This is a genomic window from uncultured Sanguibacteroides sp. (assembly GCF_900543425.1).
Classification (GTDB): Bacteria; Bacteroidota; Bacteroidia; order Bacteroidales; family Marinifilaceae; genus Gabonibacter.
The window spans coordinates 1-42,564 of the sequence record NZ_UQRQ01000025.1; the positions used below are offsets into that span (position 1 = coordinate 1).

General features: G+C 40.9%; 37 protein-coding genes and 1 pseudogene. 5 read left to right on the forward strand and 33 right to left on the reverse strand.

Features of this window, described 5'->3' with window-relative positions; all coding sequences use genetic code 11:
• Positions 1 to 234: 234 nt before the first annotated feature.
• Positions 235 to 1,023: a diadenylate cyclase CdaA gene (gene cdaA, locus QZR76_RS11830; protein ID WP_294143030.1), complete on the reverse strand. Its 789-nt coding sequence runs from the start codon at positions 1,021 to 1,023 to the stop codon at positions 235 to 237.
• 91 nt (positions 1,024 to 1,114) lie between these two features.
• Entirely contained in the window at positions 1,115 to 1,981 is an 867-nt protein-coding gene (locus tag QZR76_RS11835; protein ID WP_294143031.1) for a DMT family transporter, read from the reverse strand.
• A 218-nt stretch (positions 1,982 to 2,199) separates the two neighbouring features.
• Here QZR76_RS11835 and QZR76_RS11840 point away from each other — a divergent pair, with 218 nt between their 5' ends.
• Positions 2,200 to 2,835 carry an outer membrane lipoprotein carrier protein LolA gene (locus tag QZR76_RS11840; protein ID WP_294143032.1) on the forward strand — a complete coding sequence of 212 codons (636 nt, stop codon included), beginning with the start codon at positions 2,200 to 2,202 and terminating at the stop codon, positions 2,833 to 2,835.
• A gap of 132 nt (positions 2,836 to 2,967) precedes the next feature.
• Here the strand turns inward: QZR76_RS11840 and QZR76_RS11845 are convergent, their stop codons facing one another.
• The 3 genes from QZR76_RS11845 to QZR76_RS11855 all read right to left on the reverse strand — a co-directional run bounded on the left by QZR76_RS11845 (position 2,968) and on the right by QZR76_RS11855 (position 8,488).
• Entirely contained in the window at positions 2,968 to 7,137 is a 4,170-nt protein-coding gene (locus QZR76_RS11845) for a response regulator (protein WP_294143033.1), read from the reverse strand.
• A 175-nt stretch (positions 7,138 to 7,312) separates the two neighbouring features.
• The gene (locus QZR76_RS11850) at positions 7,313 to 8,212 is read right to left on the reverse strand and encodes a phospholipase A (protein WP_294143034.1); all 900 of its coding nucleotides are present in this window, start codon (positions 8,210 to 8,212) and stop codon (positions 7,313 to 7,315) included.
• A 33-nt stretch (positions 8,213 to 8,245) separates the two neighbouring features.
• On the reverse strand, positions 8,246 to 8,488 hold the full coding sequence (locus QZR76_RS11855) for a GlsB/YeaQ/YmgE family stress response membrane protein (RefSeq protein ID WP_294143035.1): 243 nt from the start codon (positions 8,486 to 8,488) through the stop codon (positions 8,246 to 8,248).
• Positions 8,489 to 8,678: 190 nt separating this feature from the next.
• Here QZR76_RS11855 and gpmA point away from each other — a divergent pair, with 190 nt between their 5' ends.
• A complete protein-coding gene (gene gpmA / locus QZR76_RS11860; RefSeq protein ID WP_294143036.1) occupies positions 8,679 to 9,368 on the forward strand; it encodes a 2,3-diphosphoglycerate-dependent phosphoglycerate mutase in 690 nt (229 codons plus the stop codon).
• Between the two features lie 68 nt (positions 9,369 to 9,436).
• Positions 9,437 to 10,204, forward strand: a complete 768-nt coding sequence (locus QZR76_RS11865) for an exodeoxyribonuclease III (RefSeq protein WP_294143037.1) — start codon at positions 9,437 to 9,439, stop codon at positions 10,202 to 10,204.
• 140 nt (positions 10,205 to 10,344) lie between these two features.
• Here the strand turns inward: QZR76_RS11865 and QZR76_RS11870 are convergent, their stop codons facing one another.
• From QZR76_RS11870 to QZR76_RS11880, 3 genes are all read right to left on the reverse strand, one after another.
• A complete protein-coding gene (locus tag QZR76_RS11870; protein WP_294143038.1) occupies positions 10,345 to 10,752 on the reverse strand; it encodes a hypothetical protein in 408 nt (135 codons plus the stop codon).
• Between the two features lie 79 nt (positions 10,753 to 10,831).
• Positions 10,832 to 11,866 carry an inorganic phosphate transporter gene (locus QZR76_RS11875; RefSeq protein ID WP_294143039.1) on the reverse strand — a complete coding sequence of 345 codons (1,035 nt, stop codon included), beginning with the start codon at positions 11,864 to 11,866 and terminating at the stop codon, positions 10,832 to 10,834.
• A gap of 4 nt (positions 11,867 to 11,870) precedes the next feature.
• Complete coding sequence (locus tag QZR76_RS11880) at positions 11,871 to 12,521, reverse strand: DUF47 family protein (protein WP_294143040.1); 651 nt, start codon at positions 12,519 to 12,521, stop codon at positions 11,871 to 11,873.
• A gap of 188 nt (positions 12,522 to 12,709) precedes the next feature.
• On the opposite strand from QZR76_RS11880, the gene QZR76_RS11885 reads away from it, so the two are divergent.
• Positions 12,710 to 14,977 (forward strand): cation:proton antiporter, encoded by a 2,268-nt coding sequence (locus tag QZR76_RS11885; protein ID WP_294143041.1) that lies wholly within the window; start codon positions 12,710 to 12,712, stop codon positions 14,975 to 14,977.
• A gap of 10 nt (positions 14,978 to 14,987) precedes the next feature.
• On the opposite strand, the gene QZR76_RS11890 is transcribed toward QZR76_RS11885, so the two are convergent.
• The 16 genes and pseudogenes from QZR76_RS11890 to QZR76_RS11965 all read right to left on the reverse strand — a co-directional run bounded on the left by QZR76_RS11890 (position 14,988) and on the right by QZR76_RS11965 (position 32,444).
• A complete protein-coding gene (locus tag QZR76_RS11890; protein ID WP_294143042.1) occupies positions 14,988 to 15,482 on the reverse strand; it encodes a hypothetical protein in 495 nt (164 codons plus the stop codon).
• A 128-nt stretch (positions 15,483 to 15,610) separates the two neighbouring features.
• Positions 15,611 to 16,696 (reverse strand): annotated as a pseudogene (locus tag QZR76_RS11895) (DNA polymerase III subunit gamma/tau); the annotation flags it as partial.
• Between the two features lie 162 nt (positions 16,697 to 16,858).
• Positions 16,859 to 17,614 carry a tetratricopeptide repeat protein gene (locus QZR76_RS11900; RefSeq protein WP_294143043.1) on the reverse strand — a complete coding sequence of 252 codons (756 nt, stop codon included), beginning with the start codon at positions 17,612 to 17,614 and terminating at the stop codon, positions 16,859 to 16,861.
• Positions 17,615 to 17,632: 18 nt separating this feature from the next.
• Complete coding sequence (locus QZR76_RS11905) at positions 17,633 to 19,453, reverse strand: BatD family protein (protein ID WP_294143044.1); 1,821 nt, start codon at positions 19,451 to 19,453, stop codon at positions 17,633 to 17,635.
• Between the two features lie 46 nt (positions 19,454 to 19,499).
• Entirely contained in the window at positions 19,500 to 20,306 is an 807-nt protein-coding gene (locus tag QZR76_RS11910; protein ID WP_294143045.1) for a tetratricopeptide repeat protein, read from the reverse strand.
• Positions 20,307 to 20,310: 4 nt separating this feature from the next.
• Positions 20,311 to 21,354, reverse strand: coding sequence for a VWA domain-containing protein (locus QZR76_RS11915; protein ID WP_294143046.1), 1,044 nt, complete (start codon positions 21,352 to 21,354; stop codon positions 20,311 to 20,313).
• A 67-nt stretch (positions 21,355 to 21,421) separates the two neighbouring features.
• Complete coding sequence (locus QZR76_RS11920; RefSeq protein ID WP_294143047.1) at positions 21,422 to 22,414, reverse strand: VWA domain-containing protein; 993 nt, start codon at positions 22,412 to 22,414, stop codon at positions 21,422 to 21,424.
• 98 nt (positions 22,415 to 22,512) lie between these two features.
• Positions 22,513 to 23,541, reverse strand: coding sequence for a hypothetical protein (locus QZR76_RS11925; RefSeq protein ID WP_294143048.1), 1,029 nt, complete (start codon positions 23,539 to 23,541; stop codon positions 22,513 to 22,515).
• A gap of 46 nt (positions 23,542 to 23,587) precedes the next feature.
• A complete protein-coding gene (locus QZR76_RS11930) occupies positions 23,588 to 24,466 on the reverse strand; it encodes a DUF58 domain-containing protein (protein ID WP_294143049.1) in 879 nt (292 codons plus the stop codon).
• A 99-nt stretch (positions 24,467 to 24,565) separates the two neighbouring features.
• Positions 24,566 to 25,558, reverse strand: a complete 993-nt coding sequence (locus QZR76_RS11935; protein ID WP_294143050.1) for a MoxR family ATPase — start codon at positions 25,556 to 25,558, stop codon at positions 24,566 to 24,568.
• Between the two features lie 249 nt (positions 25,559 to 25,807).
• Positions 25,808 to 26,215: a hypothetical protein gene (locus tag QZR76_RS11940; RefSeq protein WP_294143051.1), complete on the reverse strand. Its 408-nt coding sequence runs from the start codon at positions 26,213 to 26,215 to the stop codon at positions 25,808 to 25,810.
• A 92-nt stretch (positions 26,216 to 26,307) separates the two neighbouring features.
• On the reverse strand, positions 26,308 to 28,752 hold the full coding sequence (gene priA / locus QZR76_RS11945) for a primosomal protein N' (RefSeq protein WP_294143052.1): 2,445 nt from the start codon (positions 28,750 to 28,752) through the stop codon (positions 26,308 to 26,310).
• A gap of 212 nt (positions 28,753 to 28,964) precedes the next feature.
• Positions 28,965 to 29,945 carry a 6-phosphofructokinase gene (gene pfkA, locus QZR76_RS11950; protein WP_294143053.1) on the reverse strand — a complete coding sequence of 327 codons (981 nt, stop codon included), beginning with the start codon at positions 29,943 to 29,945 and terminating at the stop codon, positions 28,965 to 28,967.
• A 19-nt stretch (positions 29,946 to 29,964) separates the two neighbouring features.
• On the reverse strand, positions 29,965 to 30,837 hold the full coding sequence (locus tag QZR76_RS11955; RefSeq protein ID WP_294143054.1) for a 4-hydroxy-3-methylbut-2-enyl diphosphate reductase: 873 nt from the start codon (positions 30,835 to 30,837) through the stop codon (positions 29,965 to 29,967).
• The gene (gene cmk, locus QZR76_RS11960; protein WP_294143055.1) at positions 30,827 to 31,522 is read right to left on the reverse strand and encodes a (d)CMP kinase; all 696 of its coding nucleotides are present in this window, start codon (positions 31,520 to 31,522) and stop codon (positions 30,827 to 30,829) included. Before cmk ends, QZR76_RS11955 begins: the two co-directional genes overlap by 11 nt.
• A 91-nt stretch (positions 31,523 to 31,613) precedes the next feature.
• Positions 31,614 to 32,444, reverse strand: a complete 831-nt coding sequence (locus QZR76_RS11965) for a hypothetical protein (protein WP_294143056.1) — start codon at positions 32,442 to 32,444, stop codon at positions 31,614 to 31,616.
• 292 nt (positions 32,445 to 32,736) lie between these two features.
• Between QZR76_RS11965 and QZR76_RS11970 the strand changes: the two genes are divergently transcribed.
• Positions 32,737 to 34,983 carry a DUF748 domain-containing protein gene (locus QZR76_RS11970; protein ID WP_294143057.1) on the forward strand — a complete coding sequence of 749 codons (2,247 nt, stop codon included), beginning with the start codon at positions 32,737 to 32,739 and terminating at the stop codon, positions 34,981 to 34,983.
• A 61-nt stretch (positions 34,984 to 35,044) separates the two neighbouring features.
• Here the strand turns inward: QZR76_RS11970 and QZR76_RS11975 are convergent, their stop codons facing one another.
• From QZR76_RS11975 to QZR76_RS12015, 9 genes are all read right to left on the reverse strand, one after another.
• Positions 35,045 to 35,458, reverse strand: a complete 414-nt coding sequence (locus QZR76_RS11975) for a DUF4440 domain-containing protein (RefSeq protein WP_294143058.1) — start codon at positions 35,456 to 35,458, stop codon at positions 35,045 to 35,047.
• Between the two features lie 45 nt (positions 35,459 to 35,503).
• Complete coding sequence (locus tag QZR76_RS11980) at positions 35,504 to 35,941, reverse strand: hypothetical protein (protein ID WP_294143059.1); 438 nt, start codon at positions 35,939 to 35,941, stop codon at positions 35,504 to 35,506.
• Positions 35,942 to 36,293: 352 nt separating this feature from the next.
• Positions 36,294 to 37,130 carry an arsenite methyltransferase gene (locus QZR76_RS11985; RefSeq protein WP_294143060.1) on the reverse strand — a complete coding sequence of 279 codons (837 nt, stop codon included), beginning with the start codon at positions 37,128 to 37,130 and terminating at the stop codon, positions 36,294 to 36,296.
• A gap of 57 nt (positions 37,131 to 37,187) precedes the next feature.
• The gene (locus QZR76_RS11990; RefSeq protein WP_294143061.1) at positions 37,188 to 37,508 is read right to left on the reverse strand and encodes a metalloregulator ArsR/SmtB family transcription factor; all 321 of its coding nucleotides are present in this window, start codon (positions 37,506 to 37,508) and stop codon (positions 37,188 to 37,190) included.
• Between the two features lie 391 nt (positions 37,509 to 37,899).
• Positions 37,900 to 39,039 (reverse strand): P-loop NTPase fold protein, encoded by a 1,140-nt coding sequence (locus tag QZR76_RS11995; protein ID WP_294143062.1) that lies wholly within the window; start codon positions 39,037 to 39,039, stop codon positions 37,900 to 37,902.
• A 408-nt stretch (positions 39,040 to 39,447) separates the two neighbouring features.
• Positions 39,448 to 40,107: a hypothetical protein gene (locus QZR76_RS12000; protein ID WP_294143063.1), complete on the reverse strand. Its 660-nt coding sequence runs from the start codon at positions 40,105 to 40,107 to the stop codon at positions 39,448 to 39,450.
• 5 nt (positions 40,108 to 40,112) lie between these two features.
• A complete protein-coding gene (locus QZR76_RS12005; RefSeq protein ID WP_294143064.1) occupies positions 40,113 to 41,291 on the reverse strand; it encodes an RHS repeat-associated core domain-containing protein in 1,179 nt (392 codons plus the stop codon).
• 106 nt (positions 41,292 to 41,397) lie between these two features.
• On the reverse strand, positions 41,398 to 42,057 hold the full coding sequence (locus QZR76_RS12010; protein ID WP_294143065.1) for a hypothetical protein: 660 nt from the start codon (positions 42,055 to 42,057) through the stop codon (positions 41,398 to 41,400).
• On the reverse strand, positions 42,054 to 42,564 hold a 511-nt coding region (locus QZR76_RS12015), incomplete at its 5' end, for a hypothetical protein (RefSeq protein WP_294143066.1). The genes QZR76_RS12010 and QZR76_RS12015, both read right to left, overlap by 4 nt.

Consider the following 42,564-nt stretch of genomic DNA (forward strand, 5'->3'; position numbering starts at 1 on the left):
AGCGTGCGCCTCAGTAACTTGCGTGGGAGCGGGCTCGTGACACGATGACCCCGGGTCCAGGAAAAAACATCGAGAAACCCACTTTGTTGCAAATCGCCGGCCGCGAATTGACGATGGTAGATCAAAAAAAATCTCGCGAAACTAATCTACAATTTACAATTAATAACACGCCAACAGGGGCATAGCAAGGCAGAAATCATCCAATCACTTAATCACATTAATATCGTTAGTTTCTCACTTGTTTACAACAAAACCGGTAAAATCATTGTGCAGGAATTTACTTAATTCTTGAGGAGTGATGCGTACTTTAAAGTGGCCGTCTTTAACAAAAGAGATATTTCCGGTCTCTTCACTAACGACCACGATATGGGCATCCGTTGCAGTACTCATACCGATTGCCGCCCGATGGCGTAACCCCAGACTTCCGGGGATGTTATTATTATCCGAAACCGGTAAGATACAACGTGCCGCCAAAATTTTATTATCGGTAATAATCACGGCCCCATCATGAAGAGGCGTATTCTTATAAAATATGTTTTCCAATAGCTCTTCCGAAACATTTGATCGAAGTAAAACCCCGGTTTGAGCGTAATTAAACAATTCCGAATTTTGAGATAATACAATCAAAGCTCCCGTCTTCGTCTTGGAAAAATAGTCGCATGCACGCACGATAGCATCTATCACTTCGTCCTTCATGGAAGGTTTTGAAAATAATCTTTCCAAGTTAAATATATTTTGCAAATTATATTTGCTACCGATCAACAATAAAAAACGTCTTACCTCTTGCTGGAAAACGATCAATAAAGCGATTACTCCCATTCCGATAAACTGTCCCAGAATAGAAGAGATTAATTCCATATTAAAGGCCCGTACCAATAGCCAGGCCACGTAGAATGTAAAAATCCCGGCAAAAATATTGATAGCGACCGTTCCCTTTACCAGTTTATACACCTGATAAAAAATAAATGCTACCAATAAGATATCTATAATATCAAAAAAGCCGAGCTTTATAAACAATAACATATAGGATCAATATCTAAAATCTTTCGCAAATTTAAAGAAAATACAATACAAACCTGCAAACATCCGAATAAACTTCAAACAGAAAAACAGGTTACTTTTTCATTTTACAGATGACGATCGTTACAGCTACGATAACAACGATCAATCCGATATAATTTAGGAATGTCAATTGCTCGTGAAAATAAAAAACTCCGACGGTAATCGCCGTTAAAGGCTCCAGGGTTCCCAACACAGAACTTGGTACGGGACCTATTAATTGTACGGCTGCCACCAAAAGACGAGCGGACAAAATAGTACTTAATAAAGCCAACAAAAACATATCCACCACAAAGGCCGGGCGAGTCACCATTTCCAGTTTTCCCTGTACGATTGCCATCAGAAAATAAAATGCAGCAGAGAACAGCATCACATAACAGGTAAGGACATCGGGATTTATTCGTTTCAGTACCGTCCGGTTCAAGGCAACAATATAAGAACCATAAGTCAAGGTCGACATCAGTACAAAAAATAACCCATACCATTTAATCTCTCCCGGCGACCAAGACAAAAAATAAACACCCACGATAGCCAGTAAAATACCGACTTTCACAACCACAGATAATCTTTCCCGGTAAAAAACAGCCATCAATACAGCCACCACGACAGGATAAAAGAAATGAATTGCCGTAGCCGCTCCTGTCGGCATATAATGATAAGAAAGGAAAAGAAAAAAAGCAGTAATCCCATATCCACCGACCCCGGCAATCAAAACTTCTCTCAATTCCGCCCGGGAAAGATGCATATTTACCTTTTTTATCCACAAATAAACAACATACACGATACCGGCAATCCCATACCGATAAACCAATATCGTTTCGTTATTCACTCCATCTATAATAGCCTGATTTGCATACAACGGGATTAACCCGAAAGTAGCTGCCGACAAGGCGGCAAACAATATTCCCTTTACCTTCTTCATATCGTCTCCTTCAAAATGCCGCAAAGGTAATAAACAATTAAAAAACGGAACAACTTATTTCAAATATATCCCCACCATCCCACCCGGATACATAGACAAACTCAACGTATCGATTCCTGAAAATATCAATACTAATTTTAGAAACAATTACGTCCAGATTTTTACATCTATCCGATATTCCTTATCTTTGCCTGCATTAAAATATAAAACAAGTTATTATGAAATACATGTTAACCCTTATCGTAATTGCCATGAGCAGCATGCTCTCTTATTCTCAAGCAGATATTCAAGCCAAGAATATTCTGGATAAAACAGTTGAAAAAATAAAATCATATCCTGCTGTAGAGATTATATTCGACATGGCGATGGAAAATAAGGCCGAAAATATCCATGAGTCTTACGAGGGGAAAGCCTATATGAAGGAGAAAATGTATAAGATTGAAATTATGGATCAAATAAATTACTTTGACGGAGAAATAATCTACACATATATTCCTGATGCAGAAGAAGTAACAATCAAACTACCCGACGAAGATCAGGAGTCCTTTTTAAACCCGACTATCCTTTTCGATATTCATAATCAAAAATTCAATCAAAAATTAATCGAAAATAAAGATGGGATTGCCTATATCGAATTAACACCTAAGACTTCCCATAAACAAATCAAGAAGATAGGAGTATGGATAGACACGACAAAAAATACGGTACAGAAAGTTATTTCTTACGGAAAGGACGGCAATGATATCATCATTACCATTAAAAGCATAAAGAAACCGGATCAAGAACTGGATATTCATTTTTTCCGCTTCGACACAGAAGCTCACCCGGATGTAGATGTCAATGATCTCCGCTAATCAAAATAAAAAAGCTACCCCGAAAGGTAGCTTTTTTTATTTCAGGTGTCAAGCATCATTGCTAAGATAACCTTCAATCTACTCTAAAACATATCTTTCCATTTACATAACAAAATGGAATATTACAAATCCTTAAGCTTCAAATAACCGAACCAATAAATCTTTCAACATCTTCACGTTAACAGGTTTTGTCAGAAATTCATCGCAACCGGCCTCAGCTGCCCGAATTCGATCCTCATCAAACGCATACGCAGTCAAAGCAATAATCGGAATTCTTTTATCTATTTTCCGAATTTCCCATGTCGCTTCCAATCCATCCATCTCGGGCATCTTTATATCCATAAGGATCACTTGAGGAGCTTTTTCTTCATACAAAGCGATTGCTTCTTTTCCATTCTTAGCCCATACCAATTCATATTCTTTCTTCAAAACAGTAGATAGAAACAAAAAATTACTATCGTTATCTTCGGCAATTAAAATTGTTTTTTTGTCACTATTTTCCATCTTAACCGACACTCCGGTTTTTTGCAGCAAAAGATCCGGTCTCTCCTCTTTCTCAACCGAATAAACCTCACAAGGTATAAAAAACCAGAATGTGCTTCCTTTACCTAATTCGGAATCAACCCCTATCTTTCCCCCCAATCGATTCACGATCATTTCACAGATAGATAACCCCAATCCGGTTCCTTGCACGAAGCTATCGAATTTAGTAAAACGTTCAAATACGTTTTTCAGATTTTCCGATGCAATCCCTTTACCCGTATCGGTAACATAAAAACGTAATCCTTTTTCTACCCTTTCATACCCCATACGGATACTTCCCGATGATGTAAACTTACTGGCATTACTTAAGAAATTAGATATTACCTGTGTCAAGCGATTTTTCTCCGAATGAATAATATAAGTCTCGTCAGGTAATTCACTAATCAATTGTACTTCCGGCTTTATCCGATAAAGGTATATCTGTTCCAGATCCCGGAATATAGCAGATACGTTTATATCAGAATAGACAAATTCAAGTTGTCCTGCCTCTATTTTCGACAAATCCAGAATATCATTGATCAATTGCAATAATAACTCATTATTGGTCTCAATAATCCGGCAATAATCCTGAATTTCCCCCGAATCGGTTGTTTGGGCAATCAGATCGGAAAAACCGACAATCGCGTTCAACGGGGTGCGAATCTCATGACTCATATTGGCCAAAAAGGCCGTCTTCAACCGATTGGATTCTTCAGCCTTGTCTCTCAATAAAATCAACTCATTCGTTACATTTTTCCAATCGGTTATATCCCTCCTCAATCCCGTGATCTTCATTAATTTTCCCTTTTCATCCCGTTCATAGGCGACCCCGTGCACCTCTACCCAACGATAATCCTTATTCTGCAATTTCACCCTAATCTGTATGGTTACCGCTTCAACCTCTCCCTGCATTAATTTTCGAAAAGCCTCTTCCACTATATCAATATCTTCCTCATACATATAGGAATAATACTTTTCTAACGTAATCCCATGATACATGAAAGACTCCGGATTCGGCGAAGAAAATATCCCAGTAGTAGTATCATAATCCCATTGGACAATTCCTCCGGATTTTATTACCAAATCAGATTTAAAAATATAATCTTTCAACCTCCGTTCTGCCTCTACTGCTTCCGTGATATATTTTCGGGTTCCCATGATTTTTAGTGCATTCCCCTCTTTATCAACTCCCATGGCTTTTGCTGTCAATTGAGTCCATTCATAATTACCACTCAATGCTGTCGTATAGATCACCAAATCCATCACATCAATCTCCCGGTAAATTACTCGATACAATTCCCGGTTGAATTTATCACGATAATCCGGATGCACGAGTACCAGGTAATCACTTAGACTGAATTTCTTCCCAAAAAAAACTGATTTTTCACTACCGGAATAAAATAACCCCTCTTCAACATTATAATCCCAAGGCACTATATCCGCCGCTTCAAATGATAATTCCAACTTAAACTTACTCTCCACCAACTCCTGCTGCTTACCGATCTCATCCGTAATATCCCTCTCCGTACCAACGATCTGACTAATCAAACCGTTGTTGACAGAACGAATACCGATAGCATGTGTCTCATACCATCTGTAATTTTCTCCCCGTTTGAAACGCAATCGAACCGAATCTTTCTCTTTTTCCCCGGAAATCAACATCTCCATAAAACGCTTGTATTTTTCCCGATCATCCGGATGCAAAATAGAATATGCCTCCTCAAAACTCAAGCCATTCTGTGCTACCGTATCATGATAAAAAGAGACAAACTCCTTTTGGGGCACATCGTAAGTCCAAACCGATAAAGAACCGGCATCCAAAGCCAACGAGAGTTCATTCTTAACATTTCCTAATTCGATTTCATTCTTTCTGATATCCGTAATGTCAACGACAATACCGACGAGGTAACAGGAATCATCGTTATTTAATAGTTTCGTTTTCGTCAATACACCCCAATGCAAAAGTCCCCCCTCTTTGTCATATATGCTTCTCTCGTAAGTTAACGGCGTATCACTGTTCAACACCATCATATCCTCTTCTCTATAGATAGCGGCCTTAGGGTCGTTCAACTCAAAATCATTCTTTCCTAAAAAAATACCGGACTTATTCTGGTAAAATTCTATTGTTTTCTGATTATAAAAAATATACCGAAAATCATCCGAGACATCTTTTACAAACAACCCTACAGGCAGATTATCGATAATCGATTGTAAAAAAGTTTTTAATTTCAACACCTCTTTTTGCGCCGCTACGCGAGGTGTTATATCACGTACAAAACAGATGACATTATCTCCCTCGAAAAGGGCCGTTCTTGCCTCGGCAAACGACTCTTTGTCATCTAATTTCACCTTGTAATTAAAAGAATATTGCTTCTTGTCTTTTATCGTACGCCTGACATTTTGTTCAATAATCTCAAAAGCCTTTTCAAATTCGGGTGCCATTTTTCCAATTTCCCGAATATTTTTCCCCAACACCTCCTCCTTCGTCAATACCAATAATACATTCTGTTGAGGATTGACAATATCTACTACATTCAGAAAACTATCGTAAATGACTACCATATCCGGCATATTCTCCAACAAATGTGTCATTTTTGAAACCAATCGTACGTATTCTTTCTCTTTCCGTTTTCGATTATAGACAATAAACAAAATAACAATCACCAAACAAACAAGCAGAAAAAAGAATGTAATCACCTCCTCCGGATACTCTTCCCAAAAAGACGGGAGCATATTATGCCATACCACGTTCCCCGGCAAACGAGACTTGCTGATCCCGGATTGCGAAAAAGTAGTATAATTCAAATGATAACGAGGCCGCGTGGGCGTTATCGTGAAAGCCGGAGCTTTCTCGATTCCGTTTTTCAGTACCGCATAAGTCAAACGGGCCAAATCTTTTCCCATCTCTTCTCCGGTTACGAAATACCCCCCGAAATTATGAGAATCTCCAAAATCCAGATCCAATATTCCATAAACGAACTTATCCGTATGATAGGGCAACTCGTTACTCAACATGGTACTCGCATGTAAAGACTCATTCACATCGGTATACCATCCGGCAGAAATCAAAGCATAATGATTATCAGTCAAAGCAATAGAGTCTAATAACGCTGTCGTACTCAATCGACTTCCGGGGAGGTAATGTAATTTTAAATCACCTATTTTTTCAATCATCGATTTCAAATAGGGTTCGAAAAAAATCTGATGGTAACGATCGTCGTAATAAAATATGATGTGTTTAACCTCCGGTTGCAATTGCTTTATTAACCGCAAATTCTCTTCAAAATAATCTACGATATAATAACCTGTTACCTTATATCCGTCAAAAGTCGTTTTCGTGGATAAAATATCATGTATATCTTTTGTCTTAGCCCCTGCATAGTCAATTATACCCTTCTTTACACCTCCCAATATAACGGGAATATCTCTCCACTTTTTGACACAACTATGCCGATAGGCCATCCAAGCTTCACTCCCGATAAGAATAACAGCCTCCGGCAACGCATTATAAGCATGGAATAAAGAATTCATCCAACTGCCCCAAGCCTCAAAATCCGGATTAGCTTCACAATCTAAATATTCTATATTCACCTTCGTATTCGTACTCTGACCCAACTCATCCATAAAAGCCGAGATAATACGACTTCCTCTCTCTTTTAAAGGAGAATAAGAACTGATAACCAATAATTTCCTATCTTCTGCTGATACCTCTTTGGCTTTTAATTCATGTATTCCCCCAAATAATAAAATCAGACTTAACAAACACGTTTTATAGTCCATTTTAACCGAGATTTATTTAACTTTTAATTTTGTGATGTCCAACACACATATTGAAAAACGCTTCAAATACGACAAAAGGAGCTAACAAAATTACGAATTAAACCCCATATTTTCCCATATTTACCCAAATATATTCATTCAAATCGTTCAATAATCAAGTATTATTTTTTATCCGCTAATAATAGTTCCTTAAAAAAGGTTTTATACAAATCCCCACGCGCACCATCGAAACATAACGGTTATACTCCAACATATTCTCCGCATAGCCATTATAATATTGAACAAAAAGATATTCATTGGCCTTGGGAGACGGCTTATAATTTATTTCCAGTACGGTATTCATATCAATAAATTGTCGACGGGGATTGATGACAACAGAACACCATAAACGTTCATTCGCACTCTGGTAATTAAAAGCCATCAATCCGTAACCCTTATATTTTAACAAATCAGGATTCCCGTCTTTATCGACCCATCCGGCCCATAACTTAACTTGAAGCGAAAAACGCAAATCCAAAAAATAAGAACCGGATAATGAAAAATAATTCCAACTCCTGGACTCCAGAGAATCCCTTCCGTTCGATTCGTGCTCAAAAGAAAAAACCGCAACTCCCCGTACTTTATTTTTATAGATGATGGCCTTACTTAAGCTGAGCCCAGGATTAAAATTATTATCTAAAAACGGACTCGATTTCCGGTATATATCCCAAAAAGATTTTTGAGTATAGGTCAAATAGAGAAAAGTTTTAAAAGGCAAAATACTTTTAGTCAATCTTTGCCGGATACTGATCTGAAATTTCGCATCCGCACTATTTTTATCTATGCGACGATTTGTCGGGACTCCGGTCACAAAATAATTATCTCTGTATATTCCAAAACTCGGGGTATTATCAAAAATAGCCAAAGCGTCCTCTTCATTAGGCAAAATCGTGTCGAGACGAACTTTTTCCCGAATCAATTGTTCCCGTTGGCGCAGTAAACTATCTTCCTTTACTCCCTGAATTTGCCCTACGACAGACAAATTCAGCAACAATACAAATACGAATAGACAAATTCCTCTTCGTCCGTTTTCCATTATCAGTTACATTACAAATAAACCTTTATCCGATTATTTGCCGCTAAATAACGACACGATTGCCAGTAATACGATAGCCCCGACTGTTGCAGAAATCAAACTCCCGATAATTCCCCCCAAAGCAATTCCCATCAACCCGAACAACCATCCGCCCAACACTCCTCCAATAATGCCGACAATTAAATTCACGATTAAACCCAAACCCCCGCCTCGAACGATCTTACCTGCAAAATACCCAGCTAATATACCGATAATTATGTACAAAATAAATATCATAACTTTATATTTTTATTTTCTTGTTAAACTTTCTTTCTGCCGAAATTGTTTCATCCCGGACTTGTTTTTTTAATAAATCGCTGATTTATTCGTAAACCAGAAAAACATATCATCCGCATTACAACACTTTTATCTCCAAAACATTTCATATCACAAACACGTAATACAATAAACACAAACAAGAAAGAACATGAAAAAATTAATATTAGTCAGACACGGAGAAAGTGTCTGGAATAAAGAAAACAAATTCACGGGATGGATCGATGTAGATCTCAGTGAAAAAGGAGAAGAAGAAGCCCGAAAAGCAGGAGAATTAATTAAAAAAAATAATCTGACTTTTGATATAGCCTACTCCTCTGTTTTAAAGCGAGCTATCCGTACACAACATTTGCTGGCCGAAACGGCCGATCTGGTCTGGGTTCCGGAAATCCACCATTGGCGACTAAACGAAAGACATTACGGAGCACTACAAGGATTGAATAAAGCAGAAACAGCCAAAAAATACGGGGCAGAACAAGTTCATATTTGGAGAAGAAGCTTCGATGTAACACCTCCTTTGTTAGAACCTGACGATCCCCGCAATGCCGTATTCGAAGCAAAATACAAAGATATAGACCCAGCAGCTCTACCCCTCGGTGAATCTCTATCCTTGACGATCAATCGAGTCCTACCCTTTTGGCAAGACTATATTGCCCCGGCTTTATTAAGTGATAAAACAGTTTTAATAACCGCACACGGGAACAGCTTGAGAGCTCTCGTAAAATATTTAAATAACATCAGTGATGAAGACATCGTTAAATTAGAAATACCGACAGGTATCCCTCAACTATATGAATTAGACGACCAGCTTATCCCTGTTCGTCATGATTATTTAAAATAAAGTATCCCAATTCCGTTTTTCTACTTCATTAAAAAAGTGTAGATTTGTCTGTATTTAACGGAATAAAGATGAAAATTATTACCTACAACGTGAACGGCCTCCGGGCCGCTCTTTCTAAAGGCTTGACGGAATGGATGGCACAAGAACAACCGGATGTTTTATGCATCCAGGAAACCAAGGCTCAACCGGATCAAATCCCACTTTTGGAGTTTGAAGCATTAGGATACCATACCTATTTTTTCTCGGCCCAAAAAAAGGGATATAGTGGTGTTGCCATCCTGACAAAACAGAAACCGGATCGGGTGATATACGGAATGAACATACCCGAATACGACAATGAAGGACGATTTATCCGGGCCGATTACGGAGATCTTTCCATCGTGAGTGTATACCATCCTTCCGGGACTACCGGGGATGAACGGCAAGCTTTCAAAATGAAATGGCTTACTGATTTTCAGAACTATGTTATGGAGCTGGAGAAAACACGCGGGAAATTAATCCTATGCGGAGATTACAATATATGCCATCGCCCGATAGACATTCACGATCCCGTACGGAATGCGACGAATAGCGGTTTTCTTCCTGAAGAACGGGAATGGATCGGTCAATTTATCGATTCCGGATTTATCGATACTTTCCGCCTCTTCCACCCGGAAGAACCCAACTGTTACACCTGGTGGAGCTATCGTTTCAATGCCAGAGCAAACAATAAAGGATGGCGCATCGATTATTGCATGGCAACCCAAAACCTGAAAGCACAACTAAAAGACGCCTATATTCTTCCCAATGCCAACCATTCGGATCATTGCCCGACGGGAGTAACGATAATAGATTAAGAGATTCTGTGATTAAGGGATCAGGAGATTTATGATTTCGGATTTTAGATTGACGATTGAAAGAAACAAGGGATTTTACGATCGGGAATTTAGAGATTCTGTGATCGGGTAAATCATAAATCAATTTACAATCACAACCGTCAACGGACTATTTCCTCTATTGCCGTCCCAATACAACCGTTAGGCATTTGAATACGTAACAAAGCGGCAACGGTAGGTGCGATATCCGTCATGTTCACCGACCGGTGAGTGACGCCGGGCCGAACACCCCATCCCATAAAGATCAAAGGGATATGAGCATCATAGGGATGCCAGGTTCCATGGGTAGTTCCCTGAGGCCTACCTTCCGCGTAAACACCATACCACCCCGGCTTTACAATAATTTGGATGATTCCGCTTCTCTCCCGATTATACCCGTTAATAACCCTTTCCCGGATCAAAGCCAGAATCGGAGCCGTAACCGCTTTTTCCATATCGAGTACATAAGCAACTCCCTCTTCCTCCTTCAAAAAATCGATAATAACGGATTTTACCTTTTCCAAATTCATAAAAAATCCTGAATAAAATCTTTGAAAAGACTTTATTCAGGTATTCACTAACATTGAAACATCTTATTTCTACACTACGTCATTCGGGTATCGGCAAAAATAAACCCATTATCCAATAAACCAAACCGGACATGACGATAGTGGCAGGAATCGTTAATATCCAGGCGACAACAATATTGGAGGCCGTAGCCCAACGGACAGAAGCAACTCCTTTCGTGATACCGACCCCTATGATAGAACCGGTAATCGTATGAGTAGTACTAACTGGTATTCCCAATACCGCTGTCCCGATTAATGTCAAAGCTCCTGCAGTTTCTGCACAAAAACCTTGCACAGGCTTTAATTTAGCCAATCCGTCCCCCAATGTCTTTATAACCTTTTTCCCTCCGATAATAGTACCTAATGCAATGACCGAATAACAGGTAAAGATCAACCATAACGGAACATGGAACTGTCCGGTATTATTATAAAGGTATTCACTGACAAACTCATTACTTCCCGCCACGCTGAAAAGAAGAATAGCTATAATTCCCATCGTTTTCTGCGCATCGTTTGCTCCATGTCCCAAGCTGAAAATCGCCGAAGAAAAAAGCTGGAAAGCTTTAAAAAGTCCCTCCACTTTTACCGGATGCTGCTTATGGAAAATACGCAATGTAATACACATCATGATAAAACCGAGTATTAAACCGATTAACGGAGAAAGTACGATAAATATGGCTATCTTAAAAATTCCGGAAAAAACCAAAGCAGAACTCCCGTAAGTAAACCAAACCGGACCGATCAAACCTCCGATCAAGGCGTGAGAAACACTAATAGGCATACCGAAGCGAGTACATAACCAAACCCAAACTACCGATCCTAACAGAGCAGCCAAAATCAAAAATTCATTGATCTTAGTCGGTTCGACAATACCCTCTCCCATCGTGTGAGCCACACTTACTCCAAAAATAAAGATCGCAGAAAAATTCCAAAAGGCAGCCCATAATACGGCCATAGTGGGAGAAAATACCCGTGTTGCCACAATAGTAGCTATCGAATTGGCCGCATCGTTCATTCCATTCAAAAAATCGAATAATAAAGCAACCACAATCGCAATAAGTACAATGGTCAACATAGGCTTATGCAAATTTAATGATAATTCCCCGAACAGTATCCCCTATATCTTTTGCCCGGTCTGTGGCATCTTCCAAAGCTTGCCCGATGTTCTTCAATTTAACCAATTCGATCGCATCTTTTTCATTGGCAAACACATCGCTCATAAACTGTTCGTACAAATCGTCCACCTCGTGTTCGATTACCTTGATCTGATAACATTTCTCACTAATCATCTGCGGTTTTTTCTGGATGTATTCCAGATTTTCCATGATCGATTTCAAAATAACGGCATCCTCCGCAATATGCCTTCCGATCTCAACCAAAGTCTTATTTACACTTTTAGGCCGGTACATCAGAATCCGCTTTGCCGAATCATGAATGAAATCCAGAAACGTATCCATCCGGGAACCTAACGAATTCACGTCTTCCCGGTCAAAAGGAGTAACGAACGTCTTATTCAGTTCCTCGTATATTTTTGCCGTAATACTGTCCCCTTGATTCTCAAAAGTTTTTATATCCTTATATAATACCTTCTGTTTTTCAGGATCCTGTTCCTGCAAAAGTTCTAACAAAAGATTTGCAGCTTGCTCTATTACAGAAGCCTGTTCCTTATACATAGGATAAAATTTCTTTTCCTTTACAACAAAAATTTGTAAAAAACGATCTATTTTCATAACACACATAGATTAATTTGACAAATGTAATATCCTTGTCCAGACTATAATGTTAAAAAAAAAGAAAAGATATTTTTTTTGAACTTAAATAACAGGTTTATTTTCTATTCTGAAGCATCTTTTTTTCCCGACGGAATATTATCCGGGGCAAAATTCATTACCTTTGAAGCGTCGTTAAAACGATTCAGATGTCGCACGTACCCGTTTTAATATCGGATTTGGCAATTATACTATTCTCGGCCGGACTGATTACCATTATTTTCAAATGGCTAAAACAACCTGTCGTCTTAGGCTACATCGTTGCCGGATTGATTGCCGGACCTTATACCTTCGGGGGACCTCTGGTAACCGATACGGAAGATATTCAGATATGGGCCGATATCGGTGTTATCTTTTTACTTTTCGCCTTAGGCCTCGATTTCAGCTTCAAAAAATTGATGAACGTGGGAGGAACAGCCATGATCGGAGCTCTTACTGTCGTGGGAGGAATGATGACATTAGGATATGTCGTCGGCATGTTTTTAGGCTGGGGACACATGAATAGTCTTTTTCTGGGAGGAATGTTATCGATGTCTTCAACCACTATTATTTTCAAAGCTTTTGACGATATGGGATTAAGTAACCAACGTTTCGCGGGAGTCGTGTTCGGGATACTGGTGGTGGAAGATTTATTTGCGGTCGTATTGATGGTTCTGCTATCCACGCTCGCTGTCAGCAAACATTTCGAGGGAATGGAAATGATCGACAGCATACTAAAATTAAGTGCATTTCTACTTTTTTGGTCTATAACCGGTATTTTTCTCATTCCGACCTTGCTAAAAAAAGTGAGGCAATGGCTAAATAGCGAAACCTTGTTAGTCGTGGCCCTGGGCTTATGCTTAGGGATGGTTATGTTAGCCGTACAAGCGGGATTCTCTTCCGCGTTGGGAGCCTTTGTCATGGGTTCTATCTTGGCCGAAACCATCGAAGCCGAAAATATCGAACATCTCATCAAACCGGTAAAGGACCTGTTCGGAGCTATTTTCTTTGTTTCCGTGGGAATGATGATCGATCCGGCCATGTTATTAGAATACTGGTTCCCCATCCTACTCATTACCTTAACCGTAATGATCGGACAGATAGCCTGTGCCACATCGGGAGTTTTACTCTCGGGACAAACCCTGAAAGTAGCCGTACAATCCGGATTTTCCCTGGCCCAGATCGGAGAATTTGCTTTTATTATAGCCAGCTTAGGTATCTCCTTAAAGGTGACGGATCATTTTCTATACCCGATTGTCGTTGCCGTTTCCGTCATTACGACATTCTTCACCCCTTATATGATCCGTATCGCCGAGCCGACCTATCGTTTTCTGAACACCCATCTGCCAGCATCCTGGATCCATCTTCTGGAAAGGTACAGCTCGGGAACAAACACCATCCGCCACAAGAACACCTGGAGACAGTTGTTGAAAGCCCTGTTCAGAATAGTAATTACTTACACGGTCTTATCCATCTTCTTAATCGCTATTTTTTTACAATACGTGACTCCGTTTATCCGGGAAAAAATTCCGGGAATTCAAGGCTCTATCATAAGTGCCGTTTTGATACTTCTCGTCATCTCCCCGTTCTTACGGGCCATTATGATGAAAAAAAATCATTCGCTGGAGTTTCAGCAATTATGGAACGATAACAAGTACAACCGGGGTCCCCTGATTTCCTTGATTGTCCTACGGATAGCACTATGTATCTGGATCGTTATGTTTGTGATTTCCAAACTAATCAACGTGGCATCAGGACTTCTTATCGCTATCGCCTCGGTTACCATCCTGCTTTTTATCTTCTCCAAGCGCCTGAAGAAACACTCGATTCTGCTGGAACGTCGTTTCTTACGAAACTTCACGGCACGTCAGCAAGAGGAAGAACGTAAATCGCCCATCAAACAACGCTTCGTCCGTCACCTATTATCCAAAGATTTACATTTAGCCGAATTCGAAGTCGCACAAACCTCCCCGAGCGTAGGAAAAAGTCTCAAGGAATTAAACTTCCGGCAAACCTGTGGGGTTAGTGTCGTAACCATTCTCAGGGGAGAAGAACGAATAAACATACCCGGCGGAGAGGAGATTCTTTACCCGTTTGATCACCTTATCGTGGCCGCCACGGATAACGAAATAGAAATTTTCCGCAAATTTGTAGAAAACAGAGTCCAGCAACGGGAAAAAGAGATCAAAGAAAAAAACACGGAAGAAGTGAGTCTGGAACAATTCATCATCGAAAAAGGGGCGACATTGATCGGACGTTCCATTCGGGAATCCGGAATCCGGGATAAAGAAGCCTGTTTGGTTATTGGCATAGAAAGAGGCTCTACCTCTATCATGAACCCCTCACCCGCTACTGTATTTGAAGAAGGAGATATCGTATGGATAGTGGGAGAACATCAGAAATTGCTGCGTCTGGCCGAAGGTAAAACCATCAATTAATCCATGCACACTACTCGATTTCCAAGCCGAAAAGATTCTTTAACTCTCCGACAGCCGGATTCAGTCCCACAAAATGTTCAAACTTATCCTTTGCCGTGAATAAGCGCTTTTTTTCCTTCCCGTCATTCATCTCCTTGTAAAGCTCGATATTCAACGTGATATAACCATTGTTCAGACGTTCTATCAAAAAAGATAAGATTCGTTGATGCAGCTCATTCATTTTGGTCATCAAAAACTCGTTGTCAACCTCCAGAGTAACAACAAATCCGTTGACTTTAGGAGGATGTGAAGTAAGAGCCACTTTTACGGCCTCGCCGACAGAAGAGTCAATAAAAGTACCTAAAACCGAAGAAACGGATTTTTCATCAAAGGGGTCCTGGGCTTTTACTTTTTTCTCAATCTTTTGGACTTCCGGTATACTTCGAATCTCCACATAATCCTTACTCTCGGCCATAGCCTGCTTTAACTTGAAGGAATGAATAGCAGGGGTCTTGCCAGATTTCACCTCCGGTCGGGAATTCGTACTCGCGGAAACGGCCGAATCGGTCTCCTGCTTGAATTTGCCGACAAAACCGTCAATCTTTAATAAACCGGCAAACTCCTCTATACTAAGGCTTTTTTTTTTAATGCGTTAATCTGACAAAGCTTTATTAAGGTAATCTCCACGCAAAGCCTTTTTTCTACCCGGACTTTATATTGCATTTCACATTGTTCGATTACCTTCAAGGCATTAAAGATAAAATCGACATCCACCTCTTTGGCCTGTTGCAAATAACGGTCTCGAATGGAAGCACTCACTTCTAATAAAGATAAAGTAACCTCTTCTTTCGCTACCAACAAATCCCGGAAATGCTTTCCTAAACCGGAAATCAAGTTACCCGCATCGAATCCCTTCGTCATGATCTCATCAAACAAAAGAAAGGTCTCCGCCACCTTACCGGCATAAAACAGATCCGTCAACTTAAAATAATACTCGTAGTCTAATACATTCAGATTCTCTATCACCTTCGCGTAAGTCAGCTCTTTCCCGCAAAAGCTAACCACCTGATCGAAAATAGAAAGGGCATCCCGCATCGCTCCATCCGCTTTCTGGGCTATAATATTTAAAGCCTCCTCCTCGGCCCGCACTCCCTCTTTGGCCGCTATCATCTTTAAATGTTCTATGGTATCCGAAACCTTTATCCGGTTAAAATCATAGATTTGACAACGAGAAAGGATGGTCGGTAATATCTTATGTTTTTCCGTCGTAGCCAAAATAAAAATAGCATGGGCAGGCGGCTCTTCCAGGGTTTTCAAAAAAGCGTTGAAAGCAGAAGCACTCAACATATGTACCTCGTCAATGATATAAACACTGTATTTACCGACCTGAGGCAATAGACGCACCTGATCTACCAACCCGCGGATATCGTCCACACTATTATTGGAAGCCGCATCCAATTCATGAATATTTAAAGAACGGGAGTTGTTAAACGCAACACAGGACTCGCATTCGTTACATGGTTCCCCGTTCGGTTGAAGATTCATGCAATTAATCGTTTTAGCGAAAATACGGGCACAGGTTGTCTTTCCGACACCCCGGGGTCCGCAAAATAAATAGGCCTGAGCCAATTGTTTGTTTAATATGGCATTTTTCAACGTAGAAGTAATCGCACGTTGTCCGATTACCGTATCAAAACTTGCCGGTCTATATTTTCGAGCTGAAACAATATAATTTTCCATAACCTAACCACATGATTATCAAGAAGGACATAAAAGAAACAAACATTCAGATCTTTTCGGCTAAAACAGATGCAACCACCTCAACGACCCGAATAATTTATCTACAAAGTTACAAAGTAAAAACCAACTCTACAATAAATTTCCCTTCTCGATCCGAAATAATCAAATTTTTTCCAGATCCGATTTCATAATCCACCCTTCATTTCCGTCGGCCATCCGGACATTATACCAATCCCCTAAAGATTCTACGATCTGAACTTTTAATCCTTCATGCACCACAAATAACTCCGTTCCGCTACTATCGGGAGCGCCCCGCACAACGACACTCGGAGTCATTACAATACCGTAATTCCGATCAGACACCCGATGATATTGTTTCGTGGCAAAGAAAATAGTCACCGCGGTCAATAGTAGTAAAACAATTCCCACCGTAAAACCTGTTTTTTTCAAACCTATCGAATTGGAATGGAAAAACAAAGCCGCCATTATCAAAAAGGCGATGAACAAAGCCACGGAAAAATAAGCCCATTGGTCAGCCGAGAAAGTGGAAACAAAAGAGTTATACCAACGAACAAAAAACAATTCCGGCAAAACTTTAATTTTATCCACCGTCGCTTTCTGAGCCAGCGTCAAATTATATTTCGTATCCTTATCTCCCGGATTCAAAACCAAAGCCCGCTCGTAGTTCAAAATCGCTTTGGAAATCTCTCCCGCCTTATAATAACTATTACCCAGATTATAATAAACGGCGGAAGACTCTACCCCTGCATCTAAAACCTGATTATATAACTCTATTGCTTTCCGATAATCTCCGTCCTGATACATCTTGTTTGCCTCACCCTCCAACGCCTTCACATCAACAGCAAACACACTCAGATTCAATGAAAGCAAACACAATATGATATATATTTTTTTCATAATTTCAGATTTACGAATTTACAAAGCCTTATCCAATTTCGTAATGACAGTCAAGCCATCTTTATACACCTTATCCATCTCCTCTCCCTGATTGCTTCCGGGAGCATAACGAGCGTATTCACAATGGTCCAAAACATCTATAAAATTTTGTATCAATTCGGCAGAAGCTCCCCGCTTCGTAAGATGTTCATTGATATTGTCCCGGTTCAACTCCGAAACTTCTATATTCAATTTGAAACTGACATACCCCCATAAAGCTTTCAATACTTCCTGATAAAATAACTCGGAATTACCACTTTTCATTGCCACGGCAGCAGCTTTCAGACGCTTTTGCGCCATCTTGCTGGCAGCCTTACTCTTCACTCTTACCAAATCCGCGTTAGCCTTAATCCTACGACGATTCAATATCATTCCTATGACAAAAAGGATAAAAGGTATCAAGAAACTCAGCCAATAGGCCGTTGAAGCAAAATATTGAACTCCTTTCGCTTTTAAAGCACTATTTCCCGTCTTAATATAGCGAATATCCTCCCCCAACATCCTTACATCTTCCTTTTTAAAGGACTGTACGGTATTCCCCGGTATTCCCCCTCCCGTATCATTTCCTTTTAAAACATGTACCTTATACTCCTTTCCTTTCAATACTTTGTATTTAGCTGCCAAAGGATCGAAGAAAGAATATTCAATGGAAGGTATCGTATAATCACCCGCGAAACGAGGTATAATCAAGTATTCATAGGTAACCGTACCCGTGGAACCGCTCACCGTAGTCCGCAGATCTTTCGTTACCTTAGGATCGAATATATCAAAATCGGGAGGCAAGGAGATTCTCGGAGCTTCCAGCAACTTCAAATTACCCGTTCCCTTGAATATCACCTTATAAGTCAACGCATCATTCGCCTTTAACGTATCAGGAGACAAGGAAGTCGACATACTTAATGTTCCGACCATCCCGCTAAACCCTAAAGGCTTCCCGGCTTCCGGTAAATTCTTTACGGTTATTTTCACCGGCTTCGTACGTCGTAATACCGTTACCGTACGCGAATTTCCGAAAAAGCTATCAAAATAATCCGGCGTACCGCCTACCCGCTGCAATACCCTACAATCCAACTCGAAAGGTTCTATCGTCAGGACACCGGCATGCTGAGGGAAAAGAACATCCTGCTTCAACACGCCGACATCGTAAATTTTCCCGTTATACTCTTCTCTCTTTAGTTCGACACGAGGAACATCTACATTTTCAGCGAGAAATCCGTCAAAAGCGGGAAACTTCGTACGTCCGAAACCATTCAAATCCACCCTCGAATATACCTTCAATGTAGCCACTAAACTCTCGCCCACGTATAGACTGCTTCTGTTAACTTCCAGCCGCAAGAATAAATTATCCTCCGTAATTCGCCCGGATACCTCACGCGTGTCGGCCTGCTCTTGGCCCCGATTTGCTCGAGAAGTACCCTCGTCTTTCACGACCTTTATCTTCAATGATTTAGACTTAATCTCTTTACCATCCACAACGATCGTGGCCGGATCGATAGTATATTCACCCTCTTCATCGGCAATTAATATATAAGAATAGGTTACCGACGCCTCTACTGTCGCTTTACCGTTAATAATTGTAACGTTCTGGGCTTCACTTACAGAAGGTCCCATCAACAATTCAAATCCTTTTAAGGTGGGTAATTTCATATTCTCACCCTTTTTACTCAGCGTATAAACCAATTTGAACTGTTCTCCTACACCCACGACACTCGGGGCAGAGACCTCCAGTTTAACATCCTGGGCAAATCCCTCTACTCCCCCTAAAATACATATGATAATTGCAATTATAAATGACCTCATTGTTCTTTTTTTAAACGTGTCCGTTAGCCTCTAAGAATACACAAAATTACCAATTCTTTTCAATTTTCATCTTCTTCGCTTTCTGAGCCTGAACTTTCTCTTTTTGTACCTTCTCCTGCGTCTTCTTCTCGTCAGCTTCCAAAGCATCTAACAAACGCTTGGCATCTTCCTTGGAAATCTTCGCTCCCTGTCCCTGCTGCTCTTTATTTTGCTGATTTTGATCCTTGTTTTGCTGGTCCTTATTCTGCTGGTCTTTGTTTTGATCTTGATTCTGTTGATCCTTATTCTGATCCTTGTTCTGTTGATCTTTATCTTGCTGATTTTGATCCTTGTTTTGCTGGTCTTGATTCTGCTGGTCTTTGTTTTGATCTTGATTCTGTTGATCCTTGTTTTGGTCCTTGTTCTGATCATCCTTGTTTTGCTGATCTTGCTTTTGTTTACGGGCAAACTCTAAATTATACTTGGTCTCGGGAGAGTTCGGACGATTCCGTAAAGATTGCTTATAAGCCTCTATACTCTCGTCTAATTTATTCATAGACAATAGAGTATTACCAATATTATGATACAACTCACCCAACCGCTCCTTATTCGTCTCGTCCTTGGTCAAGGACATAAATTGTTGCAATGCCTCGTCGTATTTTTTCTGTTTATACATGGCATCACCTAAGTTAAAAGCCGCCTCATAAGAATCCACTTCTTTATCCAAAGCCTTCCGATACTCCACTTCCGCTTTTTCAAAATCTTGCTTATGGAACAAGGTATTTCCACCACGAATGAGCTTTCTCTCCTGTTGTGCCTGCGATGTTAAACTCATCGTCAAAGCAACCGCTATCAGTATTATTGTCTTCATCATACTCCTAATTTTTTACGGTTTCCTCATTACCGAATATATTAATCTTCAATAGATTTTTATTCTTACGTCCTAAGACGATAAATTCAAGCAATACAAACAATAAACCTATTAAAATAAAATATTGATATTTTTCCGAATAATCACTATATACCCGTTCTTCCAACAAGGTTTTATCCATCCGATTAATTTCATCCAATAAAGTTGTCAATCCGACATTCGAATTACTTGCCCGTACGAACATTCCTTCTCCCGCCTTGGCAATAGCCCTCAATGTCTCCTCATCCAACTTGGAAATCACCACGTTTCCCGAACCGTCTTTCATAAATTGGCCGGGATTTCCCTTTTCCGGAATCGGCCCTCCTTGTGGTAATCCCATTCCTATCGTATGCACATATATTCCCTTTTCCCTCGCAGCTTTAGCAGCAGCAACAGCATCGTCCTGATGATTTTCCCCGTCCGTAATCACAATGATCGCTTTAGAAGCCTCCGTGTTCGGAGTAAACGATTTGGCTGCCAAATCGATCGCATTACCAATAGCCGTTCCCTGTATCGGTACGATATCCGTACTTATCCCGGATAAAAACAACTTGGCAGAAGAGTAATCCGTTGTAATCGGCAATTGCACATAAGCGTCACCGGCAAAAACGATCAAACCGATTTTATCGTTATTCAACTTCTCCACCATCCGGGAAATTGCCTGCTTGGCAGCCTCCAGACGATCGGGTTTTATATCCTGAGCCAACATCGAATTGGAAACGTCCAAGGCAATAATCAACTCCACGCCCTCTTTTTTTACCTGTTGCAATTTAGAGCCGAATTGAGGTCCCGCGACACCCAATATGATAAAAAAGAGTGCGATCAAGATCAGAACGAACTTTAATGCTCCCCTCTTAAAGGATAATAAAGGCATTAAGCCACTTAGCAAATCCGGATTTCCAAATACCGCTATCGCCTTCTTCTTATGCCTTACCGTTACGATATAAAATATAACCAGTAACGGAATGACAATCAATAAATATAACAAGTCAGGATGCGCAAATCTAAACATACCTTCTATTTTTTAAGTGGTAAACCACATTTTCAATACTATTCATATAACTCCTCCTCGATACCCGTTACGGAATTTTCCGCAATAACGTGTACCGACAAACAGATTCCAATATCAACAACAATGCTCCGATCAAAGCAAAATAAAAATATTGTTCGTTCTTCTTACTGAAATGCTTTACTTCTATCTTACTCTTTTCCAATTGATCGATCTCCTGGTATATCTGAGCCAGTTTGGCATTATCGGTTGCCCTGAAATATTTTCCTCCCGTCATATTGGCAATCTGCATCAAAACATCTTCATCGATTTCCACGGGCATACGCTGCAATTGAACACCAAAAGGAGTTTGTACCGGATAAGGAGCCTCTCCCAAAGTTCCCACGCCGATCGTATAAACCCGGATACCGAAAGTATTAGCTAACTCCGCGGCCGTCATGGGAGCAATGGCCCCCCGGTTGTTTACTCCATCCGTCAACAAAATAATCACCTTTGACTTGGAAGGACTGTCTTTCAAACGGTTTACCGCATTGGCTAACCCCAATCCTATCGCCGTCCCGTCCTCTATCATCCCGCTATGAATATCCTTCATCACATTGACTAATACGGCCTGATCCGTCGTCAACGGACTTTGCGTGAAACTCTCTCCCGCAAAAACCACCAGACCAATCCGATCCTGAGGACGCTCCAGTATAAATTTCGTGGCCACCTCTTTAGCTGCTTCCAGACGGTCGGGAGTGAAATCCCGTGCCAGCATACTTCCGGAAATATCCAAAGCCAACACGATATCGATACCTTCACTGTTATAGGTCTGCCAGCTGTTACTGGATTGAGGACGGGCAAGGGCAAATACCAAAAATACAATAGCCAGTACTCTCGCGGCAAACAATAAATGACGAGCCCAAATCCGATTGCCCCGTTTCATCATCTTAAATATCCTAATAGAAGAAAACTGCAAATCAGCATGCGAACGTTTCTCCTTTAGCACATACCAGATAATCATCGGTATCAATACCAATAATATCCAAAAATACCCAGGGCTTGCAAATTCATATCCAAACATAATCTTTTCATTTGAACATTCGACATCTGAAAAAGTTCACGTCCCCGAAAGGTTCGCTCTTCTCCAAATCTACAAATGAATATATTTTCAAATCAATTCTACTTTTCTTCTCTCTCTTCCGCTTCCTTTCGTGCTGCCTCCTCTTTCTCCCGTTCTTCCCGTTCACGAATCTCCTTCTCCTGCTTTTCCTGCTCTTTCAATTCCTGTACCTGCTCATTCGTGTGGTTGACAAACTCAAAAGCAATATCCAGATTCCGGGCATTCTCATCCGGCAAGGGCATTGCCTTGGCAAATTTCACGAAATCGGCAGTCTCAAACATCATCCCCAGCTTATCTTTTAACGGAGCAGCGACTTCCTTACACCCCTCCAATGACCGCATGGTTTCAAACGAAGTCTGCTCCATAGCCGGAATATCCAACTCTCCATCCAAATAATTCCGGATCGCATCCGTCAACTGCGTATAATACTCCTTTGTTTTTCCACTTTGCCATAATTTTTCTTCCTTGATCTCGTTCAAAGCTTTTATCGCCAAATCATAAGGAGGAATGGCCGGTTTTTCGATAGCAAACAAAGGCTTATTGGCTCTACGCTTCTTAATAATCCACCAAACCAAAAGCAGGATCGCAAGACCTAATAAAACCCATAACAGGTAGGGAAGGATCTCTGCCAACGTCCAGGGTGTCGCTATCGGCATGACAATATCGTAATTCCCTTTCTGCTGATCGACCGCATACGTGTTTACGATCAATTGCATGGGATCTGTCCGCAACACATTATTATAACTCTCTTTTTCCACTTGGATAGGCAAAGGAGGTATCGTATAAACACCCGAATCAAAAGAAGTGATCAGGTAAGCCTCCTGTATTAACATTCGGCCGTCTTTCTCCTTTATCGAATCCCGAACAGGACCGGAAATAACCTCGACACCGCTAACGATCGTATCTTTCAACAACGGAAAAACGACCCGAACACCCGGATCGGCCTTCACCTTCATTTTCAAATGAATCTGGTCGCCGATCATGATGTAGTTCGTGTCCAACTCGGCAATATATTCAATGTTTTGCGCCTTCACACCCGCGATACATCCCAGCAAAACAACAATCAATATAACTAACTTATTTTTCATGTTCATCTTTTGCTTTTATATTTCTTCTTCCGCCGCATTTTTATGTTTAATAACCGGCTCCCCGGCGTTTAAATAAAGCAATCAGGGACATCACGTAATCCTCGTCCGAACTGATAGAAGCGACATCTACCCCGGAATGTTTAAATATACGATCCAAATCCTTTTCCCGCTCAAATACATAACGGCGATAATCTTCCTGCACCCGGCGATCGGAGGTATCGATCCAGATGTGTTCGCCACTCTCCGCATCTGTTAAATACATTAACCCGACAGGAGGAATCTCATTTTCCCGAGGATCATACACCCTCAACGCCACGATATCATGTTTTTTATTTGCAATCATCAAAGGATGCTCAAAATCATGATCATCCATGAAGTCGGAGATTAAAAAACAGGTACAACGCTTTTTAATAGCATTGGTCAAATACTGTAAAGCCTCGGCAATATTGGTCTGCTTGTCTTCAGGCTTAAAATCGATCAACTCTCGAATAATATGTAAGATATGAGTTCTTCCCTTTTTGGGTGGAATAAATTTCTCTATCTTATCCGAAAAGAAAATAACTCCGATTTTATCATTATTCTGTATGGCAGAAAAAGCCAAGACCGCGGCAATTTCAGTAATTTGATTTTTCTTTAATTTTGAAATCGTACCGAAGTTACGGGAGCCGCTTACATCGATCAGTAACATGACCGTCAACTCCCGTTCTTCCTCGAATATCTTCACGTAAGGATGGTTATAGCGAGCCGTCACGTTCCAATCGATACTCCGGATATCATCCCCGTATTGATATTCCCGAACTTCACTAAAAGTCATTCCTCGCCCTTTAAAGGCCGAATGATATTCTCCCGCAAAAATATTTTTCGATAATCCCCGGGTTTTAATCTCTATTTTTCTGACTCGTTTTAACAGATCTGAAGTTTCCACCTTAATTCATTTTAGATTTACCGATTCTAAATTCGAAATTCCAGCCTCAAAACTGGTACTTGCTTGGGATTATGATTTCTACCCGAAATCATAGATCGATTAAGGCACCTCTACCGTGTTCAATATCTCGCTGATAATATCCTCGCTTGTCAGATTATTAGCCTCTGCCTCATAACTCAAACCGATACGATGACGCAATACATCATGACAAACAGCCCTCACATCTTCCGGGATAACATATCCCCTCCGTTTTATAAAGGCATAAGCCTGAGCCGCTTTGGCCAAACTGATACTTGCACGAGGAGAGGCTCCGTAAGCAATCATCGTGACAAACTTCTCCAACCCGTGTTCCTGAGGATAACGCGTCGCAAAAACGATATCTACAATATATTTTTCTATTTTCTCATCTAAGTAAACCTCTTTCACCACTTCACGCGCCCGCATAATGTCCTGCGGTTGCAGTATCGTGTTGGCTTCCGGGAAACTCTTTTCCAAATTCTGACGAACAATTAATTTTTCTTCGTCCTTTTTCGGGTAATCGATCACTACCTTCAACATAAAACGGTCTACCTGTGCTTCCGGTAACGGATAAGTACCCTCTTGCTCTATCGGATTCTGAGTGGCCATTACCAAAAAAGGTTCGTCCAATTTATAAGTCATATCCCCAATGGTAACCTGACGCTCCTGCATGGCTTCCAGTAAGGCCGATTGTACCTTTGCCGGAGCCCGGTTGATCTCATCGGCCAATATAAAGTTTGCAAATATAGGTCCGTGTTTTACAACAAACTCTTCCTTCTTCTGAGAATAGATCATAGTACCTACCACGTCGGCCGGTAATAAATCCGGAGTAAATTGAATTCTGCTAAACTTTGCATTGATAATATGAGCCAACGTATTTATCGCTAATGTTTTCGCCAAACCGGGAACACCCTCCAATAGAATATGCCCGTTTGATAACATGCCGATCATAAGCCCTTCTATCAAATGCTTCTGGCCTACAATCACCTTATTCATCTCCATGTTTATCATATCGACGAACGAACTTTCCTGCTGTATGCGTTCATTTAATGCTTTAATATCAACAGTATTCATATACTTATATTTTAATTAGAAATTTATAATTCCGCTTTTCATAATAACACGTAACGTAAAACTCCCGATACATGTTTCAAAAGACACACCGAACCAGGTAATTCGCCACCTTATTTTTCGGTTTCCTCAAAAGTAAAGATTATTCACCCAAATGTTAAAATGGGCCCGCTAAAAAATGTTAATGCTAATTTTAAGTTTTTCCCAAAAAAATAGTAATCCCCTCCAAAATTTTCCGATGATCGGCATTCACTATTTTATCTGATCCTTTTGTTTCCCTTGACGAACCAATTTCAGATAACTGGTTATAAAAACTAAAAGAGCAAAAATGAATATTAACACACGTAAAAAAAGATTCGTCGCATCGACACTCCCGATCCGTGTCAAATCACGCAATAAGGCAGGAATAATATAAACCATCAACCCGAAGACCAACGTCATTTGCAAAATCATAAACAAACGCAACGTCTTTTTTCTGTTTCTTCGTCCCGCAGGAGCTTTTCCTTGTTCCTCCCGGGCCTGCTTCGGTCTCTGGTTCTTGTTAATCCGAACTTGTTCCTGTTCTTGCTCCCGCTTTTTTCCGAAACGTTTCTTCAAACGCATGCCGACCATAAAAGCAAACACACAGAAAGCAATCCATATATATGTTTCTTTACTCATTGCTACCTATTTTTATATTCCTGCACCCAAACGCAGGCAAAGATATAGAAAAACACCCAATCGACTTCTGTTTTCCGGCAAAATGTCACGGGTCACATGGGATCTACATCGAAATATACTTTTAACGTCCGATAATCACTCCGAGAAAGTAAATCGCTGATCGCTCCTTTTAAAAAAGATTTCAATTTGGATAAGGACAAAGCGGGTTCTGCCTTTATTAACAACTGTATCCGTCGCATCTCCCGGATACGGGAAACTTCAGGAACGGCAGGGCCGCATACGCGCCTATCCAACCTCGATCTCAACTGTTCCGCCAACTCATTAGCAGCACGACGAAGTACAATCTCGTCCTTATGACGCAACTCCAATTGTATCAAACGGCCAAAAGGAGGATACCCGAAAAATTCCCGTTCTCGTGATAAGGCTTCGTAAAAAAGCGGATAACTTCCCTGTGCCACCCACCGGTAAACCCGATTATCCGAGTCCGAAAGCTGTATGACGACCTTTCCCCGCTCCCCTTTCCGTCCGCTCCGTCCGCTTACCTGGGTCAACATAGCATAAGTACGTTCCTCGGATCGAAAATCAGGATATCCGATCAAACTATCCGCATCCATGACCCCGACCAATTTCACCCGCTCGAAATCAAGTCCTTTGGAGACCATCTGCGTTCCGATTAAGATATCGAAATCTCCTGCTTCAAAACGATCGATCAAAGTCTTGTACTTCGTCTTGCTGTTCATCACCTCCAAATCCATCCTGGCCACACGGGCTTCCGGGAAAAGCTCCGACACCTCCTCTTCGATACGTTCCGTTCCGGGAGTTCGCTGAATATAATGCCCCTGCCCGCACTCTTCACACAGGGCAGGTACGGGGCGAAGACTTCCGCAATAATGACAATTCAGGGTATTCCTGTATTTATAATAGGTCATACTCACGTCGCAATGCTTACAACGGGGAATTGCCCCGCAATGATCACATTGCAAATAAGTAGAATAACCTCTCCGGTTCTGTAACAAGATAACCTGCATTCCTTTTTCCAACGCCCGTCTCACCTCTTCGAACAACACCGGGGTAAAAGCACCTTTCATCAATTTTTTCCGACGGAACTCCTTCATATCGGCAAAAACCAACTCCGGCATTTTCACATCCCCATACCTGACATCCATACGAATCAAATCGTATTTTCCACTCATTGCATTCCCGTAGCTCTCAAAAGAGGGTGTCGCCGATCCTAAAACGATTTTAGCCCCGAACATTTTTCCCAACATGATTGCCGCATCCCTTCCGTTATACCTGGGCGAAGGTTCTTTCTGCTTATAAGACCCCTCGTGTTCTTCATCTACAATGACTAAGCCTAATTCCCGGAAAGGCAAGAAAACGGAGGAACGCACTCCTAAAACAAGTCGATAGGGTGTATCTCCATTCTGTTTCTTCCACATCTCCATCCGGGCCCGATCGGACATGCCCGAATGATAGATTCCCACCTGATTGCCGAAAGCCTTTTGTAACCTCCTCACGATCTGTACCGTCAACGCAATCTCCGGCAACAGGTACAACACCTGTTTGTTTTGAGCCAATACTTCCCGTATCAAATGAATATATACTTCTGTTTTACCGGAGGAAGTTACCCCCTGTAACAGAACACAATCTTTCTTTTGAAAAGAATCCCGAATCTGTTTTAAAGCGAGTTGCTGTGTGTCCGAAAGCTCGTTAACCTCTCCTTCATCCCGTTCATCATCATGAAAACAACGAACCACTACCGAATCTATTTTCAATATTCCCCGGTCGCATAAAGCTTTTAAAGCTGCTGCAGAGTCTCCGATCAAACGGGAAAAATCTATCCGATTTACAAAACCTACCCCCTGCTCCTCACAATATTCGATCCATTTACACAACATACGATATTGTACCGGAGCCCTCTTCAATGTATCCAGTAAACGAGATAACTCTTCTTCCTCGAACCGACGTACCCAGCAAACCCTCTTCTCCTGCTTAGGCTTAAAAAGATCATCGACCTTCTCTTTTATCGCAACGACACCCTGATCCAGCAGGCTCTTTACAATACTCACCACCTGGCAACCCCTCAAGCATTTTTCAATCTCCGTAATCGAAAGGAATTCCCCGGGACGCAGTAAATTCAACACCTTTTTCTCGGCATCGCTAAACACCTGATCTTCAACATCCGGTTCCGCCAACCCCACACAAGTATAACTCTCCAAACGCATGGCAACAGGAAAAGCTGCCCGAATAACATCCCCCGGAGGAGCCATGTAATATTCACTCATCCATAACAAAAACTTCAAATGCTTTTCCGAAAGAGTAAAACCCGCATCCAAAACCTGATCTATGGGTTTTACCGTAACCCCTTCCGGCTTACGGGAGTGCAAAGCATACACGACACCCGTGTAACGCTTCTTACCCGCGAAAGAAACGGCAACAAGCCCCCCTTTCGCCACCGCATGTTCCCATTCCTCCGGTACCGAATACGTAAAAAAGCCCTCTACCCCCAAAGGGATAATAACATCCGCGTAAATCAAGCTAAAACTCCCAATTTATAAGGTCTGAAATCAATTTACGATCATGATCGGGTCCCGATTTTACCATCTTTAAATCATCAATCACCCAATCACAGAATCACCTAATCCTTTAATCACTTAATCCCCAATCATAAAATCCTTGTTTCTTTAAATCGTCAATCTAAAATCCGAGATCATAAATCTCCTAATCTCTTCATTCTTTTGATTGTCAATTAAATTGATAGTACTTCCAGCAACCCCAACAGATTATGATTTAGCGGTTTGGAATTTTTTATCGCTTTATTGAAAGGTACGTGCACGACCTCTTTATTTACAATTCCCACCATAATACTCATCTGATCGTCCATCAAAGCATCTACGGCCGCAACTCCCAAGGTACTGGCCGTTACCCGGTCAAAGGCAGAAGGAGAACCTCCCCGTTGAATATGCCCTAAAACCGTCACCCGTACATCGTAATCGGGATGCTTCTGGGAAATTTTTTCGGCAATCGTATACGCACCTCCCGATTTTTCGCCCTCCGCCACAATCACGATTCCACTGGATTTATGCGGTTTATAGTCATGCTCCAGATACTGATTCAAGGCATCCAAATCCGTTTTGATCTCCGGAACAAGAACAGCCTCAGCCCCCGTAGCCACAGCCGAGCGCAAGGCAATAAATCCGGCATCCCGTCCCATAACCTCGATAAAAAACAAACGGTTATGAGCACTTGCCGTATCCCTGATCTTATCTACAGCCTCCACGACCGTATTCACCGCCGTATCGTAACCGATCGTATAATCCGTACCGTAAAGATCGTTATCGATCGTTCCGGGTATTCCCACGATAGGTACATCGTGTTCCTGAATCATCTCGCGGGCCCCGGAAAAAGTTCCGTCACCCCCGATGACTACCAAGGCATCCATACCATGCTTTTTTAAACACTCGTAAGCCCGAGTCCGCCCTTCCGGGGTCCGGAAAGCTTCGCTTCTCGCTGTTTTCAAGATCGTACCGCCCCGTTGTATAATATTACTCACGTCATGAGATTGCAGGCGTCTTACGTTACCGGAAATTAATCCCTCGTATCCATCGTAAATACCATAAGCCTCACAACCGTTAAAAATAGCAGCTCTTACAACCGCACGAATAGCGGCATTCATACCCGGTGCATCACCTCCTGAGGTTAAAACACCTATTTTTTTTATTCTTCCCATAGTAATTTCCTGATAAACATTATTGTTTAAAACGGTCTATATCATTAAAAGGGTCTGTTTCCAACCGATGTAAAATAGCCTCCATAACCCAATGAGGTGTCGATGTCGCTCCCGTAATACCTACACTTCGGGCATCCCGGACCATCTCTTCGCGGATATCATCCTCTCCCTGAACAAAATAAGTACGGGGATTCACCTCTCGGCAAACGGCGAAAAGCTGTTTGCCGTTCGAGCTCTTCTCTCCGCTTACAAAGAGGATTACATCATGACGAGCCGCAAACTCCTTTAGTTGAGGTATACGGTTCGCTACCTTCCTGCAAATCGTATCATTCACGATTACCGAACCCTTAGCCTTGGCTTTTACCTTCTCCACAATACTCCGAAAACCGTCCAGGCTCTTGGTCGTTTGAGAAAACAATATTATCGGGCGGGAGAAATCGATAGTTTCAACATCCGCTTCATCTTCCACGATCACGGCTTCCCCGTTCGTCTGTGCGACCAAACCGTTTACCTCCGCGTGTCCCCGTTTTCCGTATATAACAATCTGGGCATTCGATTCCGCTAAATAGGCCTTACGAATTTTTTGTTGCAAATTCAATACCACTGGACAAGAAGCATCTATGACCTCTATATGATTCCGATCGGCCATCCGGTAAGAGCTGGGCGGCTCTCCATGGGCCCTGAACAATACCCGGCAATCCTTCAAACGGGCAAACGCCTCATGGTCGATCGTATATAATCCCAGGTTCCGCAGCCGTTCCACCTCCAAACTATTATGCACGATATCTCCGATACAGTAAAGAGGACCGTGCGTCAACTCCTCTTCTGCCTTTTCGATGGCATTGACGACACCAAAACAAAAACCTGAGTTCTCATCAATCTCAACCTTCATATTTTGATTTTATCACTTTCAACATCTCCTCCACTTCCTCTTCTATGGTCATCTTTCCATTATCGATGACAACAGCATCCGGCATTTTCCTCAACGGACTGACCTCCCGGTTTTCATCGATATAATCCCGTTTACGTACATTCTCTTCCACCTCTTCATAGGTCACCTTCTCCCCCTTCTCCATCAACTCTTTGTAACGACGCTGTGCCCGTATTTCCGGATCGGCCGTCATAAAGAATTTGACCTCCGCGTGAGGAAAGACGACACTTCCGATATCCCGTCCGTCCATCACAACTCCCCCTTCTTCGGCCATCTCCCGCTGTTTACGTACCAGCACCTCTCTCACATACGGAATGGCCGATACCAAACTGACAGAATCGGAAACATCCATCCGACGAATCGCATCCTCCACGTAAATCCCGTTCAAATAAGATTCATACCGGTTTTTTCCCCGGTTGTATTTAAATCCAAAAACAATCTTTTGCAATACCTCTTTCAAACGTTCGTCATCTACCCGGTCACCCGAAACAATTCCTTCCGATATCGCCTTGTAAGTAACCATGCGATACATCGCTCCGGTATCGATATAAGTATACCCCAAACGAGCCGCTAAAATCTTGGAAACCGTACTTTTACCGGTGGAAGAATAACCGTCGACTGCAATAATTAAACCTTTCTTTTCCATTCTTATACTCTTCTGTTCAATTGCGAAGATATAAAAAAAGAGGATAACCCCCGCGATTACCCTCTGTTATATTTTTATGACGTATCAAAGACTATTTCACTACCTGCATCAATTTACGAGCCTTCTCCTGAAAGTTCTGGTTTTTTGATTTTTCTGCAATGGCATTGGCCAAACGGGCGTACTTTTCGGCAACATCCCTAAATCCACATTTTTGAGAGATCAAAGCGTAATTGTATATCGCATCGAAATCCTTAGCAGACTCTACCGTCTTACCCGCCCACAACTGTATTACCTTTAACCTGGAAACATCATTCATGATCTCTAACGCCCCGTCCGTAATCTCTTTGATCATTTTGCGATTCTCGGGGAAATAGCGGAAAAGCTTCCGAGCTTTATAAAAATAATCCTCTGACTTACGTTCCGAACGCAATTCCCGGATATAAAAATAATCGGCAACGACATCGTAATGCTCATATCCTGATTTTTTCAACGACTCCAGATAATTCCGGTATTGAGTCTTATCCTTATTATAAAATCGCTCCAAATGTCCTACTAATACATTATCCAACTTTTGAAAAACATCATCCTTGGAATAAGACTGCATAAATTTGAGTTGGTTTTTAAATAAATATTTTATTTGCGGCGCATCGACATCATCAACAAAATCCCTGATAATCGACCAATTATACTCTTTCAAGTAATCCGTCTCGTGCTGCGTCTTAAAATAACGTTCCACGACATCGTTATTCGGCTTACCTTGATTCTTTAATTCTTTTAATAATTGAATAGTATTTTGTGCATCCGATGGATTTGCCTCAAATTTTCGTACCAATTCATCCAACGCCACCATTTTCTTTTCATGGGCTTCAACTTCAACCAAATTGAATAATAACATCCCAACAACTAAAATAATTTTCAACATAGTATCATCAACTTTAATCTTCTGCTTATATAACACCAAAAGGAGCAAAAAGGGTGACTCTAAAATCTATTTTAACTTAATTTTTAACAGCATTTAATCATTTAGGTAACAAAATCAAACCAAATCACTCTTTTTAATAAAAAACTGAAACTTAGAAACAGCTTTACGACAAACTAAAAATCCAGGCATAAAACAGATTCCAAATCCTCTTAAAAAAAAAATCCACTTTGCTGTTTTTTTTAATAATTTTGCGCCCGCAAATTGATCACGATCTATGTATAAAAATAAAATCATGAAGAAAATTACTAAGATTATACTTATCACATTGGCCATTTTCCTTGGTCTGGTAATTATCGGTATCACAATAGCCCCTCCCATTGCTAAAAATTATATCAACAAACACGGGAAAGAATTAATCGGCCGAAAAGTAGTCATAGAAAAACTCTATGCCAATCTTTTCACGGGTTACAATCGGATTAGCGGTTTTACCTTATACGAGGCAAACGATTCGGACAAATTTATTTCATTCGACACGTTAATCGTAGACCTCTCGCTATATCGACTGATAGTTAACGAACTAAAAATAAACGAGATATCACTTATTAACCCGAAGGTAAATCTTTGGCAAAGGGGCGAAACATTCAATTTCAGCGACCTTTTGAAAAAACAAACGGCAGATACGCTAACCTCCCCGGCAGATACGACTTCCACCAGCTCTTCCCTGACAATTGCTATCTATAACATCAACCTTGCGGGAGGGCATGTGCTGTATCGTGACCTGATCCGGAATTCCGTATGGGACATGGAAGATATGAACCTCCATATTCCGGGAGTCTATTTCAGCGGAGAAAATACGGACGTAGGCATTAATTTGAATTTCAGCAATGGAGGATCGTTGCAGACCCAAACCCAGTATAACCTGACAGACGGTAGTTATGTGGTCCATTTGGGTTTAGAAAATTTTGCCATCGATAACCTTCAGGCTTACCTGTCGGACTATTTGAAAGTCGGGAAATTAAACGGTTCTTTTTCCGCGAATCTGGACATCGCGGGAAATACCAACCACATCATGGATATTACGGTAAAAGGACTTACCTCCTTGAAAGGGCTACACATTACCGATGAAAAAGAACAAAAAATAGTTGCCATCGACTCCATCGGTCTGGACATAGAAGAAGTCAATCCCGGAATAGCCAAGTTCCATTTCAAATCATTATCCATCAATAAATTAAGTTCCTCATTCGAACTTTATTCCGATCATAACAACTACACGGCATTTCTCAAAGAAGAACCGGAAAGGCACGCGGATAACGCCTCCGGAACATCGGCAGCGACACCGGATACTACCGCATCTATCCCCATGGATCTGCGCCTGGGGAAATTGGCCATAACCGAATCCGATTTCACGTTTAACGATCATACCCTGCACAAGCCGTTCTCCTTTCGCATGGACAAATTAAGTATCATTTCCGATACGTTGACTCTATCGGGCGTTAACCACATCCGCCTTCAAACGAAATTACCGGACGGTGGATCAGCCTATATCAACTGGAAAGGTAAACTGGACGACATCAGCAACCTGGATCTGACGTTAGCTATCAAAAACCTGAACTTGATCGAATTTACCCCTTACTGCTTACAATATTTCGGTTACCCGATCCGAAAAGGGAACCTTGCGTTCACCAGCATAAACACGGTAAAGAAAAGCCAATTGGAAGGGCGTAACTCATTAGACGTATTCGCTTGCGAATTGGAAAACAAACAAAAAGGACTTAAAGTAGAGTATAATCTTCCCTTAAAAACGGCCCTCTACCTGATCAAAGACAAAAACGATAAAATCAACATGAATCTTCCTGTCAGCGGAAATATCTCCTCTCCCGAATTTTCATACCGTAAACTCATCTTTAAAACGCTGACAAACCTTCTGATCAAAGTAGCCGTGTCTCCCGTCTCTTTTTTAGCCAATTCATTAGGTTTCTCTCCCGACAAATTGAGTTCCATTCCCCTGACTGCCACCCAATGGGATTTCACATCCGAACAATATTCCACCTTCAATGCCTTAACGGAATTAATCAAGGCTAAACCGGACATGACGCTGACCCTGGAACAAGAGATCAACCGGGAAGCCGCTTACAACGAGATAGCCCTGTTCGATATCAAAAAAGATTACTATCTTTCACTACATCCCGAAAAAAGCGATACCACGCTACAAGCCATCGATTACGCTAAAATTATGGAGATCGAAACCAAAGACCCGAACTTCAACAGCTACCTGAACAGCAAGGTAGACCCAAGTATCTCCAGCCTTTCCGTACAGGAAAAAACACGGTCTCTCCTGTCCGCGACATTTGTGGAATCGCAAATAAATCGTTTGATAGAATTACGCAACAGACAGGCATTCAATTACCTGACGACCCAAGGCATCCCCGCCGACCACCTGAAAGTCACCACCTCTCAGGCGACCGATTATTCCGGCAAACACCAATACAAAATCAACCTCGTCCTGGAAGAAGACCAGCAAAGCGAAATCACCGAATAACCTGCGGGGACGGTTCTTTGGGGTTAAAAACCACCCCAAAGAACCGTCCCCGCGGGTTATTTTAAGTATTAGGCAAGACAAAAGACCAATGCGTGTGCACGATCCGCCATCGGTCGGATGAATCTGACTTATACACCTCTGTACAATGCATTTTAAACACCTGCCCATCCCTATGAGCCTCATAATCGTACACTAAGACGGCAGTCTCCGAGGATAACAATACAACAGGCCGGATCATCTCATACCAATCTATTTTAACCTTCCCCCGAACACGATCATAATATTCCTCTAAGGCTTTCTTACCTTCAAGTTTATTCTCCAAAGCGGGATCGAAGTAAACGACATCATCGGATGACAACTCTATAAACCCATCGGGATTCCCATGATTCCATTGCTCTAAAGCCTGTTTTTCTAAGGACATAATCGTAGCCTTAATATCCTCGTCGCCCGAGGGTATGCCTGTACTTTCAATCATAAAGTCGACTTATATTTAACCGTTTATACTTAAGACTCTTTAATCTTATTCTTTAATCCGGATATAAACCCAATGGTAGGTAAACAGGAGTGCTATTATCACGACACACACCGTACCTATATTATACCATTCCATAGTTAAATCGCCCCAATCAATACCGCTTGCATGCTTGTTGGTTATATCTCTGAGCAGAATTCCCGTGCAAACACCATAGATAATTCCCACCATACGGAGGATATGCTTCACGACCTTATTGGCATAACGATGCGTGAGGACGACCCCGATTCCAAGCAAAGTGGATACGATAAACCATACTTCAACATAAAATATTTGTTTCCCAAAATCTTCACCGGCCAATCCGGTAAAGTAATATTTAATTGCCATAAAAACAGCGATCGCAAGTCCTATTAACGAACACATCCAAATCCCCTTCAAAAACAAAAAACCGATCTTTTTCTTTGAATCTAAAATTTCTATTTTCATACTACAAATATTTATTTGTTATCACACATGTCCTCACAAACAACATTTATTTCAACAACTTCGTAAATATAATAATTTTTTTTAACTTACAATAAAATATAAAATCTATAAAATCATTCTCGGCATACGGTTATTGATAGGGTTCCAAAAACGTTTGGCTACTCTTCTTAGCGGCATCCCATGATTGACGTTCGCTTTTTTTATGTTGTTCTCTTTAAATATAAAAACACTATTGGACTATAGCGTATTTTCTATAGCCGCATGAGCTTTCACATTTTATAAAAAAATAATCCGAATTCTTGCAAAACGAATTTGCAACCTACTATGCCAAGGTCTATGGGGTACTTATGATTTACTTACAACAACTATTCGACAAACAACAAGGTTTTGGCTTTTCCGCGTAAACCGTGATACTGAAAATTACCGTCGGGTTAGCTTTATATTCTGTAATCTCGTTATCACTCAAATAACGCTTAAGTATATCGTCAGGTACTATAATCGGTTTTTGTTTTTGAAGGATTACATTCGTGAATCCCGCCTCCGCGACATAACCGAGGTATTCCGTTTTATCGATGGCACTTGCAACACAACCGGCATACATTTCAGCCGCCGATTTGATCTTCTCCGGCAAATTACCCGTAAGAACGATATCGGATATGCTAAAATGCCCGCCGGGCTTTAATACTCTGTAAATATCGGCAAACACGGCACGTTTATCGGGTACGAGATTAAGAACGCAGTTACTGACAATAACATCGGCAACCTCATCCGATACCGGCATATTTTCAATATCCCCTTCCCGAAACTCGACATTGTTAAAACCTCGCGTTTCAGCGTTCTTTCTGGCTTTGGCAATCATGGCAGGAGTAAAATCAATACCGATTACCTTTCCGGTTTCCCCGGTTTCCGCTCTTGCAACAAAACAATCATTTCCGGCACCGCTCCCCAGATCTATCACGGTATCCCCTTTTCTAATTTTCGCGTATTGAGTAGGCAGACCACACCCCAACCCCAAGTCGGCATCCGGATTGTAACCATCGAGTTCATTGTACTCCTCACTCATAATACGATATACTTCCGTGGAGCATCCGCCGGAACCACAACAGGAGGATTGATTTGTCTCTTTATCTTGTAAGGCTATCTCACTGTATTTTTGCCTTACCATCTCTTTGATCTTATTTTTATCCATAAATTATAATTATTTATTATTCGTAATATTGCGAACATTATATATAAAAAATATATGCTAACAGCATACATCTTTATTTTCCGGCAATTCTCTCAAGAAATTCTGGAACAGCTCGCGGGCCAAGCCCCAGGTTCTTCTATTTATACAGTATCTTACTTTGGGTGTTTCAATTTCCCCCTGAATCAGCCCGGCATCTTTCAACTCCTTGAGATGTTGTGATACGGTTGCTTTGGCAATGGGTAAAATCTCGTGAATATCACCGAAAAAACAGGTATCCTGACCTGCAAGAAAAGAAAGTATCGCTATACGGTGAGGATGTCCCATTGCTTTGGCAATCCGTGCTAATCTCTCCTGTTTACTCATTTCTGGCTTTTCCATACTTTTACATTGTTCGCAAATATACGAACAATATTTTATACAAAGAATCTATTTAGAAATAATTGAGAAAAACAAACAGCTTTTATCCAAGTTCCCCTTACACCAACACCCCCTCTCCCTCCGGATTACTATACGATAAATTCAAACAAAAAATTAGTGATCTGCAGGGACGGTTCTTTTGGGGTGACAAAAATCACATCCAAGAACCATCATCAAGGTTTTTTAGATCACCAGCAAATCTACAAAAATTGTACATATTAGTAAAGCGCAGCTCTCTATAACCCAACTTTAGCTCACACAGATATCTGACAATTAACTATATTAAAAAATATATACCCATATTCAAAGAACGAAAGCGGAGTACTCCCATGTTTGACGGTTATATCTCCGACTATAACCCATATGCAAAATATTGATTTTTAATCCAGTAGTAATACATCGGGTCTTGAAACGAAAGTTTATTCGCCTTATTGTCCAAAATATCTTTCTCTATAAGAGATTTTTTTGAACGAGTTACGTTACCGGACGATGTTAAGCGGTAGCGAGCAATCACTTTGGCTGATGACAAGGTTGTTTCTCCTGCAACCATTGCTTTTAAAAAGTTTATCTGATTATTGGTTAGCGACTCCGTAATCGTTACAAACAATAAACTTAATTGTTCGACGATAGTGATATGAGCCTCTTTTACAATCTCTTCCGTACAAGAATCACTTGTCCTAAGCCATGCTTGTTGCGCAAGCTGTTGAACATAGTACGGGTGGTTGTCTGCTAAGCCGACAATCAGGCGTGCTTGTGTTTCGGTTATGATTTTACCTGTCTTTGAGAATTGTTCCGTGATGAATGCAATCCACGAAGGGGTGTCTATTTTTTCAAGAAACAGCAAATCACCAAACTTATAAAACGGCATTGACGAATTGGTAAATACATCAAGCATCATGTGTCGTTTACTTCCATAGAGGCAGTAAGAAACATATTGATGTTGCTGCCAATGCGAACGCAGTTTTTTCTGAAAGTAAAGCGGATCATTAAATTCGGCAATATTCTGGAATTCATCGACACATACAACTATACGAATTCCCTTGTCTATCGCAATTCGTTCAGCTAAATCTAAAATCTCATCTGGATTTTTTCTTATTTCATTCCAATCGAACTCAAGAGAGATTTCGTTTCGCATTTCACCGGCAAGAACAATTTTGGGAATAATTCGGGTGAAAAATTTTTTAACCGAATCAATAGACTCTTCCCATCTCGAAGAGGTGGTTTTCAGAATGTTCATAGCAAGGAGTTCGTAAAAATGCTCTTCATTGCGCACGTTAAAAAGGTCAATCTTACAAATCTTGAGTTTTTCATTTTGCGAAGTTGCAATATCGGCAGCCTTGGCAACAAGAGAACTTTTCCCCCAACGTCTCGGAGAAATTATAATCGTATTGATGAGTGAATTAAAATTAGAGACCAGCAATGCGGTCTCTTTTTCCCTGTCGGTGAAATTTTCCGACTTGGCTATTCTTCCGAAAATAAATGGTGTATTCATTGTAAAATCCGTTTTATGAAACAAATATATGAAACAAATTTGTTTTAAACAAAAATGTTTCATAATAAAGCTACCCGCAAAATAGCATCGGAACCATCTTAAAAATCAATTCATTTCAAAGTAATTCCCGTATGATCAATAAGTACAAAAAATCTTCCAGCCGGATCAATAAACAAAATAGGGCTATTAGTACAATAATGACAAGAACTCGACGAGTAATATTTCTCGACCATCGGATCGACACAGAACCATATCTGCCAAGTTAATATAGTGGGATGTTAACATGGTTCCGGTCTTTACCGCTACTAACAAATTTAAAACATTATATTCGAAATTAAAAATAAAACAAACGAGGGAATGCCGAAAAGACATTCCCTCGTAACCATATTCCTAATTTTACAAGAACAATCACCAAATCGCCAACCAGTAAATAATATTTTTTGTGGTATCACTACTGATTGCGTAGCCCCGGGAGTAGCCATTTTTCCACTCGGGCGGAAGACCTAAACCTTCCGTCAACCACTCTTTTTTGATATAGATCCCGGGCGAGGCATCTACCACGTAAATAGTATATCCTTCGGGTAAACGATTATTTAGAGGATCAATATCTCCAAGAGAAGTTTCAATAGAATAGTTATGTTCATAAAAATTAGGTACCGGTATATATCCTTCACTATTTGACCAAGGGTAACTCTTCTCAAACTCCCGGTAACGTTCCACTGTACTCTCCCCGAGTCTACCGACAATCAACAAATTACTATCCTGAGAAGAGTAAGCTATCTTATATTTATTACGGACTAATGCCTGGGCAAGAGAATCTGAATAAGGGACCTCCAAAATCATTCCATTAAACTTATAATACTCATAAGAAGCAAAAGTATATCCCTTGATAATAGCAGGAGAATCATAAACATAAACTGGAAATGTAGATACCAAAGAACTATCAAATACAGAACGAGTTCTTAAGTAGTTCTTATTAAACTCCGTTCGAGCCCGTTCGACTGGATCATAATTGCATCCATTCAGCATCATAAATAACAATAGTATTATACCAATTGCCGTTTTCATTTTAACTACCTATTTTTATATATTATATTTTTATCTCTATAATCAAATTCAGAACCAAATTTTGAACCAAATTTCACAAGATTCCAAAACCCAGCCCAAAATGCATCTATTACTACTGGATGGGAATAACGTATTCTACTTTTTTCGAAAGATGTTGTAAAACGCCATCCCATTCTCGGACTTCCAATATACTTAACACCCTGATAATTAAGTACAGATTTGTTTTTAGGTAAATATGTTGCTTTTTCCACGAGGATATCACGTTTTCCGTAAATAAAGTCAGCCATACGCCCTTTTCCCTTATCTACATACATGGTATAACTCGTTTTATCTTCCACGTATTGGGTCATTGCATATTTATATCCCAAATCGTCCATTACATCCAAAGCATTTTCTCTATCAAAATAAGCGGTTGGCAAGCCAACTTTCCGCCATTCTCCCGTACCGGGGATATACATCTCTTTTGTTGAAAATCCCTTTTTGGAAATCCTGTTGGAATATTTATTTAAAATATTCCTGTCCGGGGTTCCGAACATGCCGTTTTCACCCAACCAACTCCAGGAATCTCCAAGCTTCGATTCGTCTCCTTTTTTCATAAATGGATCGTAATACAAGCTACCATCGGCATCAACAAACCAATCCAAGGCCTGTCCATCCGGATCAATAAACAAAATAGGACTATTCGCGCAATAATTATAAGAACTTAAAGAATAATACTTTTCGGCCATCGGGTCGACGGTAAACCACCGCCCGAGTTCGGCGTCGTACATCCTGGCACCGTAGTCGAGGAAACCGAGGTTTCCCGTGGTTTGCTCTTCCTTGCCGTTGTATTTAAGACGATTGGAAGTTTCCATGCCACCACCCGCTTGGCTGTATCTTGTACCGAAGGGGTAATAGTCGTTCTGTTCTATCACACTACCCGAGTAGTTTACAATGGTCCGAGCACTACCAAGATGGTCGGTCAGGTAGTAGCAAGGAGTATCTCCCGCTCTTGTGTTACCTTTCACCAGGATACGGCCGCTCGCCGTGTTTGCCCCCTCTAACCGTGTTCCCGCGCTGTTTCTCGCATACGTCAAAGAACCCAAGTAATAGAATCCGCTACCACTCGCGTCCGCTACCCTTAACTTCGTCCCGTCAGCCAGGTAAGTGTAGGTGGCTGTCAAAACGGTTCCGGACTTTACCACCGATAACAAATTTAAAACATTATATTCAAAATTCAAATAAAACAACAAACGAGGGAATGCCCAAAAGACATTCCCCCGTAACTATATCCCTATTTTACAAATAAAATCACCAAATCGCTAACCAGTAAATAATATTTTTAGTGGTATCACTACTGATTGCGTAGCCCCGGGAATAACCGTTCTTCCACTCGGGAGGAAGACCTAAACCTTCCGTCAACCACTCTTTTTTGATATAGATCCCGGGCGAGGCATCTACCACGTAAATAGTATATCCTTCGGGTAAACGATTATTTAGAGGATCAATATCTCCAAGAGAAGTTTCAATAGAATAGTTATGTTCATAAAAATTAGGTACCGGTATATAGCCTTTACTGTTCGACCAAGGATATTTTTTTTCAAATTCCCGATAACGTTCCACCGTGCTCTCCCCGAGTCTACCGACAATCAACAAATTACTATCTTGTGAAGAATAAACAGTTTCATGCTTACTATTAACCAATGCCCTAGCGAGAGAGTCTGAATAAGAAACCTCCAAAATCATTCCGTTAAACCTATAATATTCGTATGAATCTAAAGCGTATCCTATAATTCTCGAGTATAAAGAATGAACATAAGAAGGAAATATGGATACAAGAGAACTGTCAAACATTGAACGAGACTTTAAATAGTCTTTATTAAATTCTGCCTTTGCCCGTTCCATTGAATCATACTTGCATCCACCAAATATTATCAATAATAATAAAATTACTCCTATTATGTTTTTCATTTTAATCCTGTTTTTTTATATTTTACTCTTTCGTTCATATAATCAAATTCATTACCAAATTTAGAACCAGCTTGTACGAAGCTCCAAAATCCCGCCCAGAATGTATCTATTTCCACAGGATTTGTATAACGTATCGTACTTGTCCGTCCTGTAGTAACAAACAACAAATTTTCCACTCTTGGAGAAACAAGGTGTTTCAATCCTTGATAGTGAAGGACAGATTTGTTCCTGGGTAGATATGTTGCTTTCTCCACGAATATATCTCGTTTACCATAAATAAAATCTGCCATTCTTCCTCTTCCCTTATCCATATACATGGTATAACTAGTTTTATCTTCCACGTATTGGGTCATCGCGTACTTGTACCCCAAATCATCCATCACCTCCAGGGCATTATTCCTGTCGAAATAAGCGGTTGGCAAGCCAACTTTTCTCCATTCTCCCGTTCCGGCGATATACATCTCTTTTGTTGAAAATCCCTTTTTGGAAATCCTGTTGGAATATTTA

Bases quoted from the DNA above. Each gene is read 5' to 3' on its own strand.
- QZR76_RS11910 (WP_294143045.1), bottom strand. From the start codon at position 20,306: ATGATGAAGACAATAATACTGATAGCGGTTGCTTTGACGATGAGTTTA.
- QZR76_RS11990 (WP_294143061.1), bottom strand. From the start codon at position 37,508: ATGGAAAAGCCAGAAATGAGTAAACAGGAGAGATTAGCACGGATTGCC.
- QZR76_RS11985 (WP_294143060.1), bottom strand. From the start codon at position 37,130: ATGGATAAAAATAAGATCAAAGAGATGGTAAGGCAAAAATACAGTGAG.
- QZR76_RS11845 (WP_294143033.1), bottom strand. From the start codon at position 7,137: ATGGACTATAAAACGTGTTTGTTAAGTCTGATTTTATTATTTGGGGGA.
- QZR76_RS11970 (WP_294143057.1), top strand. From the start codon at position 32,737: ATGAAGAAAATTACTAAGATTATACTTATCACATTGGCCATTTTCCTT.
- QZR76_RS11850 (WP_294143034.1), bottom strand. From the start codon at position 8,212: ATGGAAAACGGACGAAGAGGAATTTGTCTATTCGTATTTGTATTGTTG.
- QZR76_RS12010 (WP_294143065.1), bottom strand. From the start codon at position 42,057: ATGAAAAACATAATAGGAGTAATTTTATTATTATTGATAATATTTGGT.
- pfkA (WP_294143053.1), bottom strand. From the start codon at position 29,945: ATGGGAAGAATAAAAAAAATAGGTGTTTTAACCTCAGGAGGTGATGCA.
- QZR76_RS11975 (WP_294143058.1), bottom strand. From the start codon at position 35,458: ATGATTGAAAGTACAGGCATACCCTCGGGCGACGAGGATATTAAGGCT.
- QZR76_RS11835 (WP_294143031.1), bottom strand. From the start codon at position 1,981: ATGAAGAAGGTAAAGGGAATATTGTTTGCCGCCTTGTCGGCAGCTACT.
- QZR76_RS11855 (WP_294143035.1), bottom strand. From the start codon at position 8,488: ATGATATTTATTTTGTACATAATTATCGGTATATTAGCTGGGTATTTT.
- QZR76_RS11955 (WP_294143054.1), bottom strand. From the start codon at position 30,837: ATGAAGGTTGAGATTGATGAGAACTCAGGTTTTTGTTTTGGTGTCGTC.
- QZR76_RS12000 (WP_294143063.1), bottom strand. From the start codon at position 40,107: ATGAAAACGGCAATTGGTATAATACTATTGTTATTTATGATGCTGAAT.
- QZR76_RS11995 (WP_294143062.1), bottom strand. From the start codon at position 39,039: ATGAATACACCATTTATTTTCGGAAGAATAGCCAAGTCGGAAAATTTC.
- QZR76_RS11940 (WP_294143051.1), bottom strand. From the start codon at position 26,215: ATGAGTAAAGAAACATATATATGGATTGCTTTCTGTGTGTTTGCTTTT.
- gpmA (WP_294143036.1), top strand. From the start codon at position 8,679: ATGAAAAAATTAATATTAGTCAGACACGGAGAAAGTGTCTGGAATAAA.
- QZR76_RS11920 (WP_294143047.1), bottom strand. From the start codon at position 22,414: ATGTTTGGATATGAATTTGCAAGCCCTGGGTATTTTTGGATATTATTG.
- QZR76_RS11980 (WP_294143059.1), bottom strand. From the start codon at position 35,941: ATGAAAATAGAAATTTTAGATTCAAAGAAAAAGATCGGTTTTTTGTTT.
- QZR76_RS11935 (WP_294143050.1), bottom strand. From the start codon at position 25,558: ATGAATACTGTTGATATTAAAGCATTAAATGAACGCATACAGCAGGAA.
- cmk (WP_294143055.1), bottom strand. From the start codon at position 31,522: ATGGAAAAGAAAGGTTTAATTATTGCAGTCGACGGTTATTCTTCCACC.
- QZR76_RS11875 (WP_294143039.1), bottom strand. From the start codon at position 11,866: ATGTTGACCATTGTACTTATTGCGATTGTGGTTGCTTTATTATTCGAT.
- QZR76_RS11840 (WP_294143032.1), top strand. From the start codon at position 2,200: ATGAAATACATGTTAACCCTTATCGTAATTGCCATGAGCAGCATGCTC.
- QZR76_RS11870 (WP_294143038.1), bottom strand. From the start codon at position 10,752: ATGAATTTGGAAAAGGTAAAATCCGTTATTATCGATTTTTTGAAGGAG.
- QZR76_RS11925 (WP_294143048.1), bottom strand. From the start codon at position 23,541: ATGAAAAATAAGTTAGTTATATTGATTGTTGTTTTGCTGGGATGTATC.
- QZR76_RS11885 (WP_294143041.1), top strand. From the start codon at position 12,710: ATGTCGCACGTACCCGTTTTAATATCGGATTTGGCAATTATACTATTC.
- QZR76_RS11965 (WP_294143056.1), bottom strand. From the start codon at position 32,444: ATGTTGAAAATTATTTTAGTTGTTGGGATGTTATTATTCAATTTGGTT.
- cdaA (WP_294143030.1), bottom strand. From the start codon at position 1,023: ATGTTATTGTTTATAAAGCTCGGCTTTTTTGATATTATAGATATCTTA.
- QZR76_RS11905 (WP_294143044.1), bottom strand. From the start codon at position 19,453: ATGAGGTCATTTATAATTGCAATTATCATATGTATTTTAGGGGGAGTA.
- QZR76_RS11915 (WP_294143046.1), bottom strand. From the start codon at position 21,354: ATGTTTAGATTTGCGCATCCTGACTTGTTATATTTATTGATTGTCATT.
- QZR76_RS11865 (WP_294143037.1), top strand. From the start codon at position 9,437: ATGAAAATTATTACCTACAACGTGAACGGCCTCCGGGCCGCTCTTTCT.
- QZR76_RS11880 (WP_294143040.1), bottom strand. From the start codon at position 12,521: ATGAAAATAGATCGTTTTTTACAAATTTTTGTTGTAAAGGAAAAGAAA.
- QZR76_RS11900 (WP_294143043.1), bottom strand. From the start codon at position 17,614: ATGAAAAAAATATATATCATATTGTGTTTGCTTTCATTGAATCTGAGT.